56 protein-coding genes and 2 pseudogenes are annotated in these 56,147 nt (G+C 63.2%); 34 read left to right on the forward strand and 24 right to left on the reverse strand.

The window, feature by feature from the left end; genetic code table 11:
- Nucleotides 1–494: 494 nt before the first annotated feature.
- The 5 genes from ACLMAL_RS28400 to ACLMAL_RS28420 all read left to right on the forward strand — a co-directional run bounded on the left by ACLMAL_RS28400 (nt 495) and on the right by ACLMAL_RS28420 (nt 5,802).
- Entirely contained in the window at nt 495–977 is a 483-nt protein-coding gene (locus tag ACLMAL_RS28400) for a cation:proton antiporter regulatory subunit (protein ID WP_328400793.1), read from the forward strand.
- A 3-nt stretch (nt 978–980) separates the two neighbouring features.
- Complete coding sequence (locus tag ACLMAL_RS28405) at nt 981–2,186, forward strand: cation:proton antiporter (RefSeq protein ID WP_412001892.1); 1,206 nt, start codon at nt 981–983, stop codon at nt 2,184–2,186.
- Between the two features lie 230 nt (nt 2,187–2,416).
- Nucleotides 2,417–3,262, forward strand: coding sequence for an AfsR/SARP family transcriptional regulator (locus ACLMAL_RS28410; protein WP_412001942.1), 846 nt, complete (start codon nt 2,417–2,419; stop codon nt 3,260–3,262).
- A gap of 513 nt (nt 3,263–3,775) precedes the next feature.
- On the forward strand, nt 3,776–5,041 hold the full coding sequence (locus tag ACLMAL_RS28415) for an FAD-dependent oxidoreductase (RefSeq protein ID WP_412001893.1): 1,266 nt from the start codon (nt 3,776–3,778) through the stop codon (nt 5,039–5,041).
- Nucleotides 5,041–5,802 carry an alpha/beta fold hydrolase gene (locus ACLMAL_RS28420; protein WP_412001894.1) on the forward strand — a complete coding sequence of 254 codons (762 nt, stop codon included), beginning with the start codon at nt 5,041–5,043 and terminating at the stop codon, nt 5,800–5,802. Before ACLMAL_RS28415 ends, ACLMAL_RS28420 begins: the two co-directional genes overlap by 1 nt.
- 25 nt (nt 5,803–5,827) lie before the next feature.
- Here ACLMAL_RS28420 and ACLMAL_RS28425 read toward each other — a convergent pair whose 3' ends face one another.
- Nucleotides 5,828–6,205, reverse strand: coding sequence for a helix-turn-helix domain-containing protein (locus tag ACLMAL_RS28425; protein WP_328400782.1), 378 nt, complete (start codon nt 6,203–6,205; stop codon nt 5,828–5,830).
- Between the two features lie 115 nt (nt 6,206–6,320).
- Between ACLMAL_RS28425 and ACLMAL_RS28430 the strand changes: the two genes are divergently transcribed.
- From ACLMAL_RS28430 to ACLMAL_RS28445, 4 genes are all read left to right on the forward strand, one after another.
- Entirely contained in the window at nt 6,321–6,833 is a 513-nt protein-coding gene (locus tag ACLMAL_RS28430; RefSeq protein WP_412001895.1) for a luciferase family protein, read from the forward strand.
- Nucleotides 6,834–6,843: 10 nt separating this feature from the next.
- Nucleotides 6,844–7,455, forward strand: a complete 612-nt coding sequence (locus ACLMAL_RS28435) for a malonic semialdehyde reductase (protein ID WP_412001896.1) — start codon at nt 6,844–6,846, stop codon at nt 7,453–7,455.
- Nucleotides 7,456–7,671: 216 nt separating this feature from the next.
- Complete coding sequence (locus ACLMAL_RS28440) at nt 7,672–8,586, forward strand: STAS domain-containing protein (protein ID WP_412001897.1); 915 nt, start codon at nt 7,672–7,674, stop codon at nt 8,584–8,586.
- A gap of 147 nt (nt 8,587–8,733) precedes the next feature.
- The gene (locus ACLMAL_RS28445; RefSeq protein WP_412001898.1) at nt 8,734–9,522 is read left to right on the forward strand and encodes a M15 family metallopeptidase; all 789 of its coding nucleotides are present in this window, start codon (nt 8,734–8,736) and stop codon (nt 9,520–9,522) included.
- Nucleotides 9,523–9,534: 12 nt separating this feature from the next.
- Here ACLMAL_RS28445 and ACLMAL_RS28450 read toward each other — a convergent pair whose 3' ends face one another.
- Both ACLMAL_RS28450 and ACLMAL_RS28455 read right to left on the reverse strand, forming a co-directional pair.
- Complete coding sequence (locus tag ACLMAL_RS28450) at nt 9,535–10,047, reverse strand: hypothetical protein (protein ID WP_412001899.1); 513 nt, start codon at nt 10,045–10,047, stop codon at nt 9,535–9,537.
- Nucleotides 10,048–10,198: 151 nt separating this feature from the next.
- Nucleotides 10,199–10,486 carry a hypothetical protein gene (locus ACLMAL_RS28455; protein ID WP_412001900.1) on the reverse strand — a complete coding sequence of 96 codons (288 nt, stop codon included), beginning with the start codon at nt 10,484–10,486 and terminating at the stop codon, nt 10,199–10,201.
- Between the two features lie 301 nt (nt 10,487–10,787).
- Here ACLMAL_RS28455 and ACLMAL_RS28460 point away from each other — a divergent pair, with 301 nt between their 5' ends.
- From ACLMAL_RS28460 to ACLMAL_RS28480, 5 genes are all read left to right on the forward strand, one after another.
- Nucleotides 10,788–11,030, forward strand: coding sequence for an SAM-dependent methyltransferase (locus tag ACLMAL_RS28460; protein ID WP_412001901.1), 243 nt, complete (start codon nt 10,788–10,790; stop codon nt 11,028–11,030).
- Nucleotides 11,031–11,146: 116 nt separating this feature from the next.
- Nucleotides 11,147–11,551: a BlaI/MecI/CopY family transcriptional regulator gene (locus tag ACLMAL_RS28465; RefSeq protein ID WP_328400766.1), complete on the forward strand. Its 405-nt coding sequence runs from the start codon at nt 11,147–11,149 to the stop codon at nt 11,549–11,551.
- A gap of 392 nt (nt 11,552–11,943) precedes the next feature.
- Nucleotides 11,944–12,906, forward strand: a complete 963-nt coding sequence (locus ACLMAL_RS28470) for a M56 family metallopeptidase (RefSeq protein ID WP_412001902.1) — start codon at nt 11,944–11,946, stop codon at nt 12,904–12,906.
- A 177-nt stretch (nt 12,907–13,083) separates the two neighbouring features.
- The gene (locus tag ACLMAL_RS28475) at nt 13,084–14,526 is read left to right on the forward strand and encodes an alpha/beta fold hydrolase (protein WP_412001903.1); all 1,443 of its coding nucleotides are present in this window, start codon (nt 13,084–13,086) and stop codon (nt 14,524–14,526) included.
- On the forward strand, nt 14,523–15,017 hold the full coding sequence (locus ACLMAL_RS28480; protein ID WP_412001904.1) for an LOG family protein: 495 nt from the start codon (nt 14,523–14,525) through the stop codon (nt 15,015–15,017). Before ACLMAL_RS28475 ends, ACLMAL_RS28480 begins: the two co-directional genes overlap by 4 nt.
- Before the next feature lie 169 nt (nt 15,018–15,186).
- On the opposite strand, the pseudogene ACLMAL_RS28485 reads toward ACLMAL_RS28480, so the two are convergent.
- A pseudogene (locus ACLMAL_RS28485) lies at nt 15,187–15,711 on the reverse strand (DUF6596 domain-containing protein); the annotation flags it as partial.
- Nucleotides 15,712–15,882: 171 nt separating this feature from the next.
- Between ACLMAL_RS28485 and ACLMAL_RS28490 the strand changes: the two are divergent.
- The 11 genes and pseudogenes from ACLMAL_RS28490 to ACLMAL_RS28540 all read left to right on the forward strand — a co-directional run.
- A complete protein-coding gene (locus ACLMAL_RS28490) occupies nt 15,883–17,373 on the forward strand; it encodes a 4-hydroxyphenylacetate 3-hydroxylase family protein (RefSeq protein ID WP_412001905.1) in 1,491 nt (496 codons plus the stop codon).
- Nucleotides 17,370–17,900, forward strand: coding sequence for a flavin reductase family protein (locus ACLMAL_RS28495; protein ID WP_412001906.1), 531 nt, complete (start codon nt 17,370–17,372; stop codon nt 17,898–17,900). Before ACLMAL_RS28490 ends, ACLMAL_RS28495 begins: the two co-directional genes overlap by 4 nt.
- 69 nt (nt 17,901–17,969) lie before the next feature.
- Nucleotides 17,970–19,361 carry an MFS transporter gene (locus ACLMAL_RS28500; protein ID WP_412001907.1) on the forward strand — a complete coding sequence of 464 codons (1,392 nt, stop codon included), beginning with the start codon at nt 17,970–17,972 and terminating at the stop codon, nt 19,359–19,361.
- A gap of 15 nt (nt 19,362–19,376) precedes the next feature.
- Nucleotides 19,377–20,564: an amidohydrolase family protein gene (locus tag ACLMAL_RS28505; protein WP_412001908.1), complete on the forward strand. Its 1,188-nt coding sequence runs from the start codon at nt 19,377–19,379 to the stop codon at nt 20,562–20,564.
- Nucleotides 20,561–21,202, forward strand: coding sequence for an amino acid synthesis family protein (locus tag ACLMAL_RS28510; RefSeq protein WP_412001909.1), 642 nt, complete (start codon nt 20,561–20,563; stop codon nt 21,200–21,202). Before ACLMAL_RS28505 ends, ACLMAL_RS28510 begins: the two co-directional genes overlap by 4 nt.
- On the forward strand, nt 21,199–21,750 hold the full coding sequence (locus ACLMAL_RS28515) for an amino acid synthesis family protein (RefSeq protein ID WP_412001910.1): 552 nt from the start codon (nt 21,199–21,201) through the stop codon (nt 21,748–21,750). The genes ACLMAL_RS28510 and ACLMAL_RS28515 overlap by 4 nt, the downstream gene beginning before the upstream one ends.
- A gap of 34 nt (nt 21,751–21,784) precedes the next feature.
- The gene (locus ACLMAL_RS28520; RefSeq protein WP_412001911.1) at nt 21,785–23,272 is read left to right on the forward strand and encodes an aldehyde dehydrogenase family protein; all 1,488 of its coding nucleotides are present in this window, start codon (nt 21,785–21,787) and stop codon (nt 23,270–23,272) included.
- Between the two features lie 183 nt (nt 23,273–23,455).
- Nucleotides 23,456–24,079, forward strand: coding sequence for a MarR family winged helix-turn-helix transcriptional regulator (locus tag ACLMAL_RS28525; RefSeq protein WP_412001912.1), 624 nt, complete (start codon nt 23,456–23,458; stop codon nt 24,077–24,079).
- A gap of 447 nt (nt 24,080–24,526) precedes the next feature.
- Nucleotides 24,527–24,757 carry a hypothetical protein gene (locus ACLMAL_RS28530; RefSeq protein ID WP_412001913.1) on the forward strand — a complete coding sequence of 77 codons (231 nt, stop codon included), beginning with the start codon at nt 24,527–24,529 and terminating at the stop codon, nt 24,755–24,757.
- Nucleotides 24,699–24,971, forward strand: coding sequence for a DDE-type integrase/transposase/recombinase (locus ACLMAL_RS28535; protein ID WP_412001914.1), 273 nt, complete (start codon nt 24,699–24,701; stop codon nt 24,969–24,971). The genes ACLMAL_RS28530 and ACLMAL_RS28535 overlap by 59 nt, the downstream gene beginning before the upstream one ends.
- Nucleotides 24,972–24,998: 27 nt before the next feature.
- A pseudogene (locus tag ACLMAL_RS28540) lies at nt 24,999–25,181 on the forward strand (IS3 family transposase); the annotation flags it as partial.
- A 918-nt stretch (nt 25,182–26,099) separates the two neighbouring features.
- Here the strand turns inward: ACLMAL_RS28540 and ACLMAL_RS28545 are convergent.
- The 19 genes from ACLMAL_RS28545 to ACLMAL_RS28635 form a co-directional block, all read right to left on the reverse strand.
- Nucleotides 26,100–27,308, reverse strand: coding sequence for a serine hydrolase domain-containing protein (locus tag ACLMAL_RS28545; protein ID WP_412001915.1), 1,209 nt, complete (start codon nt 27,306–27,308; stop codon nt 26,100–26,102).
- A 665-nt stretch (nt 27,309–27,973) separates the two neighbouring features.
- Entirely contained in the window at nt 27,974–29,161 is a 1,188-nt protein-coding gene (locus ACLMAL_RS28550) for an NAD(P)/FAD-dependent oxidoreductase (RefSeq protein WP_412001916.1), read from the reverse strand.
- Complete coding sequence (locus ACLMAL_RS28555) at nt 29,158–29,352, reverse strand: ferredoxin (RefSeq protein WP_412001917.1); 195 nt, start codon at nt 29,350–29,352, stop codon at nt 29,158–29,160. The genes ACLMAL_RS28550 and ACLMAL_RS28555 overlap by 4 nt, the downstream gene beginning before the upstream one ends.
- Before the next feature lie 21 nt (nt 29,353–29,373).
- Complete coding sequence (locus ACLMAL_RS28560; RefSeq protein ID WP_412001918.1) at nt 29,374–30,801, reverse strand: NAD-dependent succinate-semialdehyde dehydrogenase; 1,428 nt, start codon at nt 30,799–30,801, stop codon at nt 29,374–29,376.
- Between the two features lie 90 nt (nt 30,802–30,891).
- Nucleotides 30,892–31,782: a VOC family protein gene (locus tag ACLMAL_RS28565; RefSeq protein WP_412001919.1), complete on the reverse strand. Its 891-nt coding sequence runs from the start codon at nt 31,780–31,782 to the stop codon at nt 30,892–30,894.
- A gap of 96 nt (nt 31,783–31,878) precedes the next feature.
- Nucleotides 31,879–32,208, reverse strand: coding sequence for a hypothetical protein (locus ACLMAL_RS28570; protein WP_412001920.1), 330 nt, complete (start codon nt 32,206–32,208; stop codon nt 31,879–31,881).
- Nucleotides 32,205–32,738 carry a 3-phenylpropionate/cinnamic acid dioxygenase subunit beta gene (locus tag ACLMAL_RS28575; protein ID WP_412001921.1) on the reverse strand — a complete coding sequence of 178 codons (534 nt, stop codon included), beginning with the start codon at nt 32,736–32,738 and terminating at the stop codon, nt 32,205–32,207. The genes ACLMAL_RS28570 and ACLMAL_RS28575 overlap by 4 nt, the downstream gene beginning before the upstream one ends.
- A 20-nt stretch (nt 32,739–32,758) precedes the next feature.
- Nucleotides 32,759–34,120, reverse strand: a complete 1,362-nt coding sequence (locus ACLMAL_RS28580; protein WP_412001922.1) for an aromatic ring-hydroxylating oxygenase subunit alpha — start codon at nt 34,118–34,120, stop codon at nt 32,759–32,761.
- A gap of 43 nt (nt 34,121–34,163) precedes the next feature.
- Complete coding sequence (locus tag ACLMAL_RS28585) at nt 34,164–35,153, reverse strand: ornithine cyclodeaminase family protein (protein ID WP_412001923.1); 990 nt, start codon at nt 35,151–35,153, stop codon at nt 34,164–34,166.
- A 33-nt stretch (nt 35,154–35,186) separates the two neighbouring features.
- Entirely contained in the window at nt 35,187–36,215 is a 1,029-nt protein-coding gene (locus ACLMAL_RS28590; protein ID WP_412001924.1) for a dihydrodipicolinate synthase family protein, read from the reverse strand.
- 5 nt (nt 36,216–36,220) lie between these two features.
- Complete coding sequence (locus ACLMAL_RS28595) at nt 36,221–36,949, reverse strand: GntR family transcriptional regulator (RefSeq protein WP_412001925.1); 729 nt, start codon at nt 36,947–36,949, stop codon at nt 36,221–36,223.
- 1,880 nt (nt 36,950–38,829) lie between these two features.
- Complete coding sequence (locus tag ACLMAL_RS28600; protein ID WP_412001926.1) at nt 38,830–38,961, reverse strand: hypothetical protein; 132 nt, start codon at nt 38,959–38,961, stop codon at nt 38,830–38,832.
- A 499-nt stretch (nt 38,962–39,460) separates the two neighbouring features.
- Nucleotides 39,461–39,781, reverse strand: a complete 321-nt coding sequence (locus tag ACLMAL_RS28605) for a CopG family transcriptional regulator (protein ID WP_412001927.1) — start codon at nt 39,779–39,781, stop codon at nt 39,461–39,463.
- Nucleotides 39,774–39,983, reverse strand: coding sequence for a hypothetical protein (locus ACLMAL_RS28610; RefSeq protein WP_328400740.1), 210 nt, complete (start codon nt 39,981–39,983; stop codon nt 39,774–39,776). The genes ACLMAL_RS28605 and ACLMAL_RS28610 overlap by 8 nt, the downstream gene beginning before the upstream one ends.
- Nucleotides 39,984–40,188: 205 nt before the next feature.
- Nucleotides 40,189–42,027 (reverse strand): DUF4153 domain-containing protein, encoded by a 1,839-nt coding sequence (locus ACLMAL_RS28615; protein WP_412001928.1) that lies wholly within the window; start codon nt 42,025–42,027, stop codon nt 40,189–40,191.
- A gap of 497 nt (nt 42,028–42,524) precedes the next feature.
- Nucleotides 42,525–42,983 (reverse strand): hypothetical protein, encoded by a 459-nt coding sequence (locus ACLMAL_RS28620; protein ID WP_412001929.1) that lies wholly within the window; start codon nt 42,981–42,983, stop codon nt 42,525–42,527.
- Between the two features lie 349 nt (nt 42,984–43,332).
- Entirely contained in the window at nt 43,333–44,361 is a 1,029-nt protein-coding gene (locus tag ACLMAL_RS28625; protein ID WP_412001930.1) for an ATP-binding protein, read from the reverse strand.
- Nucleotides 44,358–45,062 carry a response regulator gene (locus ACLMAL_RS28630; RefSeq protein ID WP_412001931.1) on the reverse strand — a complete coding sequence of 235 codons (705 nt, stop codon included), beginning with the start codon at nt 45,060–45,062 and terminating at the stop codon, nt 44,358–44,360. Before ACLMAL_RS28630 ends, ACLMAL_RS28625 begins: the two co-directional genes overlap by 4 nt.
- A gap of 494 nt (nt 45,063–45,556) precedes the next feature.
- A complete protein-coding gene (locus ACLMAL_RS28635) occupies nt 45,557–46,384 on the reverse strand; it encodes an SAM-dependent methyltransferase (protein WP_412001932.1) in 828 nt (275 codons plus the stop codon).
- 322 nt (nt 46,385–46,706) lie between these two features.
- Between ACLMAL_RS28635 and ACLMAL_RS28640 the strand changes: the two genes are divergently transcribed.
- The 9 genes from ACLMAL_RS28640 to ACLMAL_RS28680 all read left to right on the forward strand — a co-directional run bounded on the left by ACLMAL_RS28640 (nt 46,707) and on the right by ACLMAL_RS28680 (nt 55,529).
- The gene (locus tag ACLMAL_RS28640) at nt 46,707–47,423 is read left to right on the forward strand and encodes a hypothetical protein (RefSeq protein ID WP_412001933.1); all 717 of its coding nucleotides are present in this window, start codon (nt 46,707–46,709) and stop codon (nt 47,421–47,423) included.
- 78 nt (nt 47,424–47,501) lie between these two features.
- Complete coding sequence (locus ACLMAL_RS28645; protein WP_412001934.1) at nt 47,502–48,290, forward strand: SGNH/GDSL hydrolase family protein; 789 nt, start codon at nt 47,502–47,504, stop codon at nt 48,288–48,290.
- A 140-nt stretch (nt 48,291–48,430) separates the two neighbouring features.
- On the forward strand, nt 48,431–48,967 hold the full coding sequence (locus tag ACLMAL_RS28650) for a hypothetical protein (RefSeq protein WP_412001935.1): 537 nt from the start codon (nt 48,431–48,433) through the stop codon (nt 48,965–48,967).
- A 391-nt stretch (nt 48,968–49,358) separates the two neighbouring features.
- Nucleotides 49,359–49,934: a copper chaperone PCu(A)C gene (locus ACLMAL_RS28655; RefSeq protein ID WP_412001936.1), complete on the forward strand. Its 576-nt coding sequence runs from the start codon at nt 49,359–49,361 to the stop codon at nt 49,932–49,934.
- Nucleotides 49,927–51,135, forward strand: a complete 1,209-nt coding sequence (locus ACLMAL_RS28660; protein WP_412001937.1) for a Dyp-type peroxidase — start codon at nt 49,927–49,929, stop codon at nt 51,133–51,135. Before ACLMAL_RS28655 ends, ACLMAL_RS28660 begins: the two co-directional genes overlap by 8 nt.
- A gap of 123 nt (nt 51,136–51,258) precedes the next feature.
- Nucleotides 51,259–51,384, forward strand: coding sequence for a hypothetical protein (locus tag ACLMAL_RS28665; protein ID WP_412001938.1), 126 nt, complete (start codon nt 51,259–51,261; stop codon nt 51,382–51,384).
- Between the two features lie 115 nt (nt 51,385–51,499).
- Nucleotides 51,500–52,504 (forward strand): tyrosine-type recombinase/integrase, encoded by a 1,005-nt coding sequence (locus tag ACLMAL_RS28670; protein ID WP_412001939.1) that lies wholly within the window; start codon nt 51,500–51,502, stop codon nt 52,502–52,504.
- An 86-nt stretch (nt 52,505–52,590) separates the two neighbouring features.
- On the forward strand, nt 52,591–52,986 hold the full coding sequence (locus ACLMAL_RS28675; protein WP_412001940.1) for a hypothetical protein: 396 nt from the start codon (nt 52,591–52,593) through the stop codon (nt 52,984–52,986).
- A 1,172-nt stretch (nt 52,987–54,158) separates the two neighbouring features.
- Entirely contained in the window at nt 54,159–55,529 is a 1,371-nt protein-coding gene (locus ACLMAL_RS28680; protein ID WP_412001941.1) for an ice-binding family protein, read from the forward strand.
- Nucleotides 55,530–55,975: 446 nt separating this feature from the next.
- Here ACLMAL_RS28680 and ACLMAL_RS28685 read toward each other — a convergent pair whose 3' ends face one another.
- Nucleotides 55,976–56,146 (reverse strand): ATP-binding protein, encoded by a 171-nt coding sequence (locus ACLMAL_RS28685; protein WP_412001943.1) that lies wholly within the window; start codon nt 56,144–56,146, stop codon nt 55,976–55,978.
- Nucleotide 56,147 lies beyond the last annotated feature (1 nt).

Consider the following 56,147-nt stretch of genomic DNA (forward strand, 5'->3'; position numbering starts at 1 on the left):
CCGCTCGGTTCGCTATCTACGCTGCGTGTGCGGCAAGTGGCTGGTCGCACACCGCGGTGGCGTGCATCTGGTTGCCGGTACCGGCAAGAAATCGGTGGCCTCCGAACATTTCGAACTGATTCCACTGCCCGAAGCCTGATCCTCGACGCCGGCACACCCCACGCCTTCGACCCCGCCGACACCGAGGTCCCCGGCGACGGGCATGGCAGATGAAGAGCCACCGGCAGAATGGTCGAGCACCTCGCCGCCTTCGCGGACACGCTGGACGATGGGTTGATCCTCGGCGATGCCGGAGGTCCAGATCGCGCCGTCCGCATCCATGGTGATGTTCGTCGCCGTTCACACCTGCCCAGATCCGGCGGTGAGACAGGCGTGCGCCTGAGTGGCAATTCCACACAGCGTTTCGCCTGCTACGAGACCGACCCAGGTAGGCTAAACGGACAAATCGCCCATCCGGTGCGCGTGGTCGATGGGGGCGAAGCTAGGCTCGAAGGGTGAACGTAGAGGTGACGCCATTGCCGGGAATCGGTGTACGCAAGGACTTTCCGATCAAAAGTGGGCACCGCAGGATCGGCGTCATCGACCGCAAGGACGGCACGATCGACCTGATTCTGAGCCGAGCAGACAACCCGGATGTCACCGACCAGCTCCATTTGTCGGCGAACGAAGCAGCGGCATTGGCGAACCTGTTGGGCGCACCGCAATTGGTGGCACGGCTGCGTGCCGAGCATCGGGAGTTGGACGGTGTCAACACGCGGCAGTTCCCGATCCTGCGCGGCTCACCGTATGACGCGCGAATGCTCGGTGAAACCGAGATGCGCACGCGGACCAAAGCTTCCATCGTTGCGGTAATGCGCGCAGGCCAGGTCATCGCCTCGCCCGGCCCCGATTTCACGTTCGCCTCGGGCGATCAACTCGTCATTGTCGGTACCGCGGAGGGCCTCGAGGCCGCCGCCGAGATCCTAAGCCACGGCTGATCCATGGTGTTCGAAGGAACCGCGCTCTCGCTGATCCAGCTGGGCGCGGTATTTTTTGGCCTCGGTCTGCTCGGCCGCCTAGCCGCACGCATCGGAATGTCGCCGATTCCCCTGTATCTCATCGGCGGACTGGTCTTCGGCAACGGCGGGTTCATCGCGCTGAGCAATGTCGACGAGTTCATTCACCTCGCCAGCGAGATCGGCGTGGTGTTGCTGTTGCTGTTGCTCGGCCTGGAATACAGTGCGCCGGAACTGGTTACCGGAATGCGAAGATCCTGGCAGGCCGGGCTGCTCGACATCGCGCTCAACGCGACGCCCGGCGTCGTGGTCGCCCTCGGCCTGGAGTGGGGTCTCACCGGAGCGATCGCGATGGCGGGGGTCACCTATATCTCCTCCTCGGGAATCGTCGCGAAAGTCTTGAACGACCTCGGTCGACTCGGTAACCGCGAGACGCCGGTCATCCTGTCGATCCTGGTGTTCGAGGATCTCGTCATGGCCGGCTATCTGCCGGTGTTGACCGCCGTGCTCGCCGGTGCCGGATTCCTCGCCGGACTGAAGACACTATCCATCGCGCTGATCGCCGTCACCGTGGTGCTGGTGGTCGCGCTGCGCTACGGCAAGTACGTCTCCGCGATCGTGGCCAGCGAGGACCGCGAGATCTTCCTGCTCAAACTGCTCGGCGCCGCATTGTTGGTTGCCGGGTTCGCCTCCGCAGTACAAGTTTCCGCGGCTGTCGGCGCGTTCCTGCTCGGTATCGCAATCTCCGATTCGACCGCGCACAACGCCACCAAGATCCTCGAGCCACTGCGCGACCTGTTCGCTGCGATGTTCTTCGTCCTCTTCGGCCTGACCACCGATCCGGCCAGCATCCCTCCGGTATTGGGGTGGGCCTGCCTACTAGCAGTGGTTACCACCGCAACCAAGCTGGCAACCGGCTGGTGGGCCGCCCAGCAGGCAGGCGCCTCCCGTTACGGCCGGGCCCGCGCAGGCACCGCACTGGTGGCGCATGGCGAGTTCTCCATCGTGATCGCGGGACTGGCCGTCGCCGCGGGCGCGGTCCCCAGCGAGTTCGCCGCGATGGCAACGACGTACGTGCTGATCATGGCGGTGATCGGTCCGATCGCCGCACGCGTGGTCGAGCCCATCCTCGGCATGGTTGCGCGCCGCCCGTCCCCGCCGCAGCCCGCTGCGGAACCGCATGGCGAATGATCGCGAGCCCACCCATTCCGTCCTGTACTCAATCTCCTTGTCCCGTAGGGAAATTCAGCAGAGACCTGCGTCGAGTTTACTCGGATATTACTCAGGTTTCATCAACGCGATACGGCATCCTCGATAGTGTTGACCCTACCTACAGCGAGGTGGGATTTTCGAAGACCTCACATCGGTCGGGGGGAATACGCCTGTAGGGAGAGCTCGTGAAGTATCCAGTGTGCGCTCGCGTGTTAGGTCCGTTGACGCTTGCTCTTAACAATCGCAACGCAACGCCCACAGCCCAGAAACAGCGACAACTCTTGGCATTGCTACTGGTCAGGCATTCGACGGTAGTTCCGGTCTCGACACTGATCGAAGAGCTGTGGAGCGAGGACCCGCCGCGCAGCGCGGTTGCCGTAATCCAGACATACGTACTTGGAATTCGCAAGAAGATGGCGGAGCAACTCGATATCGGGCAGGGCGAGGTCGCGGAGCGATATCTCCGCACGCGCAGCAAGGGCTATTCGTTCGAGGTACAGGATTGCGTGTTCGACCTGCGCAATTACCGCTCGTTGTCGGATGCCGCCAGGATCGCCGCCAAGGCAGGCGACGATCACCGCGCCGTCGATCTGTTCCATGCGGCAGAGGCCTGCTGGACCGGCCCCGCGTTGGTGGACGTGGAGGCGGGCATGCCGCTTGCCGCAGAGATCTCGCACCTGGATCATCTGCGGCTGGCCAACGTCGAGCTGCGCATCGAAGCCGAACTCCGACTGGGCCGCTACCGCGAAGTATGCCCCGACCTGGCCCGATTGACCATGCAGCATCCGCTGGACGAGCGTATGCAGGCGTACTACATGTTCGCGCTGAGCCGTTCGGGTCAGCGGCATCTCGCGCTCAGCTCATACCAGCAGTTCTGCAAAGCGATGCAGCATGAGCTCGGGCTCGACCCGTGCATGAAGCTGCAGAAGCTGCACCAAGACATCCTCGCTGCCTCGGACGAACGCGTCGGCATGATGCTCGAGCGCAAGCACGCCGGCTATCTGATCGGCTTCTATCCACCCACCGACCCTGCGGCATCCGCTACTCCCGCCTAACAATATTCCTCGCGCAACGGCACTTCCATGAACTAAGTCGTGCAGAGTGCAGATCCCACATGCGCGAGTCGAAGACCTCGATCAGGAAAGCCTTTCCCGCAGCCGGTCATTCGCCCATTGTTGCCGAATCCGGCCGGGCTTGCGCTTATTCCAAGCGAATATCCGATTCGCGCGTTCATGTCGACACGAATACCCGGAGCGCATTTCCCGCACTTCCCCGGGAAAAGAATGCCTCGACGTCCCCCTCTCGGCGTCGAGGCATTCGTTCGAGCACGGCGCGGTGAAATCTGTTTCCCACAGCCTGCGCGCACCCACTCGAGAACACCTCGAATAGACGGCTGGAGCAGTGCTGGAGCACCACTCACCATGCTTGATTCCCAGCATCGCCGCAACACCACGATCTTCCTGCGAAGGGAGCAAAAACTATGGATACCAGCGCATTCGGCGGTAACGGATGACCCGCCACCGCGTGCTCACCGGCGACAAAGCCTGCTGGGACGGAGGAGCGCCGATATGCCGGAGGTGACCAGCGATTCGGTCGACGTCTGCGTCGTCGGCGGCGGACCCGCCGGCCTGATGGCAGGACTGCTGCTGGCCAGGTCCGGTGTGGATGTGCTCGTGCTGGAGAAACATCCGGACTTCCTGCGCGACTTCCGAGGCGACACCGTGCATCCCTCGACGCTGCGGGTGATGGACGCGCTGGGACTGGCCGACGAGTTCCTCGCGCTGCCGCACGTCGAGCTGCCGCAACTGCCGATGGCCACCGCCATGGGGCCGGTGATATTCGCCGACTTCCGCAAACTGCCGGGACGTTTCCCGTTCGTCGCGTTCATGCCGCAGTGGGACGTGTTGAACTTCCTCGCCGATGCGGGTCGCCGATACCCGGGCTTCCGGCTGCTGCAACAGGCCGAGGTGACCGAGCTGGTCCAGCAGGACGGCACCGTCGTCGGCGTGCGCGCGCGAACCGCGGACGGCCCTTTCGAGGTCAGCAGCAGGCTGGTCATCGCCGCCGACGGACGCAACTCGCTCGCGCGCGGCTGCGGCCTGCTCGAGGTCGCGGCAAGCGTGGCCCCGATGGATGTGCTGTGGTTCCGGGTATGTAAGCCCGATGGTGACCGGCTGCCGACGGTGCGCAGCGGCAAGGGCTTCTTCATCGTCTGCATCGATCGCGGCGACTATCTCCAAGTCGCGTACATGATTCCGAAAGGCGGCTTCGACACGATCAAGGCCGCTGGGCTCACCGCATTCCGAGCCGACCTCGCCGCGATCTATCCGAGTCTCACCGGGCATCTCAATGCGGAGATCCACAGTTGGGACGATGTGAAACCGCTCGACGTCCGGGTCGACAGGCTGCGCCGCTGGTATCGGCCGGGGCTGGTCGCCATCGGCGATGCCGCGCACGCGATGTCGCCCGCGGGCGGGGTGGGCATCAATCTCGCCGTCCAGGACGCGATCGCCGCCGCCCGTATCCTGGCGCCGCCGCTTGCCGCGGGCCGACGCCCCACCGTCGCCGAACTCCGCGAGATCCAGCACCGACGTCAATTGCCCATGCGGGTGGTGCAATTCGCACAGCTGCGACTGCTGTCGGATCTCTACCCGAACGCCGGGCGGCCCGGCACGGACAAGCCACTGCTGGTCCGGCTGCTGCGGCAGGTTCCCGGTCTACCGCACGTCGTTGCCAGGGTCATCGGGCTCGGTCTGCGATCCGAACATGTGCCGCCGCTAACGAAGCGCATTGAAACAACCACTGCCCCAACAAAGCTCAGGGAGAACCACTAGTGTCGACCTATCTGCTCATCCATGGAGCCTTCCACGGCGGCTGGTGCTGGCAGCGGGTGACGCCGCTACTCGCGGCCGAGGGTCACACCGTCCACGCGCCCTCGCTCGTCGGGCTCGGCGACCGGGCCGAGTTGCTGACGTCGGAGGTCGGCCTCGACACCCACGTGCAAGACCTGGTCGAACTCATTGTGTCCGCAGACCTCACCGACATCGTCCTGGTCGGACACAGTTACGCGGGCATCGTCATCACCGCGGTCGCGGACGCGGTGCCGGACCGGATCGCCGAACTGGTCTATGTCGACACCTTCGTCCCCCGCGACGGCGAATCTGTCGCCGACATCATGCCCGGCATGGTCGAGGCGTTCGTCGCGGCGGCGGCGACCGCAGGCGACGGCTGGCGGGTTCCGCCGCAAACCACACCGATGGGCGACGGTGGCCTCTACGGCGTGACGGACGAACCCGACCTCAGCTGGGTGGCCTCGATGCAGACGGCGCAGTCGCTCGCGACATTTCAACAGCCGGTGCGGCTGCGCAACCCGGACGACCTCGCGGCGATACCGGTGACCCACGTGCACTGCAGCGAGGGCGGCGAGGACTTCAAACAGATGCGCGCGGCGGGCCTGCCACGCACCTTTCCGCCCGCCGACTTCCCCGCCGCGCGCATCCATGTGCTACCGACCGGGCACGACTGCATGATCACCATGCCGCGCGAACTGGCAGGCCATCTCCTCGAACTCGCACCAGCGCGAGTCGAGAGCTGACCCGCGACGGCAACCTCCGATGCGCTCACACGCTCGCGTCGTAGGCGGCGCGGGCGGCGAGCACCTCGGCCAGGTGCTCGCCCGACCAGTCCACGATGCTGCCGAACACGGGGGCCAGCGTCGCGGCCAGCGGGGTCGCGGCGTACTCCACGCGCGGCGGCACCTCGGCGTAGTAGGTGCGGGCAACCAAGCCGTCACGTTCGAGCTGACGCAGGCGCTGGGTCAGCACCTTCGGTGTCAGGCCGGGGATTCGCTGCTGCAATTCGGTGAAGCGCAGTCGGCCGTCATGGGTCAGCACCCACAGCACCTGCGTCGACCATCGCCCGAAGACGAGGTCGATCACCGGCGTGATCGGGCACGGATCCACAGTTGCGGTCACCGCCGCGCGGGGCACAGTGGTCATCGATCCTCCAGTCGAGCCGCTTTCCTCTTGGTAACTACTATACTTTGGAAAGTACTGTGAATCCCAGCAGCCGCACACACCGCATGAGTGAGCGAAAACCCAAGGGAGCACAGCAATGTCGACGACAGTGCACAACCGGCCGGGACTACCCACGCGATCCGGGAACCCGCCTCTCACGCGAGCGCACAATCCACACCAGCAACTCGATCAGACCGCGCCGACGATCCTGCAAGAGACCCTGTGGGCGCGCATGGCCACCCTCGATGGCGTCATCGTCGGCCGCAGCAGCGTATCCCTCGCCGACACCCGCGCACTGCATCTGCGACCGGCCGACGCCGGCGGTCCCGCCGAAGCCTTTCTGGCGGGCACCGAATTCGCGCACCTGCACGGGTCCGCCGACGGCAGCCTGCACATGTGCCTGCCGACCGAGGTCGTTGCGGAGGCGATCACCCGCGGCTGGGCGGAGCTGCATCCGATGGCGCGACAACGATTCCTGCCCGCGACGGTGGTGATGGTCTACGGGCCGCGCGACACCGACGAATTGAAGATCACTTGGCGGTTGGTCCGTGCCAGCTACCAGTTCGCCCGCGGAGCGCGCGGGCGCGACACCCAGCCCGTCGGCAACTGAGGAGATATCCGTGAACACCGCTCAGCCCACCACCTACCTCACACTGGCCGCCGACGCCCAGAATCTGCTGTTCCGCGAGGCGCGCACCGCCAACACCTTTGCCGACCATCCGGTCGACGACGAGCACATCCGTGACATCTACGAACTCGTCAAGTACGGGCCGACCTCGATGAACCAGCAGCCGCTTCGCGTTGTGCTCGTGCGTAGCCCGCAGGCGCGCGCCCGCCTCGTCACTCACATGATCGACAACAACAAGCCCAAGACCGCCGGCGCGCCGCTGACCGCAATTCTGGCCGCCGACTTGAACTTCCACGATCACCTGCCCAAGGTGTTCCCGCACGCACCGGATGCCAAGGACTACTTCGCCGACAACGCCTACCGCACAGAATCAGCACGCTTCAATGCCCTGATCCAGGTCGGCTACTTCATTCTCGGCATCCGCGCCGCCGGGCTGGCGGCAGGCCCGATGAACGGCTTCGACGCCGCGGGCGTCGACAAGGAGTTCTTCCCCGACGGAAACCACAGCTCGCTCGTCGTCGTCAACATCGGCAAGCCGGGACCGAACGCCTGGTTCCCGCGTTCGCCTCGGCTCGACTACGACGAGGTCGTGACGACGGCATAGTTTCCCGGCTGATCGGACAGGGTCCCCGGCCGTCGCGGGGTCCCTGTCCCGATCAGTGGCTCGAGCACCAGGCTGTCCGAACTTTCCGGAGATGCCAGAGACCGGCAATTCGCCGGTCCTGGGTATAGGCTTTCGCCTGCCAGTCGGCAGAGGTCCACGGACGCCGTGGGTGCGCTGACGGCAATCGGGTGCAGGCCGCCCGAATAGGGATCGGAGATGGTGTTGCTCGAGGTGTCGCTCGACGGAAGCATCGCGACGATCTCCACCGGATCCAGCGAAGGCCTGCTCTCCGAACTGGTGGAGCACCTGCGGCAGAACCGGACGATCCTGCGCGAGGAATGGGCGCGCCGCATCACCGAAGCACAGCTACTCACCGCGATGACACCCGATGAGATGTTCTCCGAGGCGACATCGGTGTACGACAACTATGTCGCGGTGCTGGAGACCGGTTCCGTGGAAGCGCTGCAGGCCTACGCACGCGATCTCTCCGAACGCATCATTCCGCGTGGTGTGGAAACCGATGAGGTCCTCGGCATCGTGCTGTTGCTGCGCGATGTGCTCGCGCGCTCGTTGTTCGAGAAATACCAGGGCGACTTCGATCTGCTCAACCAGGTACTCGACGCCTACGAACCGGCCGCCAACCGCATCGCCAACACCGTGGGTGTCTCCTTTGTCCAGGAACGCGAGCGCATCATCCGCCAACAGCAGGAAGCGATCCGGGAGTTGTCGACTCCCGTGCTGCAGGTGCGTGAGCAACTGCTGATCCTGCCGATCATCGGTGTGCTCGACGGGCAGCGGGCCCGTCAGCTCACCGAACAGCTACTGAGCGCCATTCGACACAATCGCGCCAAGGTCGTCGTCATCGACATCACCGGTGTGCCGACGATCGACTCCACCGTCGCCAACCACCTCGTCCAGACGGTAGAAGCATCCGGGCTGATGGGCGCGAGCGTGATCATCACCGGCCTGTCCTCGGAGATTGCGTTGACGTTGGTGACGATCGGGTTGGACCTGTCGAAGATGAACGCCGTCGGCGACCTGCAGGGTGGCATCGAGGAGGCCGAACGCCTGCTCGGCTACGACGTCACCCGCAGTGGCGCCGGAGATTTTCTGCATACGGGCGAACGCTGAGCAGACTGCGCGCTCGAGCGGGCATCGACAATCCATCATGTCGGCAAAAGCGCCCGCATATCACGTCGGTGGTGACGTACGGTGTCCGTCGAAGGCCGAGCACTCATGAAAGTGGTTGTGCCCGAGCCGGAATCGCAAGGAGGAAATATGAGCTCCCGGTCGTTGCTGCGGCGTCTCGGCACGCTGGCGCTGGCATGCGTGATGACGGTGACGATCGCGGCATGTGAAGGCAGCCGTTCCGAAGCGCCACCAGCCGGCGAGGAAGCGTTCGTCTCCGTCACCGAGGTGGATCCGACGATCCTCGTCGATGCTCGCTATTTCGGGCAGCACAATTTCCTCGGTACCCGCGTGGCTGGATATGAGGCGCCCAAGTGCCTGTTGACCAAGCAGGCGGCATCGGCACTCGCCCAGGTGCAGCTGGAGTTGCGGCCGATGAATCTCACACTGAAGACCTACGACTGCTACCGCCCGCAGCGCGCCGTCGACCACTTCGTTGCTTGGGCCCGCGATCTCGCCGATGTGAAGATGAAGGCCGAGTTCTACCCTGCGGTGGACAAAGCGAATCTGTTCCGAGACGGCTACATTGCCGAGAAGTCGGGCCATAGTCGGGGCAGCACGCTGGACCTCGCCATTGTGGCGCTGCCCGCGCCCGAGGCCGAGCAGTATCACGAGGGCGATCCGCTGCGTGAGTGTTTCCGGCCCGCAGATCAGCGATTCCGTGACGACATGCTCGATTTCGGCACCGGATACGACTGCTTCGATCCCGCGGCGCACACCGCGAACCCGGCCGTCGGCGGCACCCAGCGGGCAGTGCGCACGCTGCTGACGAACCTGATGGACGAGCACGGGTTCAAGAACCTCGCCGAGGAATGGTGGCATTTCACCCTGAGGGACGAGCCCTTCCCACAGACCTACTTCGACTTCCCCGTCCGCTGAGACCGCCCCCGTTCAGGGCAGCGGAGCCGTCGTCGCGTTCGTACGCTCCACGTATTCGTCGTTGATCAGGTGGTAGGCCTGCCCCAGATCGTCGAGGGCCTGCCGCCATCGGGATTCGGCGTCACCGTCGCCGGGATTGCGGCTCAGCGCCAGCAACGTCTCGGTGGCATCGGCCGACCGCGCCGCGGCATCGAGCAGAATCGGCGCGGGATCGACCGTCGTCTCGGCGGCCAACGCCTCGATACGGTCGCGCAGCCGGCGTGCGTCTACACCTGCTTGCACGCAAGCATTCGCATAGGGCGCCTGCCGGGCGCTCATCGCGGCAGCGCGAGCGACCTCGTCCGCGGTCGTCGCCGTGGCGAGCACCTGGCGCATTTCGCCACCCAGCGCGTGATACAGCAACCCCACCAACAACGACCGCTCCGAATCGGGCCCGCGAAGACCCGTGCTGTCCGGCTCGACGATCTCCACAGGATCTATGTGCAGAATCGCCAGCACGGCCCGCAACTGTGCGATCGTCACCATCGTGTAGCGCTCCCCATCCGTCGCAGCGGCCCTCGGCCGCACCATGGGACCCTGGCAAAACAGTAAGGTCCGGACAAAACCGGCGGACCAATAACCCGCCAGTAGCCACTTTGCCGGTCCGGCGAGTGCATAAAGGCCAACTCGGGTGTCCTCAGCCCGCCACTACCGCGACGATCGACCGGTTCTCGACTCCGCTAGGCACGCTCAGTGCACCGGCATGGGACAACCGCGATGTCGAGGCGTTCGCCGCGCCGGCCAGCTCGGTCATGCGCATCCGATGATCGCACTCTTCCGACAGCAGCGCCAGCACACGGTATTCGAAATGGGTGACCCCGAATTCGCGTTGCCGCAAGCCATCCAGGACACCCGGCAGGCGTGTCGTCAGCGTCACCATCGCCCGCCAGGCCCGCTCTTCGGTGTGGTCGAGCGCCGTCGCCATGTCTTGCCCCCACTTTCAGCCAAGTGACATCGAGTCCCGTGTTCGGATGTGCACCGCGTCGGCTACCCGACGCGACGACAATAGTTTGCCGTGCCTTCGCTGGATCCACGAAACCCTATATAAACGAGCGAACACTGTCCATGGGTTGGACAGATTCTGAGATGTGGTTGTCCGCCGGGTCTGTCACGACCCGATCCTGCGCATCGTGCGGTCGCCGACGCCGTCGCTTGTCTACCGCGCCTGCAAATGCCACGCCGGCCCAGCGGAGATCGGCTGGCCGTCGCGTCCTCGTAGACGATATATGCCAGGCTCGGATCGACCTCGAAGCAGACGATTCGCCGTCGTCGGCGAAGCACAGGTCGATGTCCGACAGCTCGAGACCGAGTCGGCGTGTCAACCGGAGGTACTCGACCTGTTCCGGGGTCTGGAACTGGTCGAGCCCGGTCTCGTATACCTGCCCGAATGGCGGCCCGCCGATGGAGACCCCGGCGAGCTGACCATCGCCCAACGGCTGATGGTCGGCGGGATTGCGCGCAAACCCTGAGGGTCGTCCACTGCGTTGGCGCGCGGATCATGGCGCCTGAAAGTACTATGTACGTACGCAGAAAGTAGTGTGCGACGGGATGCCGGTCCCACCACCGCCACTACTGGAGGTGAACTATGCGCGTACGCAGATTCGGCGAGCTCGAAGCGGTCATCATGGACCGAGTGTGGGATCGCGACGAACCGACTACTGTCCGTGGGATTCTCGACGAGATCAGCGCCGAACGCGAGATCGCGTACACCACGGTGATGTCGACCATGGACAATTTGCACCGCAAAGGCTGCCTCGAGCGGGAACGCGTCGGCAAGGCGTACTGGTATCAACCCACGCTGACCCGTGAGCAGTACAGCGCAAGTCTGATGCACGAGGCCCTCCATGGCGGTGGCCGATCAGATCTCGTGCTGGCCTATTTCGTCGAGCAGATCGATGCCGAGGAATCAGCGGGACTGCGTGCTGCGCTGCGACTTCGGCGAGATCTGCCGCAGCCGAGATCGGCGGGAAGCCTGTCCCAGCAACAGTGAACGCAGCCGGCGACATCGAAGGGTGTCGGAGGACTCGCGGGGGGCTTGCCACACATGGCAATGCGACTCACACTACGCCCGCTGCCGTACACACCGGCCAGCCGCCGCCGCACGCAATGACAGGTCCGGTTCAACAGCTTTCCGACACAACACCCTTCAAGGCCGACCCGACCGGGATTCCTGGACGCACCCCGCTTACTCGACAAGCAGATATTACGTATGTAGATAGTAGGTGTCCGCTAGGTTAAGTGCATTCGCGGTGTGCCGCACGGCTCGACGCCGATCGACAGGAGGAACGCCTTGATGCGTTTTCACGCATTCAAGACTTCGAAACAGCGCAGCACCGAGCTATGCGCCCGGATCCGACGACCTGCCGCACAGCGGGCCGCCGGATGAGCGAGGCGGTCTGCCTGATCCTCTCCAGCTTCGCTGTCGCAGTGCTGGCTCCACGCCCCCTCGCACGACTCACCCACCGCGGCATCGCGCCACAGTTCGAGTTGGTCGCGTGGCTCAGCGCGATCGGGTCCGTAATCGTCTCATGGACAGTGGTCCCGGTGATCGTCATCGCCTACGTGATCGTTGATTTGGCCGAGCCGGGCCGCCCGGTCCTCGACAGCTGCTACACCCAACTGCACGACGCCGCCACCGGTCACTACGGCGTCCTGGTGCAAGGCGGGTTCGTCGCACTGACGGGGTTCGCCATGTGCGCAGGAGTGGTGCTGCTCGTCCGCGTCGGGCGGTGGTTTCTCCTGGCCCGCAGCACCACCCATGAGCACGCACGTATGGTTCGAATAGCCGGGCGGCACGATGCCGGATTGGATGCCATAGTGCTCGAGGTCGCCCAACCGGCCGCCTACAGCGTGGCGGGCAAGCCACACACCGTCGTCGTCACGCGCGGCGCGATCGCCGCTCTCGACCAGCACCAGTTGCGTGCCGTATTGGAGCACGAGCGTGCCCACCTCGCCGGTCGGCACCATCTGTGGCTCGCACTGACGCGAGGGCTCGCGGCCAACCTCTCCCGGATCGAGCTGTTCACCCTCGGCGCAGGCGAAGTCGCCCGACTCCTGGAGATGTGCGCAGATGACGCGGCCGCGCGCGTGCACGGCCGAACGGCTGTATTGCGCGCCCTGCTCACCCTTTCCGGCATCCCCGAAGCCGCCTCTGCGGTGCTCGGCATGAACGGGGTCGACCTCCCGGCACGCGTCGAGCGGCTGATCCCACCGATCGAACCGCGGCCGGGAGTTCGCGCCCACCTCGCCCTGGGAGTTGTTGTCGCACTGGTCATTATCGGGCCGCTCGCGTCGGCAACGTTGGCCGCCATAGGCATTGCCGTCTCCGCCCCACTGCTCGGCTGATCGTCGCCATCGACTATGTGCCCTTGCGCACGGCATTGGTCGCGGGCTGTGCAGAAGGTATTGGAGCGGGAATGACCCCAGGTAGTGCCGATTGCCGATCCGAGGATCCGACTGTCGGATGAAACATTCTGATCACGCAATCTTGCGCATCACGCAAGATTGGATACTGTCGGAAGCATGGCGTTCGTGCTCGGATTGCGGGAACGTAAGAAGCTGGCGACCCGTGCAGCGCTGGGATTCGCCGCACTACGGCTGGCAGTGGAACGAGGGCTCGATGATGTTCTGGTCGAGGACATAGCTGCTGCGGCAGGCGTTTCGACGCGTACGTTCAACAACTATTTCACCAGCAAGTACGAGGCCATCTGCGCGCTCGCGGTGGATCGGTCGCGGCGGATCGCGGACGGGCTACGTGAGCGGCCGGGCACGGAGGCACTGTGGCCCGCCGTCATCCACGCGGTGCTGACCGAGTTCCGTGACGCCGAAATCCCCGATCCGGCCTGGACGAAGGGCGTCCGGCTGATCACTCGCGCGCCTGCGCTGCAAGGCGAATACCTCAAGGCGCAGGCCGTGATCCACGAAGCGCTCGCCGAAGCCATCGCCGAGCGGACCGATCGGGATCCCGACGCCGACATGTTCCCGCGGATCATGGCGGGCGCCATCGCCGCCGCACTGCATGTGGCTATCAACCGGTGGGTCGACTCCGACCCACCCGTTGCGGCGCTGCCCATCATCCGGGAAGCGTTGCAGCAACTTTCGTTACTTCCAGGAGCCTTTCCGATGAACATTCCGACCAACCACACCCTCACTGTTCCCGGCGCGAGTTTGTACTACGAAATCCGCGGCGCAGGTCCACTTCTGCTGCTGATCCCCGGCGGCAACGGTGAGGCGGGCACCTTCAACGCGCTCGCCGAGCGGATGGCCGACCGTTACACGGTGGTCTCCTACGATCGGCGCGGATTCTCGCGCAGCCCGCTCGCCGGACCTCCGGAAGACCGGGTGACGGCCGACGGCGCCGATGCCGCAGCATTGCTCGGCCACTTGACCGATCAGCCCGCCTATGTGCTCGGCAGCAGCTCCGGTGCGGTCGTAGCGCTGGAACTGCTCAGCAAACACCCCGAGCTGATCGACTCGGTGGTCGCACACGAACCGCCGCTGGCCGGTCTGTTGCCGGATGCCGACAAGTGGCTAGCATTCCTGGACGGCATCCACGAAAAGAGCCGCAGCGAAGGCACTCCCGCGGCGATGGCGGCCTTCGGCGCGGGTATCGGCCTACAGATGGGTGGGCGCCGGCCGACCGAGGATCGGTCACCCGAGGCAGCGGCGATGTCCGCACGGATCCAGCAGAATCTGAAATTCTGGATGGAACACGAACTTCGCCAATACCCCCGCTACACACCGGACTTCACGAGTTTGCAGGCCGCGGCCGGCAAACTGGTGCTCGCCACCGGTCACGATTCGGCGGATACATTCACCGCCGAGCCGAATGCCGTTCTCGCCGAACAGCTCGGGCTGGACCTGGTGAAGTTCGCGGGCAATCACGTCGGCTACATTTTCGCCGCCGACGAGTTCGCCGCGCAACTGGCGGACTTGCTGACCAGCCGGGCTGGGGCCACTGCATGACCGCACCGTGCAGTGCACCACGACAAGTCGCTGTCTGCGGACCACGTGACTGCACCCACGCGGACGCGATACATGCCGCCGAAGTCGGTCGGCTTCTTGCCGAAGCGGGGGTGACGGTGCTGTGCGGCGGCGGCGTCGGGGTGATGGCCGCTGTCGCCGAAGGCGCTTCTCGCGCAGGCGGACTCGTCATCGGTGTCCGCCCCGACACCGACCGCAGCGCGGTCTGCGCGGGACTGTCAGCCGTGCTCTATACGAACATGGGTGAGGCGAGGAATGCGATTCTTGTGCGCTCCGCCGACGCGGTGATCGTCATCGGCGGATCATGGGGCACACTCTCCGAACTCGCCCTCGCCCACCACCGCGGAGACATCCCCGTGGTCTGTCTCGGCGGCTGGCAACTCCGCGACGCGGGTGGAAACCCCATCGACGCAGGACAAGTCGCTACCGACCCGGCCGACGCGGTCCGCCGGGCGCTCGGCCCGACCGGCTGATCGAGCGAGTTTGGTCAAAACTGTTGTTGGAACTGGCATGCGAGTGACTTCGCCATTGAATCTTCCTTGATCGCGGGTAGTTGCCGTTGAGGATCCCTGCCACGACGGCGTGGCTGACCACCACAGCGGCAATGGCGGAAGCTCCAGCGCTACCGTCGGACCGCCAGCCGAGGTCGGCGAGTTTGCGTTCAAAACCGCTCGCTCGCGCTCGTTGCCGCACAGCGGTTCGGCGCGCCGCAGTGTGGTTCGCGCCTCGGCGGTGCGGCCCAGGCGGATGAGCAGTTCCCCGCAAAGGCTCGGCAGTAGATGCGAGTTCGACAGCGCCTCGGCGGCCACCAACTCGTCGACGATCGGCAGCGCGGCGGCCGGTTCCTGGGCCATGGGGACCATCACCGCCCAGTTGAGGTCGACCACCGGTGACGGTGCGAGCCGGCTGAGAGCCTCGTAGATGAGCACGATGCGCTCCCAGTTCGTCGCGTCCACCGACGCAGCGATCGCATGACATTCGGCGATCGCCACCTGTAAAGCCGTAAGTGCCCAGTCCCCGCCGACCTGCTCCACACGGGCCAGGGCGCTCGTCCCCGCCGAATCGCCGCGCGGTCCCAGCGGCGGCGAGCCGGTGCTCCAGGAGCACCGGCTCGCCGTCCGGCCGGGTGTGGACAGGGAAACGCGCCACGGTCAACTCGAGCAACGAAGAGCTGACCGGCGGCTTCGCGCCACGCCCGCTCCTTCTGGATCCACTCAGTTTTGGTAACTAACTTACATAAAATAGATGCGTAATAAACTTAGATAATATAGAGTTGTGACCGCGGACACGGTGCGGCGATGGATCGCATCGGCGCGAAAGTGATCAAAGGAGACCGACATGCGAAGTGGCGCAGAGTATCTCGCCGGCCTGAACGATGGGCGTTGCGTGCTCATCGACGGCCAGCCGATCTTGAACGTGCTGGACCACCCGGCCACTGCGCCGATCGCTCGGACGATTGCGAAGTTGTACGACTTCGCGGCCGACCCGGCAAACGACATGATCTATACAGCGCCGGAAACCGGGCGTGAGGCGAATACCGCGTTTATGACGCCGCGCTCTACAGAAGATCTGAAGAGGCGACGCGATGCCCACATCAAGTGGGCGGGTCTAACGAACGGCTTCGTGGGCCGCAGCCCGGACCACGTTCCCTCGACAATCGCGGCGATGGCCGCCCACCGCAACATCTTCGATGAGCAGGGCGAGCGGTTCGGTGACAATATCACCCGCTTCTACCAGCGCGTTCTCGACGAGTCGCTCTACCTTGCGTATGTGATCATCCCACCTCAGGTCTCTCGCGACACGATCGCGAGCGGTTGGGGTGAGGACTTCCTCCAGCTCGGCGTCGTCTCGTCGAATGATGAGGGCATCACGGTGCGCGGATCAGCGATGTTGGCGACTTCTGGTGCTGTCGCCGATGAGTTGTTCGTCTCTTGCATCAAGCCACTGAAGGCCGAAGACAAGGACTTCGCAGTCAGCTTCGCCATTCCTATGGCCGCTGCCGGGCTCAAGCTGCTGGAGCGCCGGCCCTACGCGCCAACAGCAACAAGTGTGTACGACTACCCCCTCACCACCCAGTTCGACGAGACTGATGCCTTCGCAATCTTCGAGGATGTCTTCGTCCCCTGGGATCGGGTCTTCGTCGATCGCAACCCTGATGTTCTGAACCGTAGCTTCCAGGAGTCGGGTGCTCATGTATTCGCGAATTGGCAAGCGCAGGCACGGCTTTCGGTGAAGCTCGACTTCATTCTTGGGATCGCGCACCGAATTGCGTCGATGAACAAGGTTGACAAGTTCCCGGGTGTGGTCGAGAAGCTCGGCGAGCTGGCCAGCCTCGCATCCTCTGTGACCGCAAGTCTGCACGCGGCGGAGTACGACGCCATCGTCGACGCCCAGAGTTTTGCGGTACCCAGCCGGCCCGCGGTCTACGGCCAGGTCGCTCGACAGGCCGAGCTCTACCCGCGGGTGATCGGCATCATCCGAGACCTCTGCGGAGGCGGCGTACTGCAGGTGCCATCCGGACTCGCAGATATGCGCAGTGACATCACCCGACCCGATATCGACAAATACGTCGTTTCGCCCGGTGTGCCGGCCGAAGACCGGATCAAGCTTTTCAAGTTGGCATGGGATGTCATCGGATCTGAATTCGCCGGCCGCCACCAGCAGTACGAGATGTTCTACAACGGCGCGCCCTTCCTCACCAAGATGTGGGCGTACCAGCAGTACGACTACGCGACGGCGACCAAGCGTGTCGACGACTTCCTCGCTCAGTACGACCTCGACACCCCGATCACCAAGTCCATCGAGATGGCGGGGGCGGTGCTGCCATGACCACCGTCGAGAAGGTACCTCCGATGACGGACGTGGAACCCAGCGATCTGAGACGAGCGATGGGTCGATTTACCACGGGGGTCGGGCTCGTGATGACCGAGACTGATGCAGGACCCCACGGAGCGACGATCAATTCTCTGACGTGGGTGTCGCTCGAGCCGCCGATCATACTGATCAGCTTGGCGACAGCCAGTCGTGCTGCCCGATACGTGCGCGAGGCAGGCGCCTATTCGGTCAGCATTCTCGGCGCCCGCCAGGCAAGGATCGCATCGGCTTTCGCAAAGCCTGGTGGTGGCAAGTTCGAAGGTCTCGAAGTCCACCGGGGAGCGTCCGGCCTCCCCGTGGCGCCTAGAGCTCTCTGCACGCTCGAGTGCTCAGTCGAGCGTGAGATCGAGGTTGGCGACCACGTGATCCTGCTGGGCCGCGTGCACAGTGTGCAGCATCGCGTCGGGGAACCGCTGGCGTTCTACTCCGGCCGATTCGGGAACTTCGTCGACCCGGATGGCGAACTCGACATCTGGCTCTGATCCACCGCTCGAGGACTGCGTACCCCCTCTGCCAACAACCCCTTCCCCCTTGCACGATTGGAAAGTCCCATGACCAGCGATCGCGTCAGCGCTCTGTCCGAGGAGCGCACTGCGACTGGACCACCGAAGTCAAAGGCCCGTCTTGCCGCCGCAGCATTGATCGGCACCACGATCGAATACTATGACTTCTTCCTCTACGGAACAGCGGCCGCGCTGGTGTTCAATGTTGCGTTCTTTCCCAGTGAAGATCCTTTCGTCTCAACACTTCTGGCGTTCTCGACACTGACAATCGGGTTCTTCGCTCGGCCCCTCGGCGCGGCTGTGTTCGGTCACTACGGTGATCGACTCGGCAGGAAACAAACCTTGGTCGTCTGTTTGATACTGATGGGCGGCTCGACGTTCCTCATCGCGGCACTGCCGACATTCGACGCGATCGGGATGGCCGCTCCGATCGCCCTCGTCGTGCTGCGCCTGGTCCAGGGCTTCGCGCTAGGCGGCGAGTGGGGTGGTGCGACTCTCCTCCTAACAGAAAATGTCGACGACAACAGGCGGGGATTCTGGGCGAGCTTCCCCCAGATCGGCCCTGCGTTCGGCAATCTCCTTGCCGCTGGAGTGCTGGCCATCTTCTCAGCGGTCCTCAGTGATGACCAGTTCATCAGCTGGGGGTGGCGGTTCCCGTTCGCGCTGTCGGCGTTGCTGCTCGCGGTCGGGCTTTGGGTACGGCTTCAGGTTGGTGAGACCGATCAGTTCCTCGAACAGAAGGCCAAGCGTGAAGCCGAGGGCAACATCGAACCTATCAAGATGCCGTTCATCGTTCTGCTCACCAAGTATCCCAAGCCGCTGCTCGTCGCCATAGGCCTCCGGCTTGGTGAGAGTGCCGGCTACTACGCCACGACGGTCTACATCCTGCAGTACGCGACTGCAGTGGGCAACATGTCCCGCGGGCTCGTCCTCACGGCTGTACTGTTCGCCGTCGGCGTCGAGGCCTTACTGGTTCCCGCGTTCGGCTCGTTGGCCGACCGCATCGGCCGCAGACCCGTTTATGCAGGCGCCGCGATCGCGCTCGTGCCGTACATCTTCCTGCTGTTCATCTCTGTAGATGCAGGCCAGTCGACAGGCGTGATCCTGGCCGTGCTTGTCGGCGGAATTATCCATGCGGCCTTCGCGGGCACCCACGGTGCGTACTTCTCGGAGCTTTTCGCCACCGAGGTCCGGTACTCGGGTGTGTCGTTGGGATTCAACATCGGCGCGGTTCTTGGTGGCGGACTCACTCCAATTATCGGGTTGTCGCTATACGAGGCGTTTGGAAGCGCTGTCGCGTTCTCGACGTACATCTCGATACTTGCCGTACTCACCCTCATCGCGACATTGGCGGCCGGGGAGACATTGCCGCGGCTCGCAAAGAAACACCAACGTGTGGGCTCCAGCTCAGTGGAGTCAGCTTCACCCGCGCATACATAGAAAGGTCGAGTCATCATGACTTTAGCGCTCATCAACATTGGCGACTCCGTCGTCGGCAACCGTGACAGCGCGTCACTCGACGGGGACGCGATCGTCACCGACAACGGAGTAATTACCTGGATCGGAAGCACGAGCGATGTCGATCTCGAATCACATGAGCACGTAGTCGACGTCGCAGGAGCAACGGTCCTTCCCGGTCTGATCGACTCGCACGTCCACTCCACGTTCGGCGATTACACACCACGCCAGAACACAATCGGTTTCCTCGAGAGCTACGTGCACGGTGGAACGACTTCGGTCATCTCTGCCAGCGAAGTACATGTGCCGGGCCGCCCGACCGATGTCGCGGGAGTGAAGGCGTTGGCGGTCGCTGCGAATCGCTGCTACCAGACCTACCGGCCTGGAGGCATGCGCGTGCACGCCGGCTCCGTCATCCTCGAGCCCGGCCTGACCGACCAAGACTTCCGCGAAGTCAACGATCAGGGAGTATGGCTTGCCAAGGCAGGATTCGGTGCCTTCGAATCCCCCGAGGCTTACGCGCCCGTCGTTGCCGCAGCCAAGCGCAACGGCATCAAGGTGATGTTCCATACCGGAGGCGGAAGCATCGCGGGCAGCCTCAGCAAGATCACCGTCGACGCTCTCCTCGAAGTGCGCCCCAATATCTCCGGCCACTGCAACGGCGGCCCGACATCACTCAGCCGAGAAGAGAACCGGCGGCTCGTCGTAGACGGACTCGACATTGCACTGCAGCTGGTGCACGCAGGCAACTTGCGATCGGCGATCCATTTCGCCGAACTGGCACTCGAGCACGATCAGTTCCATCGCATCATGATCGCGACCGACACTCCGACCGGAACAGGGGTGATCCCGCTCGGAATGCTGCGTCAGATGGCCGAGATGGTGTCCCTCGGACCGCTGACCGCACGGCAGGCCGTCATCGCCGCGACCGGCAACGTCGCCGAGGTGTACGAGCTCAACTCCGGGAAGCTGGAAGTCGGCCGTGACGCCGACCTCGTCGTTCTCGACGCTCCCGTCGGATCCCAGGCCGACGGTGCGCTCGAAGCACTCAGCATCGGAGACCTCCCCGGAGTTGGTTGTGTCATCACGGACGGCGTCATCCGACTGACGAAGAGCCGCAACACGCCGGGACCGAAACGCCCCGTCACGGTGACGCACGCGGCGGCGGAATGGATGACAGTATGACCGCGGCTCGTCTTCGCCATGGCGATCCGGTCTCGATCGAGGCGCGATGGAGCGTTCGCAAGATCGTGCTGCAGTCCGAGGAGATCTTGTCCGAGCACGGCGTCCCGATCGACGGGGCTACGCGGGTCACTGCGGTGGCGGTGGTGCGAAACCCGTGGATCGGTAGTCGAGTCGACTCGGATCTGGTGACACCGGTCCGGGAGATCGCGCCGCGGCTTGCGAAGCTGCTGACCGACCGGGTGCTCGAACACATTGGTGGATCCGATCGGGTGGTGGCGTTCGGCAAGGGCGCCATCATCGGCACTGATGGCGAGCTCGAGCACGGAGCAGCACTTATCCACACTCCGTACTACGCCAACCTCGTTCGCGAGTTCCTCGGAGGCGATACCGTCATCGCTTTCGCCGACGATCGCGGCGATGCCGGCACATCGCTCACGGTCCCAGTCGGACGCAAGAACGCCGGGCCCACCCGTAACCACTTCCAGACGATCGTCACGCGCGTTCCGGACGCCCCACGTCCAGACGAGATCGTGGTCGTCGTCGCAGCTTCCTCGGGCACCCGCCCGTTCCCCCGTTCCGGAGACCGCACCACCGACCAGCCCGTGGTCTCCGCAGATCTCGAAGGAATGTTCCAGTGAATATCCGCAAGATCGTCACCATCGTTGAAGAGGTTCTTCTCGAAGGCGGCCGCGCAGTCGATCCCGCCGCCCGCGTCGCGGTGGTTGCCACAGTCATCGAGAACCCCTGGGCGGGGCAGGGATTCGTCGAGAATCTCGGACCGGGGATCGACGCCACGGCCTCCGATATCGGCAAGCTTTTGGCTGCCCGCGTCGTGGCAGCGTTGGGGGCTACCCCGGAGGCCTACGGCAAGGCCGCGATCGTGGGCCTCAACGGGGAGATCGAGCACGGCTCCGGGCTCATCCACACCCTGAAGTTCGGCGACCACTTCCGCAAGGCCGCGAATGCGACCACCCTGCTTCCCGCGGTCGAGAAGCGTGCGCCGGCCGGCACCGTCTTCGACATCCCGTTGAAACACATCACCGATGCCACGATCCGCTCCCACCACCAGAGCTTCGAAGCGCGGATTCCGGATGCGCCACACGCCGACGAGATCGTCATCGCCCTTGCCGCTGCCGCTCAGGGTCGACCGCAGCAGCGTCTGGCCTCGTTGTCCTCCGAACAGTAACCAGGCCGCTCTTTTCGACCCGAAAGAACTAGTGATGACTGACGCGCTCACCTCTGTAAGAATCGACGCACCCGTGGATGAGATCCGACACTGGATCAACGGACGTGCCGTGCCCTCCCTCAGCGGCGCACACCGCGTCGGCACCGACCCGGCGACAGGCGGACCGGGCGCCGACGTCGCGTTGGGGACTGCGGACGACGTCGACGCCGCCGTCCGTGCCGCATGCGATGCGGCGTGGGCATGGCGAAAAATCGCGTCGGCGGACCGGGCTCGCATTCTGTGGGATATCGGTCGCCTGATCCGGCGAGACCTCGACGAACTGGTCGGACTCGAGATTCGGGACACCGGCAAACCCCTCGAGAGCGCTAGGGCCGAGGTGCGTGGTGCGGCGGAGTACTTCGAGTTCTATGCAGGACTGGTCAACCTCCCCGCTGGGGACATCATCGATGTCGTTCCCACCCAGCACGTCTACACCTTGCGTGAGCCGTATGGGGTTGTCGGGGTGATCACACCCTGGAACCTGCCGATCAATCAAGCAGCCCGTGCGGCTGCCCCCGCGCTCGCCGCCAGCAACGTGATCGTTGTGAAGCCGGCCGAAACCACGTCGAGGACCACGACCGCCCTCGCTCGTCTCGCGACGGAAGCTGGAATCCCCGATGGCGTCTTCAATGTGGTTCTCGGTAAGGGGAGTGAGGCCGGCTCGGCACTGGTTGAGCACCCACTCATCCGAAAGCTCGTGTTCACCGGTTCGGTCGCAGTCGGCCAGTCCATCGGTCGGGTTGCTGCCGATCGCATCTTGCCACTCACGTTGGAGCTGGGCGGAAAGTCGGCGAACATCGTGTTCGAGGACGCAGACCTCGACTTCGCCGCGACCGAGGCGGTTCGAGCGTTCACTACGAACGCCGGTCAGGTCTGCTCATCCGGAACACGGCTGCTGGTCCAGCGCAGCATTCACGACGAGTTCGTTCGGGCCGTCGTCGATGCGACCGAACGCCTCCGTGTTGGTGAGGACTTCGGTCCGCTCATCACCCGCGACCAGTATGAGACTGTGCTCAGCTACTTCGATATCGCGCAAGGGGAGGGTGCAACGCTGGTCACCGGCGGTGATCGCCCGACGGCTGACACGCTCGAGGACGGCTTCTACGTCAATCCCACGATCTACACCCAGGTGGACAACTCGATGCGCATCGCGCGCGAGGAGATCTTCGGCCCGGTGCTCGTGGTCATCCCGTTCGACACCGAAGACGAGGCGATCGCCATCGCAAATGACTCCGACTTCGGACTTGTCGGCGGCGTGTGGACGGAAGACCTCTCACGGACACTACGTGTATCCGAGGCGATTGAAGCAGGCCAGATCTACGTGAACACATGGTCGACGGCGGCCGTACAGACCCCGTTCGGAGGGCAAAAGGCGAGCGGGTACGGACGCGAAAAGGGCATCGAGGCATTGAACCACTACACCCAACTCAAGAGCGTCACGATTTCACTCGGGCCAAGCCGGGCAGTGCAAGCAGTCGAGTGACACGACTGCTTGCACGTCCGCCAAGGCCTCGTCCTGACCGGCTAGTCCGACAGTTCACCTGATGTGGAGTCCACCTGCCACGAAATGCGACAGTGTCTTACGTAAACTGGTGAGTGATTACGACGCTCGCATTCCCTGCCGAATGTGGGCTACGGCAGTCAGGCAGCAAAGGAGGACACGCACGTGAGGACTCACGAGAGCACTACGTTGCAGGACCCGGAAGAGGTCGATCTATCCGACCCGGATGTGCGGGCGGCACCCTCGTCAGCGTCCGAGCATGCGCCACTGACGATCACCCGTGAAGAACTCCTGCGCGACGGCAGTGACCTCAAGTTCCGTGAGTTGGTGCATGGGCTTATGGCTCTATCCGCTCGGCATCAGCAGGTCAGAGCGGGTCACGCCCGCGTGATCGGACTGACACCGCCGAACTACACCGTGCTGGTGGCTGCCGCACATCTCAGGCGACGGCAGGGACAGATTCTCATTCGCGACATCGCCGAACACCTACAGGTGACACCTACACATGTATCAGTCGAGACGAACGCGCTCAGCAAGCTGGGGCTTCTCACGAAGGAACGCAGCACAGACGACTCCCGAGTCGCAGCCATCACGATCACCGACGCCGGATGGGACGCGCTGGCCCGTCTCGCCCCGATGCAATCCCGCGTAAACGACACCCAGTTCGCCGACATCTCTGCTGAAGAATTCGACGAGCTACATCGCCTTGTTCAGCTGCTCGTGCACAACAGCGACAAGGCGATCCAGCTCCAACGGCACATCATCGAGGTGATGGAGGGGCCGGAGTAAGCGGGAATTATCCGTGCACGCCACGAGCGACGTCATACGGGGAAACCACGCACGCAAACCGAAATGGAAGCCGCTCCTTGGGCGATGACTGACACCACCGTCAACACCGAGACAGGAGACTGCCCCGGTTTCGATGTTCTTGATGAAGAAGCGTTTGGTCGGCCCTCGGTCGGTGGCGAAGAACTCGTCGAGTCCGGCCGGCCTTCGCTAGCCCCACGTAACGCCCCGTCCAGCTTCGTCTGATGTGTCGCCCCAAGGACTCGCCCGTCGACTACTTCGAGGCCCACCGGCGTGTGTCGTCGGCCTGCACGGATCGGGACTTGTGAACGAAGTCGAATCAAGCTCTCGACCTTAATGGATACTTTGACGAAAGCGGCTGCAGGCAGGTCGGTGAGCTGGAGAAAGACAATGCGTTCTTGGTAAACGCTTTTGTGTGATCGCGGTGAAGTGGTCAGCGCCAAGACCGTCGCGGCGATCATGGCGCAGATCGGGATCGAGGGCATCTGCCCACGCATGTTCAAGGTCCGCACCACCATCACAGATCCTGCCGCGTCGTTCCCTCCGGATCTGGTGCGCCGCAACTTCGACCAGGGGCGCCTGGACGCGGTCTGGTTGACCGATGATGTCACCTACCCTGATCTGCGGGCAGGGCGACATGTTCCTGTGCGCGATCGGTGACGGGCATTCCCGGCGCGCGCTCGCCCATGTCGTGGCCGACCATATCGGCGCCGACATGGTGTGTGAGGCCATCGACCGGAGCGGTGCGACTCGCGGCCGTAGTGTGGTCGACACCGTGCTGCATTCCGATCGTGGGGGCGAGTTCACCGCGGCGTTGACGGTGAAGGCCTGCCACCGCCACCAACTACAGCGGTCGATGGGCGACACCGGATGATGTTGGGACAGCAGTCCCGCCGAATCGTTCTGGTCGACCTACAAACATGAGCACTACTACCGCCACATCCACACCACCAGAGCCGAATTCGTTGCTGCGGTTGACAATTGGATCAACCGGTACAACACTAACCGGCGGCCACTCCACCGTTGGGATGCCAGCCCCCTACGCAAGGAGCAATCCCTGACAGTCGCAGCGAAAGCTGCTTGAACCCCTGTCCACCATTTTGGGGTGAACCTCGAGGGGCATTTCAATGTCTCGCTGGTGTTGCCCGGTCCGCCTTGTATCGACCCGTGTTGGCAAGGTCTCGGCATGCTGGATATCGTCTCTCACCTGCCAACTATTGCGATCCGTCGCAGTCCAGCACCGAGCTCTCGCGACCGATCCGGTCGCGCTTGCCGCGTTTGGCCCGAACCAACTCGCCCGCGGAGCTACTCTCCGACAAAGCCTTGCGCGCTGCCGGCCAGCTACCGATCTTCCCGGTGCCCCGCGCCTTCGAGTGCCTGCGCGCCATACGCAGCAGGATGCGCAGCCGCACTTGGGCCCGCAGTGCCGCACGGCACTGTCGGGCTTTTGTCAGATTGGGATGGCATTCAGCATGACCAATAGGCGCGGCCTGCACCGCCAACTAGATGGGCTTGCCTCTGCGACAGCCCCTTTGGCGGCCCCCAACCGAACGCCATGAAAGCTTGCCCGAGTCGGCCTTCCACAGAATCCACAGCTGCACCACAGATGCTTGGCCGTCATCGCCCCGCCGGCACTGCTGCCGATCAAGTGCCCGTTCCGGTCATCCCAGGTGGGGAACTGGTTTCCCGTGAAGATCGGCTTACCGCACCGGATCGCCGTCTTCACTTTGCCTGACTGCGAACCGGCCTCGGCAGCGACCAGGGCGTCACACTTGGTCTTGGTGACAGTTTCACCGGCACGAGTCCGCGAGTTTCGGCGAGTTCTTCCATGTCGCCTCGCGACCGATCGTTCCCCTCATCGTCGAGGACTGTTCCGGTGAAGCATATCCGAGCGCCGACGACGAGAACGGCGTTGATGTCCTGCTGAATCACATCGACGTCGGGTTCGAGGATGGCGTGCCCGAGACGGTCCTCGAGTTGCCGGAGAAGTGTCAGGGCTCGGTCATCCAAGTGGACGCCGCAGGCCAGTTCCGTCCGCGAGACTCCTGTACACCGCCGCTTCGAATTCGAGATAACCGTTGATAGCTGGCGGATCGAACAGTGGGAAAACCTGGGTGGCCCAGAATCCACCGACTCCAGTAGCTCGGTCGATCCAGTAGTACAAATTGGCCAAGCCACACCAGCCCAAGGACCCGGCTTTGCGGCCCGTTGGCGCATCCACGTCGTTCACCATGAAGGTCAACGCCCATGATTTCGGCAGGCCAGGGAAGAATTCCAAATCGTTCGCGCGATTTCGCATCACACCTGACAACGCCTTGACCTTCAACTCGCCAAGGCCGTTCCGCGAAGCCATCTCCACGGTTTCGGGCCGCAGGATTGCGGTACCGTTGGGCGCGGCGCCGTCGTTCAGCCACATGCGGATGAACTTGGCGAAATCCAGTGCAGTGGAGTATAGCCCATGACCACCCATCTGCACCTCGGGCTCTTGCGGCAGTACCAAATCGATGGGCACCAGCGCGCCAGCCTGATCGCGCTGATGGAGGGAAGCGAGCCGGTGTCGCATGCTGTCGTTGAGAGCGAAAGAAGTGTCGTCCATGCCCAGCGGCCCCAGGATTCGCTCGGAAAGAACCTCCCCCAACGGTTGGTCGGTAATGGCTTCTACAATCTGGCCTACCCAATTTATATTTCCGCCATACTCCCACTGCTCACCCGGTTCGAACAGCAGCGGAGTTTTGATCGAGGCACGGGTCGCAGTGATCGAGCTAGGCTGGCCATGCTGTTCCTCGAGGATCTTGTAATACTTGTTGAAGAAGGAATAACCCAGACCAGCAGTATGAAGCAGAAGCATTCGGGTAGTGATAGCGCGCCTAGGTGCACGCAGCTTCGGACTTCCGTCAGAACTAAAGCCGTCAAATACTTTCAATTCCCCGATCGAAGGCGCGTAGCGCTCCGCCGGGGCATCCAGATCAAGCCGCCCCTCCTCAACCAACTGAAGGCAAGCTGCTCCCGTGATGGGTTTGGTGCTAGAGAAGATAGCGCACACTGTATCGGCGCTGAACGGTGAATCGGCGTGGAGCATTCGAGCGCCCGCCGCGCCCTCATAGATGTTCCCATGCCGATCGGTAGCCACGGCGGCCACACCAGGAATTCCGAGCTGACCCGAAACGGCAGCATTTAGAATGACATCTGCGCGCGTTTTCAATTTCTCCATGATTTACTCCATTGTGAAAGTAGATTTACTTATTCATATGCCAATATTCACCGACATAACATCTTCCGATGTTATGATCAACAAGTGAGTTAAGGCATATTTCGGCCGCCAGTATCTTGGGGTAGCGAATCCCGCAAGGACGGCGAGGACGGCTTGCGCGTTCGACAGAAATGTGAACGCCCTCGATATTCGAGAATATTAAGACACCGCAGGTTGCGCAGTATTCAATTCCGCCGCATCTTAGCTAGATTACTCCAGCCGCGGCATAGCACGCACCAAATCCGAGTGGCTACACTAAGGCAACACAACAATATGCGCTCTACGTAGCGTCATATACTACCTCCAGACGAGCAGACTCGCCTTGATACTCCAGGCGGACCGAGGTTGTCTTGGTAAGATGATGCACATTTGATCACCCACTCCGGAACTACTACAAAACTGCGTGCAGGCCCCCTTTCGTGAGGCGCACCTTGCGTTGGCATACATTTTCAAAGGAGCGCATGGTGCGACGGCGCGGAAGCCTTTGAGGCGGTCGAATAGACGCTGGCGTCCTCCAACAAATTTCTTCGCGGCCGCTGCGACGGTCGGAAGTTTCGCCCTATAGGGCATCACGACGTTCCTGGTGGAACGACAAGAGACTAATGCCTCGCCATTGATTTCGTGTGTCATAATTTCTCTGCCCATTCGCGCGCAGAAGACAAGGAGGCGCCGCTCCTGATAAGGCGGCGGGCTTGTGCCACGGCACGGGGGTTGCCAACAGTGAAGACGCCGGTGAGGATTTCGTTCCTCCCGAAGCACACCACCTCTCCGCGGGATGTTCGAAAAACATGGTAATCCGGGCCACTGCTACCACACATCTGCAATTTATGCCCGTATTGATCAGACCAAAAGTATGGCACCGCATCCCACTCGTGTGAAATATCAGGCGAAGCGATCACGCGGGCGGTAACCGCTGCCTGCTCAACGGCCGTCTGCCACTGCTCGACGCGGGTGTGTGAACCAGTTGTCGCATTGCGCCATCGGCTTACGTCCCCGGCAGCGAACACATTTTCAATGTTGGTGCGTCCCGCGGCATCGCAGACAACGCCGTCATCTATGTGCACGCCTGAGCCGTGCAGCCATTTCGTGTTGGGTTCTGCGCCAATTCCGATCACGACAATATCGGCAGGCAGTACACTGCCATCGATGACAATTCCCTCGACATGATGTTCACCGACTACGTCGCCAACCGATGCGCTGAGTCGCAGATCGACACCATTTTCTTCATGCAGTGCAGCGACGACGCCGCCGCCGCCCCCTAGCACTCGCGATAATGGTGCCATGTCCCGCTCAACCACCGTGACATCGCAATCCCAGGATCGTGCAACGGCGGCCACTTCCAGTCCGATGAACCCTGCACCGACGATCACCACCGACGAACCCTGATGTAACGCCGCCTGTAGGTTCAGACATTCCTGCAGCGAGCGCAAATAATATACACCAGGTAACGACCGCACGGTGGACGAGATTCGTGGGTGGGCGCCAGTGGCAATGACGACGATATCGTAGTTATACGTCGAGCCGGCTTGGGTATGCACGCACTGCCGATTGGTGTCCAACGCAACCGCAGGCGATGCCAGGGTGAGCTCGATTTCGAGTTCGGCCAGTTCGCCAACCTTGAACAGCGCTATGTCATCCGGCACTAACGTTCCCGTCAGGACTTGCTTGGACAACGGTGGGCGATCATATGGTAGATAAGGCTCATCACTGAGCATATGTATAGCCCTACCGTAGCCCGACGCTCGCAATTCACGGGCTACCGTTGCCGCGGTCAGCCCCCCACCGACAATAAGCACCCCCGCACCGGCGGTCATTCGACGATTGTGATCGCTCTGACGGGGCACGCAGCCACCGCTCGTCGGACATCATCTTCGAGCTCAGCGCCCGGTTCCTGGATGCGCACGAGTACCTTGCCGCCGGCATCATCTACATCGAAGACCTCCGGCGCTTCGAGGATGCAGTTAGCATAGACCCGGCACGCCGCGATATCGACAGTGATCTTCATTGATCTACTTCCCGTCTTTCCTTAAAGATCCACGGCTATATATTTGGTCTCCAAGAATTCGTAAATTCCATCGAACCCGCCTTCCCGCCCCAGCCCGCTCTGTTTTACACCGCCGAACGGTGCAGCGGGATCGGATACGATGCCCCGGTTGATTGCGACCATACCTACCTCCAGATTTGCCGCGACCGCCATCGCGCGTCGGACGTCGCCAGAATATACGTAGGCGACGAGACCAGATTCGGTTGCGTTGGCCAGTTCGGTCGCCTGCGCGTCACTTTCTATGACGACGATCGGTGCGACAGGACCGAAAATTTCGGAGCTCAAGATACTGGCTTCGGGGTTCACATCAGCGAGAACGGTGGCTGGATAAAACCAGCCAGAACCGTCTTCAATCACCCCGCCTGTCACTAAGCGGGCGCCTTCTTTGACCGCTCGGGCAACTAGACCGGCGATCTTTGCCTGCTCGGAGCCATTGATTAGCGGACCGAGTTGGGTTTCCCAGCTGCTTCCGGGTCCAACTGTCAGATTGTTCATTTCGGCAGCGAAGCGTTCGGTGAAGTGTTCGGCTACCTCTCGAGCAACGTAGAACCGGTTGGCCGCAGTGCATGCACAGCCACCATTGCGCATCTTGGCAAGCATCGCCCCTGCGACTGCATCTTCGATGTGAGCGTCATCTAGAACAAGAAAGGGCGCATTGCCGCCCAATTCCATTGTTGCGCGCACCACTCGGTCGGCAGTGTTGTGCAACAAACTTCGCCCGACCTCGGTGGACCCTGTGAAGGACAGATTTCGCACCCTGGGATCGCGCAGCATTTCGGCGACCAGCGGTCCAACTGGGTCTGGAAGGACGACGTTGAGAACTCCATCGGGAACACCAGCCCGCTGAAGAAGATCAGCGATAGCCAGCGCTGTCAAAGGCGTTTCCAGAGCTGGTTTGACGATGACTGTGCAGCCTGCGGCCAGCGCCGGCCCGAGCTTTCGAGTAACCATGGCCGCCGGGAAATTCCATGGAGTAATGAGCAGGCTCACTCCGATAGGTTCATGAGTGACGATAATACGCTTGTCCCCAGCGGGCGCCAGGCGGTAGTCACCCCGAACCCGAACCGCCTCCTCGGCGAACCATCTGAAGAACTCCGCTGCGTATGCAACCTCAGCGCGGGCGTCTGCGATAGCCTTTCCGTTTTCTCGACTGATGAGCTCGGCAAAGAAGTCGGCCTCGTTGATCATCAATTCGTAAGCTGTGCGCAGTATTTCGGCACGATGACGAGGGGGTGTGTTCCCCCAAAGTTCCTGTGCTCGGTACGCCGAATCGATCGCAGCGCTACATTCGTTCGGTCCACTTGTCGCGACTTCAGCGATGACATGGCCATCGGAGGGGTCGTGAACAGGAACCCGATCGGTACCGGATTGCCAGGCGCCGTTGATAAATACGTCGGTAAAGAGTTTCATGTTCAATCTCATTGGGTTACAGGTCCGGGGTGAACTAGGATTAGCGTGGGCGTCTCCTCTTACCGATTGAACGCCTCTGCCGCGGACTGATTACGATTTTCCGAGACGCCTATGGCCCCAAAGACTGGGACCGCCCACGCCACCTTGCGCATTCTCAATCCACGTATCGTCAACTCTCAGTCCACCGAAGCCGAACTCAACTTGGAAGTCACTAGGAGACTTCATGTAAAACGATGTCATCCGGTCGTTGAAGTGCCGACCGAGGGTGTGGGTCAGCCGTATTCCCGCAGCTCGTCCCGCTTCCACACGATCGTAACAACGCCCCACGTCGTCGATTGAGTCGACTTCGACCATCAGGTGATCGAAATGGTTTTCGCCATGCCCGTCGAGCAGTGCCAAGGAATGCTGCCGCGGATTGACACCGAGGAACGTCGCGCGTATCGCACCGTCGATTGTCTCTCGGATCCGGAAGCCGAGCACACGCGTATAAAAATCGACGGTCTCCGCGTAGTTGGCGACGGCGCGAGTAGTGTGCCCCATGCCTTGGTCTCCGGTGACGAATCGCACCCCATTTGGAGACACAAAACGGTCGATAGCGTCACACAGTGGGCGAAGGCCGAACTCCACAACCTCCCCCGATGGATCCTCGACACGCATCAGCTGGGAAACGCCACGCCGCTGTGCCTGCTCACCGGCTATCTCCACACCGGTTACGCCAGCGTGATCCAGGCGAACGGACAGTTCGTCCCATTCCTGACTGCTGGCGATTTCCCACCCCACCGCAGCAACCTGCTCAGCGCCTGGCACCACGATGATCCGCGCCATTCGGTCATCCATCCTGAACGCACACGAGCCATCATCAGGCAAGGCAAGTTTCGACGGCATCATCCCAAGTGTGGTGGTCGCGTAATCTCGCCATTGTTCGATGTTTCCGGTTTGTACTACGAGATACCCCAGTCCTGCAATGGGGGAAATTCTCATGACGTTACTCCTGCATTCGGTTCTTTTATTAAAATCGGACGAGTGTCCGATTGCCGTTTGAGTCCCCCGAGTACAAAATTGGTCCGAACATGCTCTTCAATCGGATGCCTGGAAAGGTGGTTCGACCTCGTCGTTTTCTTTCTGCTGGGGCGACGGCGACAAGCCGACGACATCCACCTCACCACGCAGCGGGCCGCGCGAGCCCTGCAAAAAGCCAGAGAACACTTCGGTCGGTTGCCACGAAATGCCCTCGAGTTGAAGAGCGTCGAGACGTACGCTGGTTCCGAAGTGGGGGCTCTCGATTTCAAGTCGCTCCCCATTGCGGGTATGGACCTTCCGCACGATTACATGGGCGAACTCATTAGAAATCGAGAGTTCGGAGCCGCCGTGTGACGGCGAGGTTGACCTGGGTGGCGGTTCGGTCATAGAAACACCGCCAAATTCGGGGTATTCAGCGCGGTGTGAGCCAGATTGACGGTTCTTTCCAACAGACGCAGGTGACCATCAGCGATTTTGATGAGGTCACGACGACGCGCGCTGATCAAATCATAGTGGGCATCCTGACCGCGTTCGCGGTACAAGAGCAGAGCACTGTTGGCGCATACTACAGTTGGGTCGTGGCCGGGTTCGATCCAGACAGAGCCGACGAGCCGGGTCGTGCGTGAGGGCGGATCCTCTGCCCATGCGTGCCCGCTGTAGAGCCGCTCGATCCGCTTCCTCAACGATCCTTTTGTGTCACGCTGATGGTACGCACCGGGCGAAACGTCTGTTTTCGCGGCGCGCTCGAGCACGATTCGAATCGGAACCGTGTAGGTAAAGTCGTCGTCCAGGAGGTCGAACCATTCCCACAATCTGTTGTCGTCGAGCAATGCGGCCTCGCGGGCGAGAAACTCTGCAATCGACGAATGGCTGGGGGTATGCTCTGACGATGTTGCGTAACTGAATGGATGTGTCATCTGAAACTCCGTCGCCGCGGTTATTGCTGACCGGGCTGACGCATCTCTTTCAGCCAGCGCCGGTAGAAGGACATTTGGTTGCATTCACCGAAGCCGGTGATCCTGCTGATACCTGGGCCTTGCCAGTTCGCATCCTTGCTCTGTTCGCTCATTCCCTCGGTGGCCAGCTGGTAATTGGCCATCATGTGGTTCTTCTGAGCGAACACGCTACGGGCCGCCTGCGGCAGACCTTCCCAAACGACGGTGTCGTCCTGCTCGAAGACCCCGGAAGATCCGAACGCGTTCTGTCCTGCGTCGTAGCAAGCCTCAGAGTACTCTTTGGGGGAACAATTCCAGCTGAGCTGCCAGTTCCACAGCTCCTGGACACCGGGTGCAATCGGCTGCCAGAGTCGAATAGATGTGTACACCGCAAGTGGTTTTGTCTCAGGGTCCGGCGATCCAGGGAAGCGCAGGTATGAGAAATTTGGAAAAAGTGTACCGGTAATAGGCGGGTGGGAGTCGAGCATCGAGCGCTGTGCGTCGTCCAGGCCGCTCGTCACGAATTGCGAAGTCAGCTCCCGAGGGTAGCCCCAATACCAGAAATCGGAGCCCAACCAGTCAACGAAGCCGTGCCCGATGAAAGTATTGCCGCTGCCCAGATCGTAGTGCCGGGCGTGGTCATTCAGCTGTGGGAGCTTCGCCGCCAAGCCGATGTCGTCAAGCGAAATGTGGGTGGTGTCGGCGTGATACGTATCTCCGCCGGCGTTCTCTGCTGCTGATTTCCAGTCCGTGCGAACCCTCATCCGGTCCGGAGGAGCCATGACCCTCATGCCATCCGGATGCAGTCCGAACAAGGCGTCAAGCATCCATACCGTGGCCTCACCGAGAAAGTCGCGCAGAGTCGGAGCATCCGGCGATAGTGACGCAAAGATCAATCCATGGATACTGTCGACGTGTGGCGCGCGCAGCAGTCCCCACTGCTTGGGATCGAGCTTACGGTACGCGCGGTTGCGGTGCGGCGCCCCAAGCCAATCGCCGTTGTTCTTATAGATCCATCCATGATAGGGACACCGGAAATGTGAGGCGTTGCCTTGGTCGACTTGACAAACCATGGTGGCACGGTGGCGGCAATAGTTTGACAAAACGTTGACGCTCCCCGACTCGTCACGGGCAACGATCACCGGATCCAGCCCTATACGGCGGAGTACATAGTCGCCGGGGCTGGGTATCTCCGACTCGTGGGCGACGAATACCCAGCATCGAGCGAAGATGCGCCTCATTTCGGCATCGAAAATCGCGTCGTTGGAGAAGATCTCGATCGGCACCAGATTTTCCTGCATGCCCTCCTCAACTCGATCCAAAAGGGAATTGAGTTCAGCGTGCGGATCGACCGTAGCGGTCATGGACACTTTCCTTCCTACTACCCCCTCAACTTTGAAAACCTCACTAGAAGTTTTTGGCTACGAGGACCTCGCCTAGATCTTGGCCATGTCCGGTCTCCAGCGCTTTGCGATAGACCACGGCCGCCGCAGCGACATCCTGCCCGCCCGTCCCGACCGATTTGAACAGCGTAACCATTGTTTCGTCGGTGTCGTCGCGACCGACCGCAGCTCCACCGATGACGTCTTTCAACTCGACCACATCGGGATAGCTACCCTCTGCGACAGCGGCGAGCACATCGGCTGATTCCTCGAGCACCATGTCGGCTGTGTCAACGACAACGACGTCAGGGCGTGCGAAGGCAGCGGGATCGATCTCACGCAACGCCAGATTTGTTGATCCTATGGAGTTTATGTGTTGTCCGGGGCGCATCCAGGCCCCGCGGTAGGCAATAGGATCCGACGCACCCCTGGTATTAGTTGCGACCACAACTATTTCGGCGTCGAAAACCGCCTTTTGAGGAGTGTCCACCGCGCGGCATTCGATACCGATGGTTTCTTCGACGTATCTCGCGAAGTTCTGCCGCGACGCAGTGCGTGGGCTGTAGACGCGAACTGCATCGATGGATCGCACTGCGGCGATGGCCGCCAGGTTGGTGCGGGCTTCCGCCCCCGCCCCGATGATGCCGACCGACCGAGCACGCCGCGATGCCAGGTAGTTGGTCGCTAGTCCAGTTACGGCCCCGGTGCGCGCTGCAGTCAAATTGTTGGCGTCCATGATTGCAAGGAGATCGCCGCGCGCCTCGTCGTATAGGCACACCACGTACCGCACGACGTCGCCTTGGCGACCATGAAAGGCTTTGAATCCCATGAAACCCGAACCAGGCAGAAAGGCAGGCCCGATACGGAACAATGTTCCGTTGGCGTCGATGTTCACGCGGCGAGGAATAACGGCGCCACCTGCGGATTCTTCGATAAGGGACGATTCGATTGACTTGATCAGTTCAAGGGGATCAACCAGGTTTGCGACGTCGTTGTCGCTGAGCAGCAGCGTCACTTCAGACTCCGTCCGTACAGTTCGATCGGCGCATCATCGCCGGGGGTTTCTACCGACAAAGAAGGCGTCGTCAGCATCGGCTGTCACCGACAGGCCTGATTCCTCCAAGCCCTGACGCAAACCGCGCATCTGGCTAGGAACGATGCGCATCGTTGGTACGCGCAGCGGTCCACCATTGAACCCGTTGAGCCAGGCCATGTATTTCCACGCATACCTGTTTATGAAGTTGGCGCCAGGAATGTGGGTCGCCCGCGCGCCTGCCTTTCGTGCTGGCTGTATCTGCCAGTACAAATCCATGGCCTTATCGAACTCTCCTGCGCGAACGAGGTTGAACATCTTCGGCACAGAGTTGCCCAAGTACTCCATACCACTGGTACCGATCCATTGCATAGGTACCAAATTGGACAACGGTATGGCTTCTTCTTCGAGCGGGTGAGTCACAACGATTTCGTCACCGAGCATATGCCACAGCTGGACGAAGCTCCCGAGACACATTCCCCCCTCAGCCTTCACAGCTACCACGTTGGGCACATCGTCCACCAGCCGCCGAATGATTCGAGGATCGATCTCAGCAGAATGCAGACGGTCGAAGCCCCACAACGGAACGGGAAACAGGATCACGCCTACATCGACAGCGTCACAGAAAGTTTTAGTGTAGTGATAGATATCCTCGCTGGTCGCCGGGTAGAACGAAGGTGGATATGACAACAGTACGAGGGAGGCGCCAGCCTCTGTCGCGCGACGCGCGACTTCGATGTTCTCTTCCAATGTGTTGAAGGAAGCATGGTGAATGAGGTGGAGCTGCCCGTTGGCTTCATCGAACGCGCACTTGGTGAACTCGATATACTCATCCTTCGTCAGGGCTGTCTCGGATACCAGCAGCGCGCCCCAGAATCCGAGCTCAATGTCCCTACGGACGTCGTGGCGAATAGCCGACTCATTGAGGCTGCTGAGATCCGCCGTGTAGGATGCTATGAGAACGTTGGCGCATCCGTGCATGGTATCCTTGGCCCACTGACGCGCTTCAGCTTTCGTGTAGGGCTGAGGACCGATGGTGATCACTTAAGCTACTCCTCTGTTTCATCGGGCAATAGGTCGTCCGATATTTTGAGCGCCCTCCGGGCAATCCCTTCGGGCGAGTTATCCGCTTCATTCAAGATTTCTTCAATGCTGCGTTTTGTGCCCTGGACATGTTTTCGGATGATTTGTTCGACATCTGTCTCATTTCGACGCTCAACTGCATCCAATAGTGCCTGATGCTCTTCGAGCACCTGCTTTCTACGTACTTCCCTTGCACTTGCTGAGTACAGGTAGCGCTGGATCCGATCGCGGATATCATCGATCAGAAGGCTGATAGCGCTGTCCTTCCCATTGAGAGCGCGATGGAAATTCCTGTCCGCGGCTACCCACTCCTCGGAAGGCAAGTCCAGCAATAGCTCACCTGCTGCGGTGCGCGCGGCGGAGAGATCGATCGGCGCCTGACTACGCAGAAGACGGCGCAGCGCGAAGAGCTCCATCTCTTCACGGAGCTCGATTAGCTCCATCACCTGCTCTGCAGTCAGCGCCGTCACGACGTACCTCTGGAAGGGGTTCGCCGTGACCAAGCGCTGCGCCTGCAGCTGCCGCAGCGCTTCGCGGACGGTGACTCGACTGACACCTAACCACTCTGCCAACTCGGCCTGTTTGAGCTCACGGCCAGTGTGCAATTCGCCGCTCTGGATAGCCGAACGAATCTGCGTATACGCGTCGTCGGCAAGTGTCTTACGTGGCGCTTTCGTAAAGCGATCGGCTGACATAGCGCAACGGTAATCTGTTTACAGTTTGGAGTCAAGGATAAGTGGAAACAGTTGTCGCATGCCGGGCTCTTGACCCTGTAGCTACGACGTCGCGCGTCACAGCGGAACAAGTCCATCGACGAACAGCCATGCCACCGCGCAGTGGACGAGCGCAGCGCACCGAAGGCAGGCCGACCGACCTTCCCTCGCGCCTTCTGTCAAGCCAGCGATTCGCGGGCTAGTTGCCATGGCATGAACTCTTACCTGAGGCGGCGTCACCACATGCGACTAGAAGGGCCTCGAACACCCGCAACCCGACGCGTTCGACGACCGCCGTACCGAGCAAGGAGGATCCGCACGCAGTCGGCAGCGCGAACTCCGTATGCCGGCCGAGTTCGAGATCTCGCCCATGTCGAGACCGGCACCGACCGGGGCGTGATCACCCCTCCGGGCACTGGGTCAGATATTCCGCACCCGGCTACATCTACAGCCCAGCCACGGTTGACCCTAAAGTGTAAACAGATTACACTACGGCAAGGTGCCATGCACAATCGGGAGGGCCGAAGAGCCGAACCTCTGTGGACGGCGCCTTCCAGCGAATGTGGTCGCCGAGTTGCGGCGGCGGGTTGCGCCCGGGCGGTGACCCACGAAGAGAGAAAATTCGGAAGCGTAGGCGTTCGAAGGCCTCGAGTCGGCACTCCACGATCCTGATTGCCTCTATCGGTTAACGGCGAGACTTCACTTCGAGGTGCGACATGCATCTGGACGGACCTACTGCAACCACCGACAAGCCGAGCGGGCAGCCCAATTCGGCCAGGTGGGTGCCGCTATTAGAACCCGCACACCTGCTTCAAGCGGTCTCAGGCCGCTGTACCAGCACATCACCGCTCGTTGGATGGGCGCGAGAGCTCAGTGATATGCACGCCGCATTGATACCCGTCCAGATCGGCCAGACGGCGCAGCACCGCCCCGTCGCATGTGAGCAAGTGCGTGCCGGGATAGATCGTGTCGTGTGTGAGATCAATACCTGGGCGGCTTCGAACGTACCTCGCGCGAAAATGGCGCGCACGCATACACATTCGCTAGGCGACGTCATCAGCCACTTCGCCAAGATCTACGCCGAGACGTGGTGGACAGTGCTTCATTCGGCGGATGCCGAGACGCGCCACCGGGCATGGCTTCACCTAGGCGAGGCTCGTGAAGGCTATGCAGAGATGATGAACGAGATACGAGCGCGACACCTGCAGCTGCCGTTGGGATGGGGCGGAATTCGGGGGGCAACGAATGACGCGGAAGAGGGCTCGCAGCGGTGGGCACCGCGACTGGCCAAGCTTGATCAGCAAGACCATGTTGACGATTTGGCGCACATACCTGAGTAGGTGTCCTAGCACCATCTACTCAGAAGTTCGTCCGTCTTGGGGTGTGGGTGCTGTGCACCTCGCCGCCCGGCAACGACGCCGACGACGGTTCACAAAGGCGTGGACCTCAGGACGGAGCGAACTGGCGGCATTCGACGCCATTCCCATCTCCCGCACAACAACGTGCTAGGTCGCGTCTCCCAATAGTTCGGGCTGTTCGACCGCGCGGCGCGGCGTCGGTCGTTCGTCATAGTCGCCGTGGCGACGCTGACAGGTGATCGGTACAGGGTGCTGACGGACAAGCAGTGGGAACTGCTCGAGCTATTGCTGCCGAAATCCGAAGGGCACGTGGGTCGTAGGTACGCCGACAACCGCCTGGTGGTGGAGGGGTGCGGGCGCCACCGCTGCGGCATCAACTGCTCGAACAGCTCCCATTCGTCGTTATCGAGATATCCAGCTCCGGGGCATCGTGGCGCGGTAGTCGGATGCCGAGGCAGGGGTTGTACGGGATCAGCGGGGAAGGCCGTTCAGCCACAGCAGCATTCAGACCGGCCGAGAGGAACCCGTGTTTGTTGTGATGGTTTTCGCGCCGTTGCCCTTGTCCTGTTCCAGGTACACGATCCAGGCCGCGTCCAAATCCTGATTGAACGCGATGATCGGTAGGTGCTCGCCCATGAACGGAGCGATGTCGCGGATGTAGTCGTGGCGGGTGGAGGTTAACCGATCGTCTCCGGCCCCCTCGACGTCCGTACATGACGAATGAGTGGGCGGTCGTGGTGTTCCTGCCGGGATCAAGCGCTCGATCCAGCTGAGCTACGACCCGCTTTCGCGGGCGGCGGGACTCGAATCCGCGACCTCTTCCTCCCATGGGTAACCGACCGAATCCGGCCCGCCCTATCTTCGCCTTGCCGTACTCGTCAGGCTGTAAGGCACTACGTCCCTTGCGGCCCAGCTATTTTCGACCAATCCGGATATCGGCCACGTGGACCTAGTGGGCCCGGCCACGTCGACCTCGGCATCCAGCGATCAGCAGGTCTAGCCGTGCCGACCAGCACACTCGCCCACGGCGATCGGTGCGTCCAGCCACAGTTGCGCATCCGGCAATTCCGACCCCGACACGCCGCCATCACGATCGGCGCGTCCGAGTGTGCTGCCGACCGGCGTTGTCTGTCTGCTAGGCCGATTGGCGAAGTGGATGCAGGGCGGCGAGAGCGCGGAGTGCGTCGGCGCGAGAGATCGGCTGGTCGTTCTCCAGGGCGGCGAGCTCGAGTTCGATCCAGTCGCGGATCAGTGCCGACATGGTGACGTTGCGATCTTCGGCGGCCCTCTTCACCCGCTGATGCAGCTCGAACGGGATGCGCAGCGACGTGGTAACGGTGACCGCGTCCGCACGCAGCACTGGCGGCGCTTCGGCCGCATCCACGGGCTCGTCACCGAATTCGAGGCCGGCCAGGAAATCCTGGACGTCCTCCGGGTTCGTCGGATAGTCAGTCATCGGCGTGCTCCCAACGCTCGAACTCCGCGACCTGCGTGTCTGCCATCTCGACGGCACCCAGGATGTCCCACTGCCAGTCCTCGGTCCGGCGGACGGCGACGATGAGCGGCCTGCCTGCGTCGGTCCGGCCCCACACTGTCAGGACCGCCAGCCCGCCGGGACCGCGCGCCCGCCGAGGCCATCGGCGAACACCGGTGAGCACTTGTAGCACCTCGCGGGGATCGATCCCGCTTAGTGATAGCAATGCCCACTCAGGCCAGTTATAACCCACAAACAGGGATAATACAAGTGTATTGCCTCCGGGAGGGCAGGTGGGCTGCCAGACCGCCTCCTCGCCGGCCCGGCCGATGCGCGCCCTTCCGCACCAGCTTTTGCGGCGGCTCGTCGAGAGCGCGCACCGACCGGACTCATCGTGCGCGTGCTCGTGACAAATTCCAGCTCTGCCAGCTGTCACCGTCGAGGTCCGCGCGAATCTGATCGAACACCTCGGCGCGCAGCGATTCCGGCAGACGCTCCAGTGCCGGGACGATATCCGGCGAGAGGGTGCTCAGGTACTCGGCGTCGAAGTTTCTCCCGTGCTGCCAACGGTCGATGTTCTTGTCGGCGATAAGACCTTCAGGGTTCAGCACGGCAAGGGCGACCAACGTTGCGGTGGCCGTGCCGATCGCGGCACGAGGCAGCCAGGCGCGGTCCAGCCGGAGCACAGCGGCGATCACAAGCAGGTAGACCAAGCCGAGCCACAGTTCGCACACCTCGACCAACAGTCGTAGCACCGTGAATCCATACGCCTGCTGATAGGTCCACATCCGGCCGAGCGCGGACGCGGCAATGACCAACGTGAGCACACTCACCACACACAGCAGCGTTCGCAACCACAGTCGATCGGCCGCCGAATCCTTTGCCGCCCAACGCAAGACGATCAGGATAACGGCAAGGGTCAGCATCGTCACGATCGACAGCTGCCAGAAACCGCTGCGTGCGTACTCGGCGTAGGTGAGCCCGGCGGTCCGCTGCACGTAGTTGTCACCACCGAACAGCGCAACGAACTGTGCACCGACGAACAGCGCGAACAGCGCGGTCAGTGCGCCGACGGGCAACACCCACTCCAGTCGTCGCAGCGATCGACCGGTCTCGGCTTCTTCCTCGTCGAACGGCGTGGCAGGCGGTCCGGCCAGCAGATACATCGCACTGAGTGAGCCCAGCCCGACGACAGCGAACAAGACAGTCCACTGCACGATCGCCCCGGCGTCGATCTCCGGTGTCACGCTCGCAAGCAGGTTGGCGAACGTCGCGTCCGCCCCACCGAGGAGTGGTACGAACACCGCCAACAGCACTACCGTCACCGCCACCGACGCCGCGACCCGCCACGACCTGTCCTGACCATTCGCGCGCATCCGGCCGATCGCCGCGTACACCCACGGCAACGCCGCGAAAGCCTCGATCGGCACCGCGATCACGTCGTACCAAACGCCATTGGCCGATCGCCGCCCGACGGCAGCCAGCGATCCGGCCACACACGCGGCGAGTACGCACAACACGAACAGCCATCCGGCGGCGCGGAACGCACCCACCGCAAGCAAGGCCAATGCCGAGGCCGACCACCAGATCCGGCCCCAGTTCCCCAGGACGCCGCCGTTGCGGTCCACGAGATCCGACAGTGGCGTCGTCGCCTCGGCCGCGACCGACGCAGCCCCCGCCGCCGGTCCCGCAGTGTGCTCCGATCCAATTTCTGTTCCGGCGGGCTGCACCGCTCCGGCGGTGGCGGACCCCGGCTGCACAGCCCCAGTCGTTGTCGACCCCTCCCGCACAGCTCCGACCTTTGCTGTCCCGGGCTGTACTGCCCCGGCGGCGGCCAACCCCGTCGGCATGGCTCCGATCGTTGCCGACTCGGCCCGCACTGCTACAGCTGCGGCCGACCCGGCTCGCATGGTTCCAGCTGCTGCCGATCCCTTCTCCACGACTCCGACCGTTGCCGGCCCGGCCTGCGCAGCAACCGGTTCCTGCACGGCCGACGATGCCACCTCGGTCGGTGGTTCCGTCGAGGAATCTTTCGCCGCAGACTGCGATGTGTGGAAATGCCCGGCCCCCGCCGTGGCGACCTCGGCAACACCGACCGCCGCGTTCCCGTCCGCGGGCAGACCCGGAGACCCGCCGTCCGATGTGGACGCGGCACCAGCTCCCGCGGTGCGCCGCGCACGCCGATCTACCAAGAACACCGCGGCCGAGGCCACCGCTCCGGCCAGCACCCAGCCGACCCCTGGACGATCCAGCGGGATCAGAACCGCTGCTCCTACCCCCGCAATGCCAGCGGCAGGCAGGACACCCGATGGACAGGTGACTCGCCGCCACCTCGGCGGTTGCGGTACCCATAATCCCGGCGCGCGGAGCGCTTGAACTCCGGTCGGAGGAGGCGGCATCCGGTTGCCCGGCGCAGCCGAGGGTGACTCCTGCCAGACAGGAGAAACAAGTCGCGTATGTTGCGTCGGAGCCGACGAGGTCGTTCGCCAACCTGCGCTCCACGGCGGTGCCGCATGGTCCGAATCCGCGTAACTGTGTGGAGCCGTCGGCGTCGGCTCACCCGCCGTAGCGTCACTTGCCGACTCCGGTGTTTCGTCAGAGTGCGGCTCTACGGACGTCGATGCAGATGAAACCCCCGCGGGTGCGGAGTCAGCGACAATCGCTGCGACTGTCGCACTATTCGGCCCGCCCACTGCGGCATCGGACGCCTTTCCCTTGCGCGACATCACCCCCTCTGTGGAAAGTGCAACGCTGGTCGAAACGCCACAGCCCGAGGACTGTTCGATGTCCGATGCCGTCGAGCCGACGGATCCTTGTCCGACGGATCCTTGTCCGACGGATCCTTGTCCGGCGAGGCATTGTTCGGCGGAACCTGCCTCAGCAGAACCCCGCCCATCGGCACCGTCTCCCACGGCGTCTTCCCCGGCGACGCTTTGGCCACCAGCACTTTGTCCGGCGAAGCCATCGCCAGCAGCACCGTCTCCCGCAGCACCCTGCCGGGCAATGCCCTGCCCAGGAGTACCGTCTCCGGCAGCACCTTCTCCCGCAGCACCTTCTCCGGCAGCGTCTTGCCCAGCTGCTCCTTGCCCGCAATCGCCCTGTCCGGCAGTTCCCAGCCGGGCAATGCCATCTCCGGCAGCAAGTTGTCCGGCAGCGTTTTGCCCCTCAGCGCTTTGCCCGGCAACGCTTTGCCCCTCAGTACTTTGTCCGGCCGAGATCGGCGGCGTTGTTCTGCTCCATCGGTACGGCCGTGTCACGCGGGTCAGCGACGCTGCCGATGTGGCCGGTTCATCCGGCACCGCCGAGCGGGAGTTGGGGGGCGGGTCGTTCGGTAATGCGGAGCCCTCGGCCACAGCCTCGCCATGCTGCGGATGCTCGTCGCCGGATGGTCGATTCGATGTCGGTGGTTCGTCTGGCGTCACGGGTTGTTCGGGCATGATGTTCCCTCCTGTGGGTGTGCGGGAGCGCCCCGGGACCTGTCGAGTGGCTCGGGGTGTGGCGAGTTGGGTTGGGCCAGAGGTGGTTCGGGGGCGTCAGCGGTCGGGCAGGACTACCCGGATGCGGGAGCCGGGGTCGGCCACCGCAATGGTGCCGCCGTGTAAGTCGACGACCCAGCGGGAGATGGCGAGGCCCAGGCCGGTGCCGCCGCCGTCGGTGCGGCCGCCGCGGGTGAAGCGGTCGAAGACGCGGGCACGTTCGGCCGGCGGGATGCCGGGTCCTTCGTCTTGGACCTCGATGACCATTTGGCCGTTATGGGCATAGGCGGTGATACGCACTCGGCCGCCTGCGGGGCCGTGGCGGGCGGCGTTGTCGAGCAGATTCAACAGCACTTGATGCAGGCGTGCACGGTCTGCCGACACGCTGGCCGTGCTCGGTTGCACATCGGTGCTGAATCGCACGCCACGCCCGAGCGCCGCCGCCATCACCTCGGCCTCGGCGACGACCTGGGCGAGCAGCGGGACGACGGCGAGGCGTTCGCGATCGAGCGGGAGCGCACCCGCCTCGATGCTGGACAGATCGAGGAGCTCGGACACGAGCAAGCCCAACCGCTCGGTTTGCGCGAGGGCTGTGCGCAGCGTCGTGGGGTCGGGCTCGGACACTCCGTCCACAAGATTCTCCAGCACAGCGTTGAGCGCGGTGATCGGCGTGCGGAGCTCATGGGAGACATTGGCGATGAGATCGCGGCGCTGCTGGTCGGCGGCCGCCAGGTCGGCAGCCATTTGATTGAACGCTGCCGCCAGCTGCCCGACCTCATCGCGCGAACTCGCGCGAACTCGCCGTGTGTAGTCGCCGTGCGCCATCCGTTTGGCTGCGGCAGTCATCTCACGCAACGGCCTGGTGATGCCGTGCGCCAGGAACTGCGAGGTCACCAATGCGATGACGACGGCGGTGAGCGTGGTCCGCGGCGGCAGCCAGCCGATCTTGAAGCGAAAGAACCCGAAGGCCACCCCACCCGAAACCAGCATCAGGATCGCCAACTTGAGCTTGATCGACCGGACCGGATCGAGCGGGCGCGGCAACACCTCGGCCACGAAGTCACCGACCCTCTCCACGGCGCTCATCGTGCCTCCAGCGCGTAGCCGACACCGTGCACGGTGCGGATGAGGTCGGCGCCGAGCTTGCGGCGCAAGGCCTTGATGTGGCTGTCGACGGCGCGGGTGCCCGCGGCGTCGGCCCAGTCCCAGACTTCCTCGAGTAGACGTTCGCGGGCCAGCACCACACGGGGCCTGCGGGCAAGTCGAGCGAGCAGCTCGAATTCGAGTGGGGTCAGCTGAGCTTCGACATCACCGCGCCAGACACGACGCTGATCAAGGTCGATGCGCAGGTCGCCGACGACGATGGCGGTATCATCGCGGTCGGCCGCGCGGTCCATACGCCGCAGCAGCGCGTGCACCCGGGCCGCGAGCACACGCATGGAGAACGGTTTGGTGAGATAGTCGTCCGCGCCGACGCCGAGCCCGATCAACTGATCGGTTTCATCGGTGCGAGCAGTGAGCATCAGCACCGGCACGCCGCGCCCGGCCTGAATGCGCCGACACACCTCGAGCCCATCGAACCCCGGCAGCATCACATCGAGCACTACAAGATCGGGCTCCCCCGCCTCCACAGCGGCGACCGCCGCGGGGCCGTCGTGCGCTGTCTCGACAGTGAACCCCTCCGCCCGCAGCCGTGCCGCGACGGACTCGGCGATGGTCACCTCGTCGTCGACGACGAGGATCCGACGCGATGCCGGCGGCCCCGCGACCAGTGCGCTCTGCTCCATGCTCCGAAACCCTAGCCACCGCCTGTGGAGAGAAGCGGTGTCAAATGTGGAGATTCCGTGTGTTCGCCGTTCGATGGAATTCGGAAAGTCACTCTGGATCGACCGGAGTCGCTCGACCGGCCAGATCGTGATCGGCTGATGCTCCGAGGACTGCGGCCGGCCACTGCCCGATGCCTGAGGTCCTCAGGCGGACACCGGGCAGGGCTCGTTGTCGATGCCTTCGTGTTCGGCCCCGCGGCCGAAGCGCAACACGCACAAGGTATTTGCTACGACCAGGAGGGTGGAGACTGCCGATAGGTAGACCGATGTGGGTGGCCGGGACCAGGGCAGCGACGACGAGCAGGGAGCGGGCCGGGTTTGGCGACCGATACCCGCGGTGCGACGGCTGAGGGCGCCGGCAAAGGTGGCCAATATCGTCGACCATGCAGTGCGACGTTCGCGGTCTCGAGCCGCGCGCGCTATCCGCGCCGATCAGAAGCTCGTGTGCACCACGACTATTTGCGCGCTATCCCGCCGACCATCAGTCGCTCGGCAAGGGTGAGCTTGTCGCGCACGATGTGGTCCGGCCGCCATTCGGGCAAATACGCCAGCCCGGGCTCCACCAGTTCGAGACCACGGAACAGCCGCAGAATCTCCGCGCGCGTCCGGAACCGCCCCGTCCCCAGATATTCCAGGAACGACTGCTCCACCGGGCCTGCCTCCGGACCCTCGTTGATGAAGTGCGTGATGAACACATGACTGCCCGGCGGCACCGCGTCCAGGTAGCCGTCCACCACACCTTCGGGGTCCTCGCCGTCGTGCAGGTGATGCAACATGCCGACGAGCAGGACCGCGACCGGCTCGGAGAAATCGATCATCTTCTGCACGTCGGGGTGTGCCAGGACCTTGTCCGGCTCACGCAGGTCGGCGGTCACCACCCGAGTGCTCTTGTCCTGTTCCAGCAGAGCGCGCCCGTGCGCCAACACAATTGGATCGTTGTCGACATACACCACCCGTGCATCCGGCTGGAACGACTGGGCGACCTGGTGGGTGTTCTCCATGGTCGGCAGCCCCGCACCGAGGTCGAGGTACTGCTTCAGCCCGGCTTCACCGGCCAGGTACCGCACGCCGCGGCCCAGGATCGCGCGATTCAATTTCGCAAGCACATCGACCTGCGGCATCGTCTCGACGAGGTGGTCGACCACGTGCTGGTCGACCTCGTAATAGTCTTTCCCGCCGAGTAGTGCGTCGTAGACTCGCGAAATACTCGGCTTGGTGGGGTCGATGCCCACCGGTACCGACTCGGAACCCATCATCGTCACCCTCCCATGCAGGATCCGCATGTCTGGATCGTTCGGAGCAACCTAACCATGAAGGGCCGGTGTCACGTGGCCCGATACGCCATTCTGTCGTGTTGTGACGCACAACGGAAATCCCGAGCGCCACAACAGATCCTGCGCCCTGGAGTCGATCATCGAGCGCGATCCGAGCACCGCCTCCGTCGACGTGCGATCGACGTCCGCCCTGGACGGTTGCCCATCCGCAGGCCGGGCGGTCGTCGGTACCGCACAGCGGGCACGGCTACACCAAACCGTGTCCGACCTGCAACGGAAGGGATGGCACATGATCCAGCCCGCCGGCGAGCCGCGGTGCACAGTTATCAGCATGTTTGCTACGGGACGGATCGGGATTCGCGTGCTCGTGGCCGCGGCGGTCGCACTCCTGGCCACCCACGGGTTCCCAGGGTCGGCGACAGCGGCAGACCAGCGGGCGGCTCTCGGCGGTGGATCGGGCATCGTGCTCGGCGGACAATCGGCCTGCACCCTCACCACGATCGGTTTCGACCGCGCCGATCGGATGGTCGGACTGACCGCGGGACATTGCGCGGAACTCGGCATGTCGGTCAAATCCGAGCACATGCCGCAGGCCGGGATCATCGGCACCGTGGCCGCGGTCGATCACCACGACGACTATGCCGTGATCAAGTTCGACCGCGGCAAAGTGCACCCGATCCGGCAAGTGACCTCGACGCTCATTGCCCGAATCGGCACCCCGCCGCGCGAAGGCGACATCGTCTGCAAGAACGGGCGCACATCCGGATTCAACTGCGGCGTCGTGTGGGACACCCACCGCTGGTGGTTCCAGAATCACGTGTGCTCGCAACCGGGAGACTCGGGCGGTCCCGTCACCATCGGCGACCAGCTGGTCGGGATGAACGTCGGACACATCGGGGTCAAGGCGCTCGGCGTGACCGTCTTCAACATCATGTGTCAGGGCACGGGGGTGCCGGTCCACGATCCGGCGGTGGCCAGTCAAATCGGCATGGTGCTCGACGACATCGATCAGTCCGGCGGCATCGGAACCGGCTTCCGTCCACTCTGACCGCAGCACCGATGGCCCGTATTCCTGTGTGACCGTACGATATTCCTGCGCCGATGGCCGAACCCGCAGGAGCAGAACGTGGAGCCGAACACGACACCCGGGCCGCACTACACCCGCTACGTGGCCATCGGGGACAGCCAGACCGAAGGCATCGGCGACCCCGACGACGCCGGCGGACACCGCGGCTGGGCCGACCGGTTCGCCGAACGCCTCGGCGCGGCCGACCCCGGCCTGCACTATGCCAATCTGGCCATCCGCGGCCGTCGCGCCGCACAGATCCGCACCGAGCAGCTCGCCGCCGCCATCGCGCTGCGACCCGATCTCGTGACCGTTCTCGCTGGAATGAACGACATCATCCGGCCGCGCTTCGACCGTGACGCCCTGTTGGGCCACCTCGACGCGATGTTCGCCGCACTGACCGCACTCGACATTCGCGTTGTCACCTTCACTTTCCCTGACATCGGTGCTGTTGCGCCGTTCGCCCGACCGCTCTCAGCGCGCGTGCGTGCACTCAATGCCGACATGCGCCGACTGACCCGACAGCACGGAGTCACGCTGATCGACTTCGAGCCGGTCGCGGCCACCACCCACCCGAAAGTATGGGCGGAGGACCGATTGCATCTGAGTCCACTCGGCCACGACCTCGTCGCGCGTGCCGTCGCCGCCACGCTCGGCGTTCCCGGCGCCGACGAGACCTGGCGCCAGCCCTTGCCGCCGAACCGTCGAACCGTCGCCGGGGCGGTCGCAGGCGAGGTGCGATGGGTCGCCGATCATCTGTTGCCGTGGATTGTGCGACGCCTGCGTGGACGCTCGTCGGGCACGGACATCGAGCCCAAACGGCCTACCTTGCTACCGGTACCGAGCTGACGGTGTCGGCTCGAGATCGGCCGTCGGTCTATACGGGCGCGTCGATGGCAGTCGCCGCACTGCGACAGTCGGTGCACATCGAGCCAAGACCGGATCAACCGCTCAATCCCGCGCGTATGCGTCCTACGACCGGCAGTAGTATGACCAGGGTGCGAACACCGACGGAGGCAGCGGCGCGGTTGCGCGGTGCTTTCGTCGGATCAGCATCCGGTGCGGTGAGTATCGCCGCCCACGCTCTCGCCGGCGGCACGGTCTCCCCCGGCCGATCCGCGCTTGCCCTCCTGCTCGCCGCCTGCACGCTGACCGGCGCTGTGGTTGCCTCGATGCGCACCCGGCACGGCGTTGTCGAAGTCATGGCGATGCTCGCGATCGGCCAGACTGTCGGCCATCTCGCCTTATCGATGTCGGCGGGCCATCACCACAGCACGCATACCGGTGGGGCCATGCTGATGGCACACCTGATCACCATCCCGGTGGGCGGCCTCCTAATCCACAGCGCGCAACGCGCCATCACCGGTGCGGCATCGAGTGCGGTGCGCGCCGTCGGCGTGCTCGGCACTGGACCGCTCGCACCCAGGCCCCCTGCCCTCGCTGTGTCGTTCGGCGCTGCGCAGACTCCGAAGCGGTTGCTGTTCAGTTCAGGAATCGGCACCCGGGGACCTCCGGCGCCCCGCTAGCCCGTCCCGCCGGCAGTCGATGCGGTCATGCATTCAGCGCCATCGGCACATTCGCTCGACCTCGGTAATGCGTTGCCAACCACAGTGAATACGCGCATGCGGCCGAGTGCAGGACCGCACCCGCATCGAGCAATGGCGGATGTGCCCGCACCACGCCAGCGCGCTGTGCAACAGCACACTCAACGGGCTTCAGCACGATCCCACTCTATGCAGGCACTCATTTATCGACCGGAGTCGGTCGGCGACCCTCGCCCGGCTCGTGTCTCGCGTCGCATCGGGTCGCGCACGACTGCCTCGAACCGACCGACGCAGCGTCGATCGAACGTTTCGGTGTCGTCAATCGCGCCCTGCCTGCAGCGGAAAACCCATCCCTTCCCGATCGGAGCCTCCCATGCTGACAACAACTCGACCATCCGCACTCCGCGCCTCCCGTCTATTGCGCACGGCTGCCGCCCTCGCGTCGGTCCCACTCCTGCTCGTCGGCTGCTCATCCAACGACAAGGACGCCGCACCCACCAAGGCAGCGGATTCGATCACTGTCGAGGATCAGTGGATCAAGGCCGCCGAGAGTGGTATGTCGGCCGCGTTCGGCGATCTGAACAACTCCGGCACCACGTCGGTGACAGTCGTCTCCGCCACCAGCCCCGCCTCCGAACGAGTCGAGCTGCACGAGGTCGTCGCGGCCGCGGACGGAACCAAGAAGATGCAGCCGAAAAGGGGTGGCTTCGTGATTCCGGCGCACGGCAGTGTCGCGCTGCGCCCCGGCGGCGACCACATCATGTTCATGGGGCTGAAGGCGGCGCTGCGCACCGGCTCGGAAACCCCGGTCACGCTCACCTTCGACGACGGGACGACCACCACCTTCACCGCCCGGGTGCGCGACTTCCCCGGCAACCAGGAGAATTACGCACCAGAAGGCGACCACATGAGTGGCGGCACCCCGCAGACCCCCGCGCACGGTGGCTGAGTCCGCCCGCCCAGGACGCGTCTCTCGCCGACACCTGTTCGGCGGGGCCGCCGCCGCGGCAGGCGCCGCCGGGCTCGGTTGGGGCGCGGTCGCGCTCGGCGATCGGCAGATCGGCGACACCGATCAGACGCCGACCGCGATAGAGCCCTTCTACGGCGAACACCAGGCAGGCATCGAGACCGCACCACCGGCGCAGGCGACCTTCGTGGGGTTCGATCTGCGCCCCGGCACCGACCGCGACGACATCATCGGGCTCCTGCGGATCTGGACCGACGATGCCGCGCGGCTCACCCAGGGCCGCCCCGCACTGGCCGACACCGAACCCGAACTGGCACACCGGCCCGCCCGGCTCACAGTCACCGTGGGACTGGGTCCGGGGATGTTCACGGTGGCCGGCCTGGAACAGCGCAGGCCGTCGTGGCTGCATCCGTTGCCGCCGTTCGACATCGATCGTCTCGAACCGGCCTGGAACGACGGTGATCTCCTGCTGCAGGTCTGCGCCGACGAAGCGACGGCTGTGTCGCACGCGGTACGGGTGTTGTGCAAGAACGTGGCATCACTCGTCTCGGTGCGCTGGGTGCAACGTGGTTTCCGCAACGCCGCGCCAGGGCAGACCCCGCGCAATCTGATGGGGCAGGTCGACGGCACCGTCAATATCGCGCCGGGCACACCTGATTTCGCTCAGCTGGTCTGGGACGACGGCAGTGCGCAGCCCTGGCTGGCCGGCGGTACGTCGCTGGTGCTGCGCCGCATCGCGATGAAGCTCGACACCTGGGACGAAATCGATCCGGAGGGCAGGGAACTCAGCGTCGGCCGCAAGCTGTCCGATGGCGCGCCACTGACTGGGAGCAGGGAATTCGACGAGCCGAACTTCGCGGCCGTCGACGCACACGGTATTCCGGTCATCCCACCGTCCGCACATATCGCCCGCGCCCATCACGCCCACGACGGCGAGCGGTTCCTGCGCCGCGGCTACAACTACGACGACGCGCCGCCGCCCGGTCAGACCTCCAACTCCGGACTGCTGTTCGCGGCGTTCCAGCGTGATGTGGATACCCAATATCTGCCGGTGCAGCAGCGTCTCGCCGAATTCGACGCCCTCAATGTATGGACGACACCGATCGGGTCGGCGGTGTTCGTCATCCCACCCGGGGTGCGGTCACCGGGCGGATACCTCGGGCAATCGCTGTTCGAGTCGTGACGACTGGTCCGATGCCCGCGTTCGGCAACGCCGGCATCGGACTCTCGCGACTCGGTTTCGACTTGTGGCTCAGGTCCACAGCACGGCGACGAACACGTTCACGATCGCCAGTCCGCCCGCAGCGTGCGGGATTGGGTGCTGCTCACCGCCGGTCACACCCTGGGAATCCTGGTGGTCTTTCCGCTCATGGCAGTGGACGAGGCGATCCTGCCCCGCATCGACGCAGTCGTGGGGGTGAGCCCGTCATGACAGACCACGTCCTCAATACACGCGAAGGAACCGTCGAAGCGGCGCGAGTGCTGCTGGCACAGCTGAACCTCACGCCCGAGGATCTGCTGGCGGCGCCGAGCGCCCCCACCGGTGCGTGCCGACCTTCGGCGAGTACATCCCCGTGGTGCTGGCCTCGATGCCACCTGGCAGCAGTTCACTGGGGATCTACAGGTCCTACTGGCAGAAGATCCTCGACTACGGGTGGGCCGAGCGGCGTCTGGATGAGCCGACGGTCACCGAGTTCAAAACGATGATCGAACATTTCCGGACCAACCGGCAGATCCGCAGCAACGACAAGGGCGGGCGCGGGGTGGTGTTGCATGCAGTCGCAGTTCTGCGGTTTCTGTATCGACAGGCGGTCGATGATGGCTACATCCGTCGCGACGACGACCCGGCCACGAGACTGACCAAGCCTGGTGCGGTGCCCTCCTCGCGCCGAGCGCTGCCGGATCAGTTGCTGCGGTGGATCATCGAGGCCGCGGACACGACCGGCAACGATCCCGAGCTCGACAGTCTGATCATCCGCCTCCACATCGAAACCGCGTGCCGGGTGATAGGCGCGCTGTCGTTGCGGCCCGAGGACCTCGATCCCACTCAATGCCTGGTCCACCTACGCGAAAAGCGCGGCACCACCCGCTGGCAACCGGTGTCACCGACCTTGATGAACGAACTGCTCCACCACGGCGCCGAGCGTGGCGCAGTGGCTGGCGAGCCGTTACTCCGAAACCGAAACACCACGCCGATCAACAAGAATCGATACGACCGCATGTTCAGGCGTATCGGACAACACGTCCATCCAGTGCGCGTGCAAGGGATCTCCGCGCACTGGATTCGCCACACCACCCTGCGTTTCGTCGAACGCAACTTCGGCAAAGCGGTCGCGAAAGCCTATGGCGGGCACTCCGATCGCTACAGCAGCGCCAGCATCGAGGAAGTCGCGCGTGCGCTCGCGCTGCTCACCGGCGAACCGCACCCGCTCGCGGAGGCGGGGGATGCCGGGCTCATCACCCACACCCACGGTGTCGTCGCGCCTGGTGAGACCAGCCCCATAACCCTCGGCGCGGAGCTGAAACCGTCCAGCGACACGCTCATCGAGTAGATCACGGGGCAGCATCAGGTCCTCCTCGGCGACTGGGCAGTGCTTTCGAGTAGGTCGAGGGCGTCGTTGAGGCCTTCGGTCATATAGTGGCGCAACGCATCGTGATCCGCCACGTTGCCGTATCGGACCAGATGCGCGGGACCGCAAGCGCGCTCTTCGGCTACTTAGAGACTTGTGCCACGGCCGACGCCCGGCCAGGCTCGGTCGAGGTGTCCGGCGAGATGCTCGATACACCGGGCTGTCGGCGACCGCGGCGGACCCCGCTCGGTGTAGAACCGCAACATCAACCCGAACCCGAGCTTGGCCGCACCACGCTTGGACGCGACCAGCCCCAACTCCTCGCCGCCAAGCATCCACTGATCGATCAGCTCATCCTTGTCAAGCCCCCTCATCGCGCGGCGAACTACACCCGCCACCACCGTTACCAGGCAGTTGCGCTTCATGTACCAGATGACACGGTTCTTGCCGGCACCTGGTTCTGATCGCGACTCTGGGCAGCAGTTGGTCGTGAATCTCGACATCACTTGGTGGAGTGGGATTTTTGTGATCGCGAATTTCGACACCGTTGTGGTGGCAGGTCCTCGCTCAGACCTCGCGCCGACCACCCAACAGGGGACAGGACGACGGACCACACATCGCCCACCCTGTGCTCGGCAGAGCCCTCCGCACCCACGTCGGCGTATCCACAAGGATGAGCGTCGGCGACAACGAAGACCCGCACACCGGACTCGGGAACCCGGTACCGGCGAATGTCCGTGGTCGTCGCGTCGTTGTCCGGTTCGATGCGATAGCCCAAACTGGTGATGAGGGCAGCTAATTCGTCGAACTTCACCCGAGGTGTGAACTCGCCGTACTCGTTCCGCAGGGGCACTGGCACGGTGGACACGTCACCCCCGCTCAGACGGTGCGCGCTGCACGCTGATACCGAACCCTCGTCCACCTGGAACGAAAGCTCCACGAGTCCGTAGTCCCGCCGTATGAGGTCCTGTGCCCTGTCGTCGAGACAGTCCAGCCCAGCTTCGCTTCCCACTCGGCAGGATTTGTGTCGAATCCGGCCCCCAACACTTCGCCACGCGTGGCGAAGTGGACATACAAATCCAGGTCAGGCATCGACATCTTCTCCCTTGTCATTACAGGATCTGCGCCTCTGTCCGGCCGCGGACGCCGCCATCACCGACTCCTACAGACCCGCCCACGCCCGAGCAACCCACCGCTGACCCCTCACAGCACAACACGTCAATCCGACACACCAACTCAGGTGATGTCAATTTTCGCGACCGGGATCGGGAACCACCCAGCCCAACCGATGCCCAAATCCGCTATCAACCGGCAACAGAATTCGCGGACAACGACACCAGAATTCGCGAACAACGACACCAGAATTCGCGAACAACCGGCAACAGATTTCGCGAACAAAGTCCAGGCGCCCGAACTGGATGGCGGCGCCTCTCAAAGCCGTGCGACAAGGTCACGCCTGGTGTCCAGTTTCCCAATAGCTATCGGCCGAACCCGAAAAACAGACAAGACCGCACCGGGGATACATTGCCAAAGTGTCGCAACTGGAGGGTTACTGGGTATAGGCAGCGCAACTAACGGCCAGGCCTGTGCTGCTGCGGGGGAACCCTTTTCACGTTCACAGATAGAAGGTAAGAAAATGGCACCTGTTATCACCTCGCTGACACCCTCTTTCGGCCCTCCAGCGGGTTTCAACTCTGTAATCATCGCCGGCTCCGGATTCAGCAATGTCGGTCCCTTGGCTGTCCGGTTCGGCACGACGGCAACGACATTCACCATCGACTCCGATACCCAGCTCACGGCCATCGCCCCGCCGGGAACCGGCACGGTGAACGTCACCGTACAGGTACTGCTGGACGGCACGAGCAACCCGCTGCCCTACACCTATGGTGTGCCTGCTCCTACCTTGACCAGCATCAGTCCGGGTTCGGGGTCGGCGGCCGGCGGAACGGCGGTCGTGCTCACCGGGACGAACTTGACCGGAGCCACCGCAGTGAGTTTCGGTGGGACACCGGCAACCTCGTTCACGGTCAACTCCTCGACGCAGATCACGGCCGTGACCCCAGCCCATTCGGCTGGGACGGTGTCGGTCACTGTCACCACCACCGGCGGAACCAGCAACGGTGTCGCCTATACCTATATCGCGGTGCCCACCCTCACCAGCATCACTCCAAGCTCAGGGCCGCCAAGCGGTGGGACAGTGGTTGTGCTCACCGGGACAGGCCTGACCGGAGCCACCGCAGTAAATTTCGGCGCCACCCCATCGACCCTGTTCGTTGTCAACTCGTCGACGCAGATCACCGCCCTCACCCCAGCCCATTCAGCTGGGACGGTGTCGGTCACTGTCACCACCGCCGGCGGAACCAGCAACGGTGTCGCCTACACCTACGTTTCAGGTCTGGCGCCGGTCAATTTAGGGACAGCCGCGTCGTTCGCGGTGCTGGGTGCCGCGACAGTCACCAACACCGGAGCCACGGCCATCACCGGTAACCTGGGTGTCAGCCCGGGCACCGCGGTGACCGGATTCCCCCCGGGAACGGTGACCGGCGGAGCGATCCATGCCGGGGACCTGGTCGCGGCGCAGGCACACACCGATTTGCAGGCTGCCTACATCGACGCGGTGGGCCGGACGCCCACCGCTTTCGTGACCACTGATCTCGCGGGACAAACCCTGACCTCCGGGGTGTACCACGCAGTTGCCGGGATCGGCCTCAACGGCACCGTCACCCTGGACGGGCAAGGCAATCCGAATGCGGTGTTCATCTTCCAGGCCGGGACGACACTGATCACTGGGGCAAACAGTGTGGTCAGCCTCATCAACGGCGCCACCGCAAGCAACGTGTTCTGGCAAGTCGGTAGCTCGGCCACACTGGGCACCAACACCAACTTCGCCGGAAACATCCTTGCTTTCACCTCGGTCACGGTGACAGGCGGCACCACCTCGAACGGGGACATCCTTGCCCTCAACGGTGCGGTCACCCTGGACACCAACACCATCACGGCACCCTGAGCCTCGATCCACCGAAAGGATACGACCCCTGTCCGCGCGCCTTCGGCGCGCGGACAGGGTCGTATCGGGTGTGGGTAGCCGCTGGTCCGCCCATCCTTTCCACTGTGGTTCATGGTCGTAAGGCCGGGACTGGCGCAGGCGGTCGAGAGCACGATCGTCTGCTGTTGCGACCCCCTCGCAGGGGCGATGAGGACCCCACGGTAAAGACGCAGGCCAAAGCCGCTAGCTAAGTGTTGTAGCGAAAATATCTGCAGCAGACCTCCGGTGATGTAGTTCGGCCCGGTGTGGCGCTGAAATCGGGCAATGTATCAGCATTGGCACAGTCGCTGACAAGATCGAGGACGGACCTGCCTGGCCTGGAATAACAAGACGAACAGGGAGCATGACTGGTTTGCGGCTACGCAAATCAAACTCGACCGAACAGTTTTAAACTGGCCTCGGGCAGGTCAGCGGGGTTTGTCGGTGGTTTCGGTTGCCTTGGCATGGGACCCGCGATAGCTGTGGGTGCCGGTCTCGATGATGTTGCCGCCGAAGGTAAGTCGGTCGATGATCGCGGCGCGGAGCCCAGCGTCGGTGAAGGTTTGGGACCAGCCGGCGACGCTGCGGTTGGAGACGATC

This window comes from Nocardia sp. CWNU-33, from assembly GCF_046764895.1.
GTDB lineage: Bacteria > Actinomycetota > Actinomycetes > Mycobacteriales > Mycobacteriaceae > Nocardia.

Coding starts and splice junctions, on each gene's coding strand:
- ACLMAL_RS28550 (WP_412001916.1), bottom strand. CDS start 29,161: ATGACCGCCGGTGCGGGGGTGCTTATTGTCGGTGGGGGGCTGACCGCG.
- ACLMAL_RS28495 (WP_412001906.1), top strand. CDS start 17,370: ATGACCACCGTCGAGAAGGTACCTCCGATGACGGACGTGGAACCCAGC.
- ACLMAL_RS28625 (WP_412001930.1), bottom strand. CDS start 44,361: ATGAGCGCCGTGGAGAGGGTCGGTGACTTCGTGGCCGAGGTGTTGCCG.
- ACLMAL_RS28465 (WP_328400766.1), top strand. CDS start 11,147: ATGCGCGTACGCAGATTCGGCGAGCTCGAAGCGGTCATCATGGACCGA.
- ACLMAL_RS28510 (WP_412001909.1), top strand. CDS start 20,561: ATGACCGCGGCTCGTCTTCGCCATGGCGATCCGGTCTCGATCGAGGCG.
- ACLMAL_RS28640 (WP_412001933.1), top strand. CDS start 46,707: ATGTTTGCTACGGGACGGATCGGGATTCGCGTGCTCGTGGCCGCGGCG.
- ACLMAL_RS28440 (WP_412001897.1), top strand. CDS start 7,672: ATGGTGTTGCTCGAGGTGTCGCTCGACGGAAGCATCGCGACGATCTCC.
- ACLMAL_RS28630 (WP_412001931.1), bottom strand. CDS start 45,062: ATGGAGCAGAGCGCACTGGTCGCGGGGCCGCCGGCATCGCGTCGGATC.
- ACLMAL_RS28415 (WP_412001893.1), top strand. CDS start 3,776: ATGCCGGAGGTGACCAGCGATTCGGTCGACGTCTGCGTCGTCGGCGGC.
- ACLMAL_RS28650 (WP_412001935.1), top strand. CDS start 48,431: ATGACCAGGGTGCGAACACCGACGGAGGCAGCGGCGCGGTTGCGCGGT.
- ACLMAL_RS28680 (WP_412001941.1), top strand. CDS start 54,159: ATGGCACCTGTTATCACCTCGCTGACACCCTCTTTCGGCCCTCCAGCG.
- ACLMAL_RS28475 (WP_412001903.1), top strand. CDS start 13,084: ATGGCGTTCGTGCTCGGATTGCGGGAACGTAAGAAGCTGGCGACCCGT.
- ACLMAL_RS28470 (WP_412001902.1), top strand. CDS start 11,944: ATGAGCGAGGCGGTCTGCCTGATCCTCTCCAGCTTCGCTGTCGCAGTG.
- ACLMAL_RS28575 (WP_412001921.1), bottom strand. CDS start 32,738: ATGACACATCCATTCAGTTACGCAACATCGTCAGAGCATACCCCCAGC.
- ACLMAL_RS28595 (WP_412001925.1), bottom strand. CDS start 36,949: ATGTCAGCCGATCGCTTTACGAAAGCGCCACGTAAGACACTTGCCGAC.
- ACLMAL_RS28505 (WP_412001908.1), top strand. CDS start 19,377: ATGACTTTAGCGCTCATCAACATTGGCGACTCCGTCGTCGGCAACCGT.
- ACLMAL_RS28605 (WP_412001927.1), bottom strand. CDS start 39,781: ATGACTGACTATCCGACGAACCCGGAGGACGTCCAGGATTTCCTGGCC.
- ACLMAL_RS28555 (WP_412001917.1), bottom strand. CDS start 29,352: ATGAAGATCACTGTCGATATCGCGGCGTGCCGGGTCTATGCTAACTGC.
- ACLMAL_RS28460 (WP_412001901.1), top strand. CDS start 10,788: ATGCCAGGCTCGGATCGACCTCGAAGCAGACGATTCGCCGTCGTCGGC.
- ACLMAL_RS28430 (WP_412001895.1), top strand. CDS start 6,321: ATGTCGACGACAGTGCACAACCGGCCGGGACTACCCACGCGATCCGGG.
- ACLMAL_RS28405 (WP_412001892.1), top strand. CDS start 981: ATGGTGTTCGAAGGAACCGCGCTCTCGCTGATCCAGCTGGGCGCGGTA.
- ACLMAL_RS28480 (WP_412001904.1), top strand. CDS start 14,523: ATGACCGCACCGTGCAGTGCACCACGACAAGTCGCTGTCTGCGGACCA.
- ACLMAL_RS28600 (WP_412001926.1), bottom strand. CDS start 38,961: ATGGGCGAGCACCTACCGATCATCGCGTTCAATCAGGATTTGGACGCG.
- ACLMAL_RS28565 (WP_412001919.1), bottom strand. CDS start 31,782: ATGAGAATTTCCCCCATTGCAGGACTGGGGTATCTCGTAGTACAAACC.
- ACLMAL_RS28560 (WP_412001918.1), bottom strand. CDS start 30,801: ATGAAACTCTTTACCGACGTATTTATCAACGGCGCCTGGCAATCCGGT.
- ACLMAL_RS28535 (WP_412001914.1), top strand. CDS start 24,699: ATGATGTCACCTACCCTGATCTGCGGGCAGGGCGACATGTTCCTGTGC.
- ACLMAL_RS28635 (WP_412001932.1), bottom strand. CDS start 46,384: ATGCGGATCCTGCATGGGAGGGTGACGATGATGGGTTCCGAGTCGGTA.
- ACLMAL_RS28450 (WP_412001899.1), bottom strand. CDS start 10,047: ATGGTGACGATCGCACAGTTGCGGGCCGTGCTGGCGATTCTGCACATA.
- ACLMAL_RS28570 (WP_412001920.1), bottom strand. CDS start 32,208: ATGACCGAACCGCCACCCAGGTCAACCTCGCCGTCACACGGCGGCTCC.
- ACLMAL_RS28520 (WP_412001911.1), top strand. CDS start 21,785: ATGACTGACGCGCTCACCTCTGTAAGAATCGACGCACCCGTGGATGAG.
- ACLMAL_RS28655 (WP_412001936.1), top strand. CDS start 49,359: ATGCTGACAACAACTCGACCATCCGCACTCCGCGCCTCCCGTCTATTG.
- ACLMAL_RS28500 (WP_412001907.1), top strand. CDS start 17,970: ATGACCAGCGATCGCGTCAGCGCTCTGTCCGAGGAGCGCACTGCGACT.
- ACLMAL_RS28425 (WP_328400782.1), bottom strand. CDS start 6,205: ATGACCACTGTGCCCCGCGCGGCGGTGACCGCAACTGTGGATCCGTGC.
- ACLMAL_RS28545 (WP_412001915.1), bottom strand. CDS start 27,308: ATGGAGAAATTGAAAACGCGCGCAGATGTCATTCTAAATGCTGCCGTT.
- ACLMAL_RS28490 (WP_412001905.1), top strand. CDS start 15,883: ATGCGAAGTGGCGCAGAGTATCTCGCCGGCCTGAACGATGGGCGTTGC.
- ACLMAL_RS28455 (WP_412001900.1), bottom strand. CDS start 10,486: ATGGCGACGGCGCTCGACCACACCGAAGAGCGGGCCTGGCGGGCGATG.
- ACLMAL_RS28580 (WP_412001922.1), bottom strand. CDS start 34,120: ATGACCGCTACGGTCGATCCGCACGCTGAACTCAATTCCCTTTTGGAT.
- ACLMAL_RS28445 (WP_412001898.1), top strand. CDS start 8,734: ATGAGCTCCCGGTCGTTGCTGCGGCGTCTCGGCACGCTGGCGCTGGCA.